The sequence below is a fragment of the Streptomyces sp. NPDC059248 genome (genome assembly GCF_042753905.1).
GTDB lineage: Bacteria > Actinomycetota > Actinomycetes > Streptomycetales > Streptomycetaceae > Streptomyces.
In genome coordinates, this window is the sequence record NZ_JBHYZV010000035.1 from 18,693 (window position 1) to 74,696 (window position 56,004).

Here is a 56,004-nt window from a genome sequence, read left to right on the forward strand (position 1 = left end):
GGCGGGCGGCCGGGCGGGTGTCTGGGGGGGCGCGGGGGACTTTATGGGGGGGGGGGCGTCGCCCCGGGTACCAGCGCCAGGGTGGGCGGGACTCCCGGCAGCAGTCCGGGGTCGAAGGTGGTGATCTCGGCGATCAGACCGTCCTCGATCCGCAGGACGTCCGCGTTGACCGCGGTGAAGACGTCCTCGCCGGGGCGGCGGACGTAGTTGACGGCCGCGGGCTGCCGGTTGACGGCGTACGCCACCGAGCGCCACTCGCCCCAGGCGCCGTCGCCCTCCAGGACCGGGCGCCACAGGTCGAGAACGGCCGCGCGCCCGTCGAAGATCAGGTGGTGCGGGGGCATCGCCTGGCGGACGTCCTCGCGGAGCAGCAGTGCGAGCGCGGACAGGTCGGCGTCGCGGGACGCGGCCATGTACCGCTGGAGCACGGCCCGTTCGGCGGCGCTGGGTTCGGTGGCGGCGCCCCAGTCCGCGCGCCGTTCCGGCAGGTGGTCGCGGAGGGTCGTACGGGCCCGCTGGAGGGCGCTCTTGACCGAGGCGATGCTCATGCCGAGGGTGTCGGCGGTCTCCCGCGCGGGCCAGCCGGCGATGTCGCGGAGGATCAGTACGGCCCGCTGCCGGGGCGGCAGATGCTGGATCGCCGCGAGGAAGGCCAGTTCCACGGTCTCCCGGGCGACGGCCGCCGTATGCGGTTCGCCGTGGCCGGGCGCGGCGAGGTCGAGCAGCTCGTCGGGGTAGGGCTGGAGCCAGGTCACCTCCGCGAGGGCGGCGGACGCCGCCGATCCGGCGCTGTCGACGGCGAGCGCGACCTCCCGGTGCCGGGCGGGCCCGTCGAGGAAGTCGAGGGCCGTGTTGGTGGCGATGCGGTAGAGCCAGGCGCGGAAGGTGGACCGGCCCTCGAAGCCCTCCCGCCGCCGCCATGCCTTGAGCAGGGTCTCCTGCACCAGGTCCTCGGCGTCGGTGAAGGAGCCGAGCATGCGGTAGACGTGCACCCGCAGCTCGTGCCGGTAGCGCTCGGCGAGCACCGAGAAGACTTCTTCGCCGCCGGTACGTATCGTCTCGGCGGACGGCTCCCCGGGCCCGGCGGCGACCGCCGCCGCCCGACCGCTCCGCGTACCGCCCCCACCACCGCTGGTGCTCATGCTCCCCTCCGCCTTCACACGTCGCCTGACCGATTAACATCGGGATGAACGATAGGAAGAAGGTATCAATGGTCACGGCGAGCCGGGGCAAGCAGCCCAGCCTGGCGCAACTGCGGGCCTTCGCGGCGGTGGCCGAGCATCTCCACTTCCGGGACGCGGCGGCGGCCATCGGCATGAGCCAGCCCGCGCTCTCCGGAGCCGTATCGGCGCTGGAGGAGACCCTGGGGGTGCAGCTCGTGGAGCGGACGACCCGCAAGGTGCTGCTCTCCCCCGCCGGTGAGCGTCTCGCGGCCCGCGCGAAGGCGGTGCTCGACGCGGTCGGGGAGCTGATGGAGGAGGCGGCGGCGGTACGGGCCCCGTTCACCGGCGTCCTGCGGCTCGGGGTGATTCCGACGGTCGCGCCCTATCTGCTGCCGAACGTGCTGCGGCTGGTCCACGGCACCTACCCGCGACTCGATCTCCAGGTCCACGAGGAGCAGACCTCGTCGCTGCTGGACGGTCTGGCGGGCGGACGGCTCGATCTGCTGCTGCTCGCGGTGCCGCTGGGGGTGCCGGGGGTGACCGAGATCCCGCTGTTCGACGAGGACTTCGTCCTGGTCACGCCCGAGGGGCATCCGCTGGGGGGCCGTTGTGACATCCCCCGGGAGGAGCTGCGCGAGCTGCCGCTGCTGCTGCTCGACGAGGGGCACTGCCTGCGGGACCAGGCGCTGGACGTGTGCCGGGAGGCGGGCCGGGACGAGCGGACCCCGGTGACGACCACGGCGGCGGGCCTGGCCACGCTGGTCCAGCTGGTCGCGGGCGGCCTCGGGGTGACCCTGCTGCCCCGGACGGCGGTCGATGTGGAGACCGGCAGGGGCGGGCTGCGGACCGGTTCGTTCGCCGCCCCCGCGCCGGCCCGCCGGATCGCCCTGGCCATGCGGTCGGGGGCGGCCAGGCACGGCGAGTTCGAGGAGTTCGCCCGGTCCCTGCGGGGCGCGATGGCCGCACTGCCCGTACGGCTCCACGACGCGGACCCCGCGCGCCCGCAGAACCCGGCCGACTGACCGATCACGGGCCCGCCCCCTTTCCGGAGGCGTACGAGAGCCCGGATCGGGATCGGGGCCCGTACGGCACGTGCCGTACGGGCCCCGATTCCTACTCCGTACGGAGGCCGTCCGGGCGCATCAGCCGGTACAGCGACGGCATGCTGCACGCCGTCACCACCAGGATCACCGCGCCACCGGCCCCGGCCACCGGCAGGAATCCCCACCAGTCCGCGACCCGGCCGCCGACCATCCGCAGCAGGACGACCCCGAGGCCGAGCCCGCCCACGACCGCGACGGCCGTGCCGAGGACGACCGGTACGGCGGTCTGCCAGAGCACCGACCAGGCGACCGTCGACCGCCGGGTGCCGAAGGCGACCAGCGCCGACAGCAGCCGCCGCCGCTCCCGCAGCTGTTCGAGCTGGGAGACCAGCATCGACGCGGCGATCAGACCCAGGGTGCCGATCGAGCCGATCAGCATGCCCCGTTCGACATTGGCGAAGCGCTTGCTCGTCGCGACCGCCCGCAGCTCCGACACCTGGGCGATCGGATCGACCCGGGCGGCGGTGTTGCGGACGTGCTCGATCGCGTCGGACGACCCTTCGTCCACGGCGACCAGGGCCAGCGCGTTCAGCGACGGCAGCTCGCCGGCGTCGATCGCGCCGGGGGTGGCGAACACTCCCGGGTGCCGCTGCCCCTGGGCGTCGGGGACGGCGGTGACGGTGGGCGCGCCGGCGGGCAGCACCCAGGTCGGGATCTTCGCACCGCTCCGGTCCCGGTCGCCGTCGGCGGCGGGTTCGGTCTCGGCGGTCGGCCGCTCCGCCATCAGCAGCGTCTTCCCCTTGACGGCGGTCCGGTCGATCGCCGTGTTCTGCGCCGGGTCCGGCCCGTGGACGACGAAGGTGTCGCCGTCGGCGCAGGTCCGGATGGTCGCGAGTTCGCGCAGGGACGGACAGTCGGCGACGGTCACCTGGACCGCCCCCGGATCGTCCGGGGTCGGCTCGTGTCCTGGTCCGGTCTCCCGGTAGAGGAATCCCTGGACCACGCCGGTGACCTTCCGTACGCCCTCGGTCCTGGTCAGCTCCTTCACCATCTCCCGGGCCGCTCCGTCGTCGGCCTTGGCCGTCACGGCGATCCTGGCCCGCGCCGGGTCCTCTCCCGTCTCCTTCCGGAAGTCGCCTTCGATCCCGGCGAAGAGCATCTGGAGGGCGACGCCTCCGGCGACCGCCGCCATGATCCCGCTGACCGCTCGGGCCGCGGCACCGCTGCTCAGCTGAAGCCTGCGGATCGCGAGCTGCCAGGGCACCGGGCCGCCGCTCACCCGGCCGATGAGGAGCTCGATCAGCCACGGCAGCAGGGTCGTCAGCCCGCCGAGTACGAGGACCGCGCCCGCCGCGACGGGAACGATCGCGGCATCGGACCCACTGCCTTCCTCCAGCCGCCCGCCCGCCAGGATCAGCCCGATACCGGCGACCGGGAGCAGCAGCCGCCACCAGAGCCTGCGGGGCCGGGCCTTGGCGTTCCTGACCACTCCGAGCGGCTCGATCGCCACGGCCCGCAGCGCGACCAGGGTGACGGCGACGGCGGCGACCGGTACGGCCACCAGGACCAGCGTGCCGAGGAACGGCGACGGCAGGACATCGGCCGGGAAAGCGCTGAGTTGGTACAGCTGGACCCGGTCGGCGAGCGGCCGGACCGCCGCGAACAGGCCGACTCCGACGACCAGTCCGAGCAGCGCCCCGAAGAGCGCCTCGCCCGCCGCGATCCGGCGGACCGACCGGGTGTCGGCGCCGATCAGCCGCAGGGCGGCGAGCCGCCGGTCCCGCCGGTCGCCGCCGAACCGTACGGCGGCGGCCACGAAGACCGCGACCGGGACGAGCAGCGCCACACAGATGAGGACGATCAGCACGATCAGGATCGGGTTCCAGGGCTCGGAGAAGCCCGCCCGTTCGTCGTAGCCGGTGATCCGGGTGCCGCCGTTCTGGACGGTGAGGGTGTCATTGCCCAGATAGACGTACAGCTCGTGCGGGTCGAGCAGCCCCGCGTCGCCGATGGTCCCGATGATCTTCTGGTCGAACCGCTCGCGGAGCAGCGCGCCCTCGCGGGTCTCGAAGAGGTCGGCGAGTGCGGGTGAGACGACCATCTCGCCGGGCTTCGGGAAGACCGGCACCCCGGGCGGACGGACGGGGTCGGCGCCCTCGGCTCGCATCAGCGCGCCGGAGACCGGATCGCCGCGGTAGTCGCTGTGCAGGGCCCGCCAGACCACGGAGGTCCCGGTGGCCGGGCGCTCCTGCGAGCCGAGGCCCTTGATCTCGATCGGGTTGCGGGAGTCGCTCCGCAGGTCCCGGCCCTCGACCATGTTCGGTACGGAGGAGGCGAGCAGCAGCATGGTGACGCCGACGCCCACCCCGAAGGCGGTGAGCAGGGTACGGATCCAGCCCTCGCGCCCGCCGGACGCGCCGAAGCGGATACCGAGGGCGAGATCGCGGGTCCAGGTGCGCGGGTTCATGCCACGTACTCCAAGCGGGAGCGTCCGTCGCGGACGACGACCTCGCGGTCGGAGTAGGCGGCGACCCGGGCCTCGTGGGTGACCAGGACGACGGCGGCGCCGGTGGCCCTGGCCGCCTCGGTGAACAGCTCCATCACCCGCTCCCCGTTGAGGGAGTCCAGCGCGCCGGTCGGTTCGTCGGCGAAGAGCACCCGGGGCCTGGTGACCAGGGACCGGGCGACCGCGATCCGCTGGCCCTGGCCGCCGGAGACCTCGCCGGGGCGCTGGGAGCCGATGTCGTCGACTTCGAGGCGCGCCATCCACTCCCGGGCCTCGGCCTCGGCGGCCTTCCGGCCGGTGCCGGCCAGCCGCAGCGGCAGGGCGACGTTCTCGACGCAGGTCAGTTCGGGGACGAGCTGGCCGAACTGGAAGACGAAGCCGAATTCGGTACGGCGCAGCAGGCTGCGCTCCCGGTCGGAGAGCCCGGCCAGTTCGCGGCCCTGGTAGCGGATGGAGCCGGAGTCCGGCCGCACGATGCCCGCGAGACAGTGGAGCAGGGTCGACTTGCCGGATCCCGAGGGGCCCATGACGGCGACGACCTCCCCGGCTCGGATGGCGAAGTGGGCGCCGTCGAGCGCCGGGGTGGGTCCGTAGGCCTTGCGCAGATCGTCGGCGACGAGCAGCGCGCCCGTGCCTTCGTCGATCACCGTGTTCATGCGCCGACCTCCCGGGCGAGCTTGTCGAGCCGTGCGGAGGTCAGTTCGAGCCAGCGCAGATCGGCTTCCAGATGGAACAGGGCGTGATCGCAGATCAGCTGGTCGGCGAGGTCGCCGCCGCGCTTGCGCTCGGTCAGGGCGCGCATCATCCGCAGATGCTCGGCGCGCTGGACGTCGAGGAGTTCGGCGGCGCCGCGCCCGGTGAGCAGGGCCAGGACGACCTTGGTGAAGAGGACGGACTGGAGATACGGCTCCGGCGGCTCGGGCCGGGCGAGCCACGCGTCGACATCGGTGATCCCGGCATCGGTGATGGCGTACCGCTTGCGGTCGGGTCCGCCGCCGGCTTCGACGCCCTCCACCTCGACGAGGCCGTTCTTCAGGAGTCGCGACATGGTCGAGTAGACCTGGCCGTAGTGGAGGGGCTTGTCGTGGCCGAACTTCTCGTCAAAGGCACGTTTGAGGTCGTAGCCGTGGCGAGGGCCGGATTCCAGGAGCCCGAGGAGGGTGTGACCGATGGACATGCCCCGACTATACACGCCGTGTATACACAGCATGTATAGATCATCGGGGGCTCTGGAGTTCGCCTACGATTCACTGACGCGGCACCCCCGGGGAGGGTCGACCGGAAGCCGAGCGGGGCGCGGTGGAGCGGAAGCCGGGCCGGGAGCCGGAGCGGAAGCCGGACCTCCGATTGATCGGGTCCACGGATCACATTGACCCGATTGATCAATTTCACCGCCGATCACGGGTGTGACAGGGTGGTTTTGTCCAACCCCTCAGCACCATGGAGTAACAACGTGCTCACTGTCGGCGACCAGTTCCCCACCTTCGAACTGACGGCTTGCGTCTCCCTGGAGAGCGGCAAGGAGTTCGAGGTCATCAACCACAAGTCCTACGAGGGCAAGTGGAAGGTCGTCTTCGCCTGGCCGAAGGACTTCACCTTCGTCTGCCCCACCGAGATCGCCGCCTTCGGCAAGCTGAACGACGAGTTCGCCGACCGCGACACCCAGGTCCTCGGCTTCTCCGGTGACTCGGAGTTCGTCCACCACGCCTGGCGCAAGGACCACGCCGACCTGCGTGACCTGCCCTTCCCGATGCTGGCCGACTCCAAGCACGAGCTGATGCGCGACCTCGGCATCGAGGGCGCCGACGGCTTCGCGCAGCGCGCCGTCTTCATCGTCGACCCGAACAACGAGATCCAGTTCACGATGGTGACCGCCGGTTCCGTGGGCCGTAACCCGAAGGAGGTCCTCCGGGTCCTCGACGCCCTCCAGACGGACGAGCTGTGCCCGTGCAACTGGACCAAGGGCGAGGGCACCCTCGACCCGGTCGCGCTGCTGGCCGGTGAGTGACGGATGTCCCTCGACGCGCTGAAGTCCGCCATACCGGACTACGCCAAGGACCTGAAGCTCAACCTGGGCTCGGTCATCGGCAACAACGACAACCTCTCCCAGCAGCAGCTGTGGGGGACGGTCCTGGCCACCGCGATCGCCTCGCGCAGCCCGATCGTCCTGCGCGAGCTGGAGCCGGAGGCGAAGGCGAACCTCTCGCCCGAGGCGTACGACGCCGCCAAGGCCGCCGCCGCGATCATGGCGATGAACAACGTCTTCTACCGCACCCGGCACCTGCTGTCCGACCCGGAGTACGGCACGCTCCGCGCCGGTCTGCGGATGAACGTCATCGGCAACCCGGGCGTGGAGAAGGTCGACTTCGAGCTGTGGTCGCTCGCCGTCTCCGCCGTCAACGGCTGCGGCCAGTGCCTCGACTCGCACGAGCAGGTGCTCCGCAAGGCGGGCGTGGACCGTGCCACGGTCCAGGAGGCGTTCAAGATCGCCTCCGTCGTCCAGGCCGTGGGCACGACGCTCGAGGCCGAGGCCGTCCTGGCGGGCTGAGCCCGCGCCGGACGACCGGCTGAACGAAGGGGCCCGTACGGCATACCGTCGTACGGGCCCCTTCGCCGTGCGCGTCGCTCAGTCCCGGCCGCCGCGCAGCTTCTCCAGGACGGTCCGTACATCGGCGATCAGCTCGTTGCGGTGTTCCACCGCCTCCGGCGGAGTCTCGACGGCTTCGACGGAGTTCATGAACGAATCGGCCTGGACCCGGATGACCGCCTGGCCGTCGAGGATGTGCAGCACGCTGTACGCCTCGCCGTCCGTGACCAGATACGCCCGCTCCCCCAGATCCTTCAGCCGCTCCGGCTCCCGGGACATCATCCCGGCCTCGGCCGTGACGAGCGCGTCGAACTCGGGCCCGGGGTCCGTCTTCTTGTGGAGCCGGTAGTCGATCATCACATTCACTGCCAGATGCGACGTGTCCGACTCCTCTTCGCCGTTGCCCGACGACAGACTGCAGGACGCCTGGTGCATCGCCGGATGCGGGAACTCCTGGTCGTCCTTCATGTCGAAGGCGCCGAAAGCCTTGGTGATCTGCTCCATCGTCGCGATCTCGCACAGGTCCTTCACCGCCCGATAGGGACCGGTGTCCGGATCCCCGTCGGTCGCGGCGGAGTACGCGTACAACCCGCCCGCCCACAGCACGGACGACAGCAGCGCGCCCCCGAGCGCCCAGACCCACGCCTTCGGCGGCGGTCTTCTCCGGCCACCCTTGTCGCCGTCGCCGTCGCCGTCGCCGTCGCCGTCGTCCGACGCCGACCACTCCGCGCGGTCCCGGTCCTCGTCCGGTATCCGCTCCCCTGGTCCGGCGCGCCAGGCCCGGGGGCCCTCCGGCTCGTCACCGCCCACCAGTTCGGGCTCGGTTATCACTTCGACTCCCCTCCGGCCGTGGCCGACTCCCCCGCGGGACCGTCCGTTCCCGGTACGCCGGCGGTCTCCCCGGCCCCGGCGGGCGCCGGGGCTCCTTCCGGCCGGTCGCCCGCCGGGACGGCCACGTCGGCCGGGTCCGCCGGACGCCGCCGCGGTACGACGGCGGGAACGGCACCGCCACCACCACCGGGCTCCGCACCCGGCTCCGTACCGGACTCCGCACCCGGCCCCGCGGCGGACCCGGGCAGTGTTCCTCCGGCCGGTACCGGGCCGCGCGCCGCCATTTCCTTGCCGTACGCCCGCAGATAGCCGACGACGGTATTGCCCACGGCGACCAGCGGCACCGCCACCACCGCACCGCCGATACCGGCCGTGATGCCGCCGACCGCGACCGCCAGGACGACGGCCAGCGGATGGACCCGTACCGCCCGGCCCAGGATGAACGGCTGGAGCACATGGCCCTCGATCTGCTGCACGGCGAGCACCACCACCAGCACCATCAGGGCGGTGAAGGGGCCCTGGGTCACCAGTGCCACGACCACCGCCAGCGCCCCGGACATCACCGCGCCGACCATCGGGATGAAGGCGAACAGGAAGATGAAGACGGCGAGCGGTACGGCCATCGGAACGTCGAGGAAGTAGATCCCGAGCCCGATGAAGATGGCGTCGATCAGGGCCACGAGCACCGTGCCCCGGACATAGGCGGTCAGGGTGCGCCAGGCCCGCGGCCCGGCCCCGGCGACCCCCTCCCGGGCCTGGGCGGGCACCAGCTTGAGGGTCCAGCGCCAGATCCGGTCGCCGTCGTAGAGCAGGAAGAGCGTGGAGAACATCGCCAGCAGGATGCCGGTGAGGAACTCCACGATCACCGTCACGCCCTGGAGTCCGGCGGAGGTGATCTCCTGGGTGTTGTTGCCGATGGCGTCGTCGAGATTGTTGGCGATGTCGTTGATCTGGGACTCGGTGACATGGAACGGGCTGTCCAGCAGCCAGCGCTTCAGCTCGTCGATGCCGTCCCTGACCCGCTCGGACAGGGTGTCCAGGTTCTCCATCACCTGCCACACCACGAACCAGCCGACCAGGCCCATCACCACGAAGCCGAGAATCGCGGTCAGGGCGGTGGCGAGACCGCGCGGCATGCCCCAGCGCTTCAGCCGGGCGACGGTCGGATGGAGGAGCGCCGTGATCAGCAGGGCGGCGACGAAGGACATCATCACCAGCTGGACGGCGCTGATCACCTTCATCAGCACCCAGAACACCCCGGCGAGTACCAGCAGTCGCCAGCCGGCCTCGGCGGCGACCCGGATGCCCCAGGGGATGGCCGATGTGGGATCGGGGCGGGGCGGGACGGCGGGCGCGTAGTCGGGCGGCGCGGGGACGGCCACCGTGACGACCGCCGTATCGGGCGCCCCGCCGCCCTTCGCCGTCGCGGGCGGTCGCTCCCCGGCCTCCGTACGGCCCCGGTCGCTCCCGTCGCCCCCGTTCCTATCGGGGTTCTCGGTGTTCTCGGTGCCCTCGTTCCCGGCCGCGTCCCGGCGCTCCTGAAGCAGCTCCGACGCCCGGCTCAGCCCGGCCGCGGCTCCGGCCAGCCACCCCGGCAGTCGTGACATGACATCCCCCAATGCTCTCCCCCAAAACTCCCCGGTGCTCCGGGACCGCTGACGCTACAACAGACGAGGAACCCCTCACCTGGAGACGGTGAGGGGTTCCTCGGAGTTGAGCGACCGCGGTGGGATCAGGCCCGGGACGACCGGGCCGCCGTCCCGTACGGCGGTGGTACTAGTACCACTTGTTGTTCTGCCAGAACGCCCAAGCGCCGCAGGGCCCGTCGTAACGGTTGTCCATGTACTTAAGACCCCACTTGATCTGGGTCGCCGGGTTGGTCCGCCAGTCGGCACCCGCCGACGACATCTTCGACCCGGGCAGGGCCTGCACCAGGCCGTACGCGCCCGACGAGGGGTTCTGCGCGAGATAGTTCCAGTTGGACTCGCGCTCGATAATGTTGCTGAAGCACTGGAACTGGCCGGCGGGGACCATCTGCCGGGCCATCTCCTTGACTTCGGAGATGGAGTACGAGGACTTCGGCGTGAAGGCGGAGGCGTCGCGGGACGCCTTGCGCTCGGCCCGCTCCTTCGCGGCCTCGCGCTCCTTCTTCGCCTTGGCCTCGGCGGCGGCCTTCTTGTCCTTGGCGGCCTCGGCCGCGGCGACGCGGGCGGACTCCTCGGCCGACTTCTTGGCGGTGGCCTCCGCGGCGGCGGACTGGGCACTCGCCTGCTCGGCCAGCGTCAGGGCCTGCACCTGGACCTGTTCGCCCGCCGGGACGTCCGCGAGGAGGGTGGTCGCGTCGGACGCGGCCGTCTCCAGGGTGTCCGAGGGCTGGGGGTTGCCCGAGGCAACGCCGACGACGGCTCCGACGGTGGTGACCGCGGTGGCCGATGCCACCGCGAATCCCCGGACCGAGATCCGGCTCACACGGTTTCCTTCCAGCGTCACCCGCACAGGTGACCCTGCGGGCGAATCGTGCCCCTGTCGCTGGCCTCCGCTGAATTCGGGTCACGGGAGGCGCTGGCCCGCGGCCGACTCCCGCCTGGGAGTGGCCGGTGAAGCTTCCGGGCGGCACACGACGGCAGGTGTGGAGTTGTGGCCGCGGTGTTGGGCACCACGGGTGGTACGCGAGTGTCGTGTGCGGGGCCTGACGGAAGCAAGACTCTGCCGGAACCCGGTACCGCAAGGCAATTCCCGGTTGCGTGTGAAAGCTCACACGGGTTAAGCCCTGAGTTTTTCGGCCGAAGAGCGATACGGAACGGCGCCGTCCCGCTAGGCTCTTGCGCCCCGCGCGGAACGGCGCCGTAAAAGCGTCCGAGTCACCGCAAATATTCTAGAGGTGGCCGTCCTCCAGCATTTCGGTCACGAGTGCGGCGATTCTGGAGCGCTCGGAGCGGGTGAGCGTGACATGGGCGAAGAGCGGATGGCCCTTCAGCTTCTCGACCACGGCGACCACTCCGTCGTACCGGCCGACCCGGAGATTGTCCCGCTGGGCGACGTCGTGGGTGAGCACCACCCGGGAGTCGGCGCCGATCCGGGACAACACCGTCAGCAGGACGTTCCGTTCCAGGGACTGGGCCTCGTCGACGATGACGAACGCGTCGTGCAGGGACCGGCCCCGGATATGGGTGAGCGGGAGGACCTCCAGCATCCCCCGTTCCAGCACCTCCTCGATGACCTCGCGGCCCGCGACCGACGACAGGGTGTCGAAGACGGCCTGCGCCCAGGGGTTCATCTTCTCGGCCTCGGTGCCCGGCAGATAGCCCAGCTCCTGGCCGCCGACCGCGTACAGCGGACGGAAGACCATCACCTTCTGGTGCTGCCGCCGTTCCAGTACGGCCTCCAGGCCGGCGCAGAGCGCCAGCGCCGACTTGCCGGTCCCGGCCCGGCCGCCGAGCGACACGATGCCGACCTCCTGGTCGAGCAGGAGATCGAGGGCGATCCGCTGCTCGGCGCTGCGGCCGTGGATGCCGAAGGCCTCCCGGTCGCCGCGGACCAGCCGGACGTTGCCGTCGGCGGTGACCCGGCCGAGCGCCTTGCCGCGGTCGGACTGGAGCACCAGTCCGGTGTGGACGGGGAGTTCCGCCGCCGCCGGGACGTAGACGCTCTCCTCGCCGCCGTACAACAGGTCGACCTGGTCGGCGGGGAGGGTCAGTTCGGCCATTCCGGTCCAGCCGGAGTCCGTGATGGCCAGCTCCGCACGGTACTCCTCGGCGAGCAGGCCGACCGAGGACGCCTTGATCCGCAGCGGCAGGTCCTTGGAGACGACGGTGACGTCGTACCCCTCGGCCTGGAGGTTCCGCGCCACCGCCAGGATCCTGGAGTCGTTGTCGCCGAGCCGGAATCCGGCGGGCAGGACCCCTGGATCGGAGTGGTTCAGCTCGACCCTGAGGGTGCCGCCGAGTTCGCCGAGCGGAAGCGGGGCGTCCAGCCGGCCGTACCGGATGCGGAACTCGTCCAGCAGGCGCAGTGCCTGACGGGCGAAGTACCCCAGCTCGGGATGGTGCCGCTTGGCCTCCAGTTCGGTGATGACCACGATCGGGAGCACCACCTCGTGCTCGTCGAAGCGGGTCGGCGCGTTGGGGTCGGCCAGCAGGACGCTGGTGTCGAGAACGTACGTGCGCCGGTCGGGCATGCGGCGCTTAGTGCTGCTGTTCACCACGGAAGGACGTACCCCCTCGGAAGAGGTCGACGGACCGGTGCCGTCGCGGGCGAGGGCCCGCCCGCCACGGACGGCGGGGGACCGGCCCCGCCGTCAGGCGGGGAGAGCCGGGCTGCGGGCCGCAGTGCACGGGCCGAGCTCCGGCCCTCCGCCCGGTCCGCACCGAGGGTGCGTTCCTTCGTGTGCAAAGGGCCTCCCGGGCGGGCGGCCGGGGCCGCCCACTGAGATCCGGCGTCCGTGGGCCGGACGCCGTGACCTGCTGGGAATATGCCCTCGATCAGGGGCCGCCATGCCGGGACGGGCGGCGACGGGTGGGCGAACAGCGGATGAAGCGGGGAAGCGGAACCGGGCCGGGCCCGCGGCCGCCGGGTCGGTCAGCCGCCGTAGCGGCGGTGGCGGGCCGCGTAGTCGCGCAGCGCGCGCAGGAAGTCGACCTTCCGGAACGCCGGCCAGAAGACTTCGCAGAAGTAGTACTCGGAGTGGGCGCTCTGCCAGAGCATGAAGCCGGAGAGCCGCTGTTCGCCGCTGGTACGGATGACCAGGTCGGGGTCGGGCTGGCCGCGGGTGTAGAGGTGCTCGGAGATCAGGTCGATGTCGACGATCTCGGCCAGCTCCTCGTAGCTGGTGCCCTTCTCGGCGTGCTCGTGGAGCAGGGACCGGACCGCGTCGGCGATCTCCTGCCGGCCGCCGTAGCCGACGGCGACGTTGACGAGTATCCCGGTATGGCCGTGGGTGGCCTGCTCGGCTTCCTTGAGCACGGTCTGGGTGCGGGCGGGCAGCAGGTCGAGGGTGCCGACGTGGTGGACCCGCCAGCGGCCGTCGGCGGCCATCTCGCGGACCGACTGCTCGATGATGCCGAGCAGGGGGACCAGCTCGTTGTCGGGCCGGTCGAGGTTGTCGGTGGAGAGCATCCAGAGGGTGACGACCTCGACATCGGTCTCGGCGCACCAGCCGAGCAGTTCCTGGATCTTGCTGGCTCCGGCCTGATGGCCCTGCTCGGCGGTGCCGCCGGAGGCGCGGGCCCAGCGGCGGTTGCCGTCGAGGATGACTCCGATGTGCTTGGGCACCTGCTCGTGGTCGAGTCGGCCTTCCACCCGGCGTGCGTAGAGCCTGTACACCAGGTCCCGCAAGTTCACAGAAGTCCACCTCTCGGTCCGATGGGGGTCACCCGCTCCGGTCCTGGGCGCGCCGGACCCGGGGATAGGGGGGACCAGGGGACTGTCCCGGGTCCTTACGGGCGATCGCGCACCGGCCCCGGCACCCGTGTGGTGTACACCGTCCGGGCCGTGCGGCGAATCCCTTGAAGCGGCCACAGTACTGCGCAGGGGCCACCACGGCCCAACCCGGTCTGTCACAAGTCCGTGATAAGGAGGGATACGTGACTGATTCCTCCGCGTATCTCGCCGCCGACGACCGCTACGACTCCATGGAGTACCGCCGTACGGGCCGCTCCGGACTGAAACTGCCCGCCGTATCGCTGGGCCTCTGGCACAACTTCGGGGACGACCGCACCCTCGCCTCGCAGCGGGCGATCCTGCGGCGCGCCTTCGATCTGGGTGTCACCCACTTCGATCTGGCGAACAACTACGGACCGCCGCCCGGCTCGGCGGAGCTGAACTTCGGCAAGATCTTCGCCCAGGATTTCACCGCCTATCGTGACGAAATCATTATTTCCACCAAAGCCGGATATTTGATGCACCCGGGTCCGTACGGGGAGTGGGGTTCCCGTAAGTACGTCCTGTCGTCGCTCGACGCGTCCCTGAAGCGGATGGGCCTCGACTACGTCGACATCTTCTACTCGCACCGCTTCGACCCGGAGACTCCGCTGGAGGAGACGATGGGCGCGCTGGCGACGGCGGTACGCCAGGGCAAGGCGCTGTACGCGGGGGTGTCCTCGTACAACGCGGAGCAGACGGCCGAGGCCGCGCGGCTGCTGCGGGAGATGGGTGTCCCGGCCCTGATCCACCAGCCGTCGTACTCGATGATCAACCGCTGGATCGAGGACGACGGGCTGCTGGACACGCTGGAGACGGCGGGCATGGGCTGTATCGCCTTCGTCCCGCTCGCCCAGGGGCTGCTCACCGGCAAGTATCTGAAGGGCATCCCGGAGGGCTCGCGGGCCACCCAGGGGAAGTCGCTCAATCCGGCACTGCTCTCGGACGAGGTGCTCCACCGGCTGAACGGCCTGAACGACATCGCGGCCCGCCGGGGCCAGTCCCTGGCGCAGCTGGCGCTGAACTGGGTGCTGCGGGATCCGCGGACGACGTCGGCGCTGATCGGCGCGTCCAGCGTGGCCCAGCTGGAGGAGAACGTGGCCGCGCTGACCGGGGCGCCGCTGACGGCGGCGGAGCTGGCGGAGATCGACACCTTCGCGGTGGACACCGAGGGGACGAACATCTGGGCCGGGCGCGGCCTGGGCTGACGGGTCCCACCGGGCGGTACGACCCCGGGCGCGGTGCCGGGCCCGGGGTCGTACCGCGGCGGGGCCGACCCGCCCGGAAAAAGAACCGGGCCGGTCCGTGGGGGGGGATACGGACCGGCCCGAGGGGGGGTTTCCACCATAACGCGTCATCCCCGCCGCCGGGCGCCACCGACGGGGCACCGGGGGTGGGTTTCGCCGTCAGGTTGAGTCGAACGGCGGAGCGTACGCGGGCGTGAACCCGGTATCGCCGGGGGTTTCGGGGTTTTCGGGCGGGGGTCCCGCCGGTTCGCGGCGGCGCGGGGCCCGCCGGGCGGCCGTGGAGCGCGTCCCCCGAAGGGGGCAGCTGCGAAGGGCGGCGGGTTGACGGCGATCGCACCCCGGACCCGGTCGGGGCGTCTCGCGCGGACGGACCGGCGCGTTTCCCGGGGGCCGGCCGGGGACGGTTACGCCACCCGGGTCTTGTTGGCGACGATCTCGTCCATATAGGTCCTGCCCCACTCCCCCAGCGGCTCCAGGGCCGTATTGAGGGACTCGCCCAGCGGGGTGAGGGAGTACTCCACCCGGGGCGGCACCTCCCGGTAGACCTCGCGGTGGACGACACCGTCGGACTCCAGCTCCCGCAGCTGCTGGATCAGCACCTTCTCGCTCACCCCGGTGAGCGCCCGCCGCATCGCCCCGAACCGCACCGGGCCGTCGTCGTGCAGCACCCACAGGATCAGGGGCTTCCACTTGCCGCCGACCACGTCGACGGCCGCGTCGAGCCCACAGTCGTAAGACGGTTTCCGTACGGCCACGGGTAACTCCTCGTCCGGCCCAGCATCCGACACCTCACGGACCACCGCGGGGTCCGGAACGGTCAACGAGCCCGGGTGCCCGGGTAATTCCCGGCCGCCCGGCCGGTTTCGGCCGTTCCATGGCGCGGATACGCCCCCGCGGGGTCAGCCGTGGGCGCCGGGGACCCGGGGCGGTCCCAGCCGGAGCAGGGTGATGCCGTCGCGCTCGGCGACCCGGCGATAGCCGTAGACCAGCCGCGCCCGGTCCAGCTCGGCCAGCTGCTGCTCGGGCGGGTAGGGCCAGTGGCCCGCCCGGTAGGGCCAGGCGTGCGGCGCCCGCCGGTCGTGGACGATCCACTCGGCGGTGGGCCGGGGCAGCGCCGCGCGATCGTACTCGTACAGCCTGGAATGCACCGGGAAGGTGGGGAACAGGACGACCTCGGTGCGCGCGGTGAGCTGCGGGACGAGCCGGTTGGTGGCGGCGACCGTCGCGCCGTCCGGGATCCGGGCGAGCAGCGCGCGGGCCGCCGCCATGTGCTCGGTGGCGCGCCAGGTGGACCGCTGGGCGAGCTGGGCGAGGGGGAAGCTCGGCAGTATCACGGCGGTCACGGCGAGGGCGGTCACCAGGGACGCCCGGACGTGCCGGGCGCCGAGCGGATGACCGGAGGTCCGCCAGCGGCGCAGCGCGTCGATCAGCCCGGCCGCCACGACCGGCATCAGGACGGCGCTGTAGTGGAAGGACGTGCCCCAGTGGAAGCCGTTCTGGGAGAGCATCCGCCAGGCCAGGGTGGGGATCGCGAGCAGGGCGAGCGGGGAGCGCAGGGCGAGCAGCGCGGAGGGCGCGAAGACGAGGACGAGGGTGGCCGCCTTGACGTCCGGGCGGAGCGCGTCGACGGGGGCGAGGGCGAGGGTCGTCAGCAGGGACGTCCCGGCGTCCTCGGGGAGGTTCCCGCCGTGCGCGTAGCCGCCCGCCGGGTTGAACGCGGGCAGCAGCAGTTTGATCTCCACGGCGGAGGCGGCGATTCCGGCGACGGCGGTGAGGACGCCGAGCCGCCGGGGTCCCTTCCAGGCGAGGTACGCGCCCACGGCGGCGAGGGTGAGTCCGAGGTCCTCCTTGACCAGAACGAGGGGCGCGGCCCAGAGGACGGCGGCCCGCCAGCGGCGCCGTCCGAGTGCCACGGCGGCGTACGAGACGAGGGGGACGGCGATGGCCACCTCGTGGAAGTCGAAGGCGACGGCGGACGCGACGCCCCAGCTGAGTCCGTAGACGAGGGCGACGGCGTGGGCGGCGCGGCGGCCGAGGGTCTCCAGCGCCCAGCCGGCGAGCGGGACGACGGCGACGGCCAGCAGCGCGGCCTGGGCGGTGAGCAGCGCGAGCGGGGACGGCCAGATCCGGTAGAGGGGCGCGAGGACGGCGATCGCGGGGTGGAAGTGGTCGCCGAGGAGGTTGAACCCGTCGCCGCGCAAGGGCACGACGGGAGGCTGGAATCGGGCGTAGGCGCGGACGGCCTGCTCGAAGATGCCGAGGTCGTAGCCGGTGGTGCGGAGCAGCAGATGACGGCGTACGGACAGGGTCGCGTAGAGCGCGAAGAGCCCGGCGGCCCAGGCCCAGGGGAGCAGGGCGGCCCGGCGGCGGGCGGCGGGGGCCGATCCGGGTTCCGGCGGGGGCGCGGCGGGGACGGGAGGGGCAGGGGGGCGCCGAGCCCCGCGCCGTACCACCGAGTTGTCAGAAAATGTCCGCATAGATGCGGATGCTAGACGGGGGTGGTGGTCCGGTCCGTTCAGATCCGGGTGTGTGTCGGGCGCCCGTGGGTCACGGAGGGCCGGTCAGCCGGGCCGGTCAGCCGGGGACGGTGAGGGCTCCGGCGACAACGCCCGTGAGCGCGCCCACGATCATGAACGGGCCGAACGGGATCGCGTCCCTGCGCCCGGCGCGGCCGCGGGCCATCAGGACGAGCCCGTACACCGATCCGAACAGGAATCCGGCGAAGGCGCCCGCGAGGAGGACGGACCAGCCGTACCAGCCGAGGACGACACCGAGACCGAGCGCGAGCTTCACATCGCCGAAGCCGAGCCCGCCGGGGTGGATGAGGAAGAGGACGAAGTACCCGGCGCCGAGCGCCGTCCCGCCGAGGAGGGCCGTACCCCAGGAGCCCGCGGCGGCTGGCAGCGGCGCGACGGCGCCCAGGAGTCCGGCCGCGGCGGCGGCGAGCGGCAGGGTGAGCTGGTCGGGAAGCCGGTGGACCCGGATGTCGACCTGGGCCAGGACCATGGCGAACGGCACCAGCAGCAGCCAGACGGCGAGTTCGGGCCGGGGTCCGGTGGCGGCGGCGAGCAGCGCGCAGACAACCGCGGCGACGACGGCGGTATCGCGCGCCCCGGCCGCGGATCCGTGCGCCGGCGCCACCGGTCCGGCCGGCCGGCACCCGGGCCCGCCGAGCCAGCCGCCCGCGGGTCCGGTGAAGGGGTGCCCGTCGGGGCAGGCGTCGCGCCACGCCTCGCCGGGCTCGACGGCGAGCCGGTACACGGCCCGGGGCACCAACAGCCCGGTACCCGCGCCCCACAGGGCGGCGAAGGCGATCAGGGTGACGTACACGGCTCAGAGCGTAGGCGGCGGACACGAAGGGGGCGGGGGGCTTTCCTGGATGTCCACAAGGCCGGTACGGAAGAGTCCGGTTCGGGTCTAGGTTGTCCCGTATGGAGCGGGAGCGGGAGCGATGGCGGAGCGGTACGGGGATGTTGCGGCTCGCGGAGGGTCAGGGCGGGGCGGGGATACCGCTGGAGATCGCCGCGTCGTACGGCCCCCGGCACCGGGGGCTCCTCGGGCGGGACGGTGTCACCGGCGCCCTGCTGCTGACCCCGTGCAATATGGTCCACACCCTGGGGATGCGGTTCGCGATCGACGTGGCCTATCTGGACGCGGAGTTGCGGGTGGTCGACCTGCACACGCTGCGCCCCCACCGGCTCGCCCTCCCCCGGCTCCGCGCCCGCCATGCTTTGGAGGCGGAGGCCGGGGCGATGGGGCGGTGGGGTGTCCGCCCGGGGGTGCGACTGCTGGTCGAACCCGGGCCGTGACCGGGGTCGTACGGTATCGGGCGCGCGGTCAGGAGGCCGCCGGGTTCCAGGGTGGCGCGGGGGTTCGGGCGAGCTTGCGGCGGAGGGCGACCGTCCAGCCGGCCAGGCCGAGCAGCAGCGCCGTACCGAGGCCGAAGCCGGTCACGGCGATCACCCGCATCGTCGCCCGGCGGTCGGATTCCCGGCTGGTCAGGCCCTCCCGGGCGGCCTCGCGGTCGGCTGCGGTGAGACCGAAGCCCGCGGCGACGGGATCGCCCGCGTACGGCGGCGCCTGACGCGGCTTCCCGGCGACGGCGACCTTCAGGGTCAGTGGTGCCGCGGCTCCCGCCGAGCCGTCGGCCGCGTCCCGGGTGACCCGGACGAAGTACCAGCCGGAGAAGCGCATCGCGCCGATCTCGTTGGGGTCGGCGGTGCGGTTGCCGTGCGCGGCCGGCGCGGTGCCCAGGGTGGCCGTACCGTCGCCGCTCCCGGCGTCGGCGTTCCGTACGAAGCCGCGCGCGGTGTTGAAGACCGCCATCCGGATGCCGTCGCCGGGGGCGGCGCCGGAGAGCGCGGCGTCGAGGAAGAGCCGCTGCCCCCAGTCGAGCGGCACCTTGTAGAACCGGCTCTCGCCGGGCCGCAGTTCGTCCCGCCAGACGCCGTGGCCGGTGGCGGGCGCGTCGTTGAAGCCGGTACCGCCGTCGGTGCCCTTCGGTGTTCCCGACGGCGGTTCGGGGGCCTCGGTGGGGTACGAGTCCTCGGCGTCCGCGGAAGCCCCGGCGCCCGTGCGCAACCCCGGTTCCAGCATGAACCTGAGCTCCACCGGCCAGTCGCGGGCGCCGTCCGCCGTTCCGCCGCCGACGGACTCGACGGTGTACACGTACTCGCCCGCCTTCTGGCACTCCCGCCCCGGCCCGATCCGCCGGGTCGCGTAGTCGGCGACGGGCCGGGCCACGGGGGTGTCGAAGGTGATGTCGGTACCGTCGCTGCACCGGGTGCCGCCCAGGGACCGCAGCTCGATCCGGATACCGTCCGATTCGGCGACCGGGGTCCCGGGCGGCGGCGCGAGTACCGCCGAGAGATAGGCGTTGGACGTCCCGTCGAGCCGGACCCGGTACGCCTTGCGCTGCCCGGCGGAGACGGTGTCGGTGTACGTCCCCGGCCGCAGCACGGGCCCGTCGTCCCCGTCCGTGGCACCGGTGACGGGGCGGGCGTCCGGGGCGGTCTCGTACGCCCCGATGCCGTCGGCCGCCGCGCCCACCGGGCCGTTCCGCGCACCCGTCGTGGTGGCCGTCGCCGACTTCGCGGCCCGGGCCTCGCCCACGGCCGAAGCGGAGGCCGCGGCGGCCCGGTCCGGGGTCGCGAGGGGCGCGGCGGTGGCACAGGCGAGCAGAGCGGCGGCGCGTACGGCCAGCCGCCGGAACACCGGCCGGAGCCCGCCGGTCCACCGGCCCCGGGGCAGCCCTGGGCCCGTGCCCGCGGGTGTCGTCACGGGCGTCGTCACGGGCGTCGTCACCGCGTTCGCCACCCGGCCAGGCCCCATCCCGTCCGCTCCTCGGTCCACTCGATCCACTCAGTCCGGCTCAGTCCGGCTCAGTCCGGCTCAGTCCGGCTCATCCCGGCTCGGTCCGCCCGGTCGACGCTTCCCGGTCGCCGGGCCGATCCGCCGGGGCCCGCGACCGGGCCGCAGCGTACAGCGCGCCGCCCGGCGCCCGTACGACAGGTACGACAGTCGGCCCGGCGGCCCGGTCCCGCCGGGTCGGCCGGCCGGGTCGGCCGGCCGGGTCAGCCGGAGGCGCTCCGGGAGCCCGTCGGGAAGGTGATCTCGACCCGGCGGTTCTTCTGCCGCCCTTCGGGGGTGGAGTTGTCGGCGATCGGATATTCCTCGCTGTAGCCGCGGACCTCGTAGGTGATACCGGGGTCGTTCAACTGCCGCGTCAGCACCCCGTGCACGGCGTCGGCACGCGCCTTGGAGAGCTTCTGGCCGTGCTCGTACGTCCCGAGGTCGTCGGTGAACCCGAACACCCGGACCCGGCTGGGCCGGTTCTTCCGGATCTCGTTGACGATCGCCGCGATCCGGCCGGACGCCTGCGGGGAGAGCGCGGAGCTGTTCTTGCCGAACAGCACCTCGGCCTGGAGGGCCAGGGTGAGGGACGTGGTGGTCTCCTCGCGCCGCTCCTCGCCGCCCTCGGTCTCCACGATGGAGACGATGTCGAGGACCCTCGGCGCGGCGAGGGTGGCGCCGTCGCGGATCTTCAGACCGGGGTCGGACGAGTCGATCGGCGACGGCTCCGAGGCGCTCACGGCCTCGTCGGGCCCGGCGGCGCCCGGGGTCTCGTCGGCGGACGCTCCGGGAGCCCCGGCCAGTTGCGCGCCCGTCACCAGGATCACCACGGCGACCGCGACGGCGGCGGGGCGGCGCGCTCCGGGGCGCGTACGGCGGCTCATGACAGCCCGATCGTCGCGGTCGGCATGAGCGGCAGCAGTACGTCGACGGACTTGGTCGCGGCGGGCGGCGCCGGGTACTGCGCGAAGAAGTCGAGGCTCTGACCGGGCTCCATGGTGGTGAGGCCGGTGGTGGTGAGGGGGTTGTTCTCGGTGTCGCGGAGGACGTAGTAGCGCTTCTTGGTGGACTTGTCGACCAGGGTCATGCCCGCGAGGGACGGTCCGGTCTGGCTGACCTTGGTCTCGTTGCCGCTCCAGTCGAGGGGCGGGAACTGGCTCTTGCCGCCCCCGTTCTTGAGGATGCCCGAGATCGTGAGGAAACCGCCGCTGTCCCGTTCGGCCCGCCGGATGGTGAGCTGGAAGCCGCCCGCACCGGAGATCGTGGCCAGCGGGCCCTTGTCCTCGCCCTTGTCCCCGCCGGAGCCGTCCTCGGGCTGTTCCGCGCCCCCGGCGCCGTTCTGCCCGCCCGGCTGCTCCGAGCTGCTGCCCGCGGGCGCCGGGTCCGAGCCCTTGCCGTCCGAGCCGCCGTCGTCGCCGAGTCCGCACGCGGTGAGGGAGAACATCAGGGCGACCGCCGCCAGGGCGGCCGGGGCCGTACCGGTTCTGCTCAGGAGCCTTGCTCCGTGCCGGGTCCTCATCAGTGCTGTTCCTTCGTGTCGGTTCACGGTCAGTCCTCGGCGAGGCGTACGGCGAGGAGGTCGGACATCTCGGGGAAGGAGTCCGGCCGCCCGGGGTCGATCGTGAAGTCGCCGTCCTCGCAGCGCAGCTCGCCCAGCGGCGGCTGCTCCGGCGGCTCCTCGCCCTCTTCGGGTGGCTCGGGCTCCTCGCCCTCCGGCGGCGTGGACGGATCGGGCGGTTCCGGGGTCGGCGCCGGGTCGAACGCGCACCTGGACTCGACGACGGCCGTCGCCCGCGCCTGCCCGTGGTCGCTCTCGGTACCGGGGATCACGGTGTCGCCGACCGGGTTCTGGGAGCGCGTGCTTACGGTGAATCCCCAACGGCCGTCCTGGAGCGGGCCACAGCTCTGGACCGTCGCCTTGTTGGACCGGGCCAGTGGGCCGGCCGCCGCGCAGGGCGCGCCCGAGGCGTCCGAGAAGTCGCCTTCGAGCAGCCGCCGGAGGAAGTCCGCGTCCAGCGGGGGCTCCCACAGATCGTCCCCGATCCGGTCGCGGGACTCCTGAGCGGCGGCGAGTGCCGCGGCGTCGGCCGCCGACTGGGTGCCGTTGCGGGTGGCCCCCGCCTGCCCCACCGCGAAGAACGCGAGGGCGGCCAAGAGCACCAGGGCCACCATGGTGATGTACAGCGGTGCCGCCTGGCCCGTATCGCCCGGCGTCCGCGGTCCGCCGTCCGTTCGCCGTAGGAGCGCCGCTACTTGCCGCCGCCGCTGTTGAGGATGTCGCTGACCTTGCTCCTGAGGCCGGTGGCGATGTCCTTGTGCACACCGGTGCCGACGATGGCCGCGATGATCAGCCCGACCAGCACGATCACCCCCACGTACTCCACCGCCCCCTGCCCGCGGTCCCGCCGTTCCTTCAGCGCCTGTGCCCTGGCCGCCGTCCAGGCTCCGAGGTGCACCCGGGTCTTGACCAGGACCTTCAGCGTCGCGTTCGCCATCGTCTTCCCCTTCGGCGCCGGCGGCACCACGAGACCCGCCCGGCTCGTACCGGTTCATGACACCACCCGCCGTGACGGCTTCCTCGCGGTACGTACGGACAGCGTCGCCTGCACTGTATGACGTGGCAGAACCGTTGCGAAGAGGGCCAAGCCCCCAACGTCGCGCCACAGCGGCGAGTTGAGGAGCTAAGAGCCGATTTCGGCCGACGCCGGAAGGGGTATCGCCGGGACCGGACGACGGGGCTCCGGGGAACGGCCGTCCGGATCCGCCGAAGGTGTTCGGTACGGCGGGCGGCGAGGGCCGCCGCTGTGGTGGTGGCACGGGATTCCCCTCCCGCCTGTCCGGCCCGGTCGTGACGGTGGACGGCCCGCCGGGCGCGCCGGGGTCCGCCGTCGAATGTCCCACATTCGATTGCGAAAGCGAAGACTGTCGGGTGAACTCGCCGCGGGCGCGCCGGAGTCGCGCCCCGTACCACCGGTGATACCGCTCCCCGCGCACGGCGCTCAGCCGCCGAGGACGTCGGCCAGGTCGACACCGGAGCCGTAGTAGAAGCTCATCACGATCAGGATCATCGTGGCGGGCAGCATGACCAGGGTGACCACGAGGGTGGCCTTCGGGATGGCGCGGGCGGCGTCGCGCCGGGCGTTCTGGGCGTCCGTACGCCGCATGTCGGTGGCGATCTGGATCAGTGTCTCCACGATCGGCGCGCCCAGCTCCTCCCCCTGCTGGAGCGCCGTGACGAACATCGACACCTGCTCGCTGTCGTTACGTCTGCGCAGTTGGTCGAAGGCGTCGCGGCGGCTGACGCCCATATCCATCTGGCGCAGGGTGATCCGGATCTCGTCGGCCCACGGGCCCCGGTACTTCTCCGCCACCCGCTCCAGCGCCTGCCGGAAGCCGAGTCCGGCGGAGACGACCACGGCGAGGACATCGAGGAAGTCGGGGAGGGTGCGTTCGATATCGGCGCGGCGGCGGCGGATCGCGGCCCGGATGATCACATCGGTCCAGGTCAGTCCGAAGACGAGGGCCAGGATCGCGACGAGGAACTGGCCGCGCAGCAGCATGGAGAAGGCGGCGGCGACGCCCAGGGCGCCGTAGACGGCCCGGCGGGCGGCGTAGCGGTCGACGGTCAGTCCGCCGGGGTTGCCCGCCGCGTCGAGCCGCCGGCGCAGCGCGTCGACCCGTTTGGATCCCATGGCGGTCAGGACGGCGGGGGCGTACCGCATACCGAGCCGGTCGATCCCGGAGCCGACGGCGGTGGTGCGGGTGGCGCCGACCTCCAGGGCGAGGACGAGGTCGCCGGGGAGTTTGGCGTCGGCGCGGTACATCCGGATCCCGTGGAAGATCCCGTACACCGAGAGTCCGAGAAGCGCGGCGAGCAGCAGTCCGGTCATCGTGGTTCTCCTCCTTTCCTTCTCTTCCTGTCTCTGCCTTCTCTTCTTCCGGTGCTCACACCTGGATCCGGGACATCCGGCGGATCATCAGTCCGCCGGCGATGTACAGGCCGACCGCGATCAGGGTGGCGGTCTGGCCGACGAACGAGCCGGTCATCTCGTCGAGCGCGCCCGGTGTCATGGCGTTGATCATCAGCAGGAAGCCGAAGCCGAGCAGGGGGACGGCGAAGGCGGTCACCTTGATCTGGGAGAGCATCGTGGTGACCTCGCGCCGGGTCTCCTTCCGTTCCTCCAGCGTCTGGGTGAGGTTGCGCAGGGAGCTGACGACCTGGCCGCCCGCGCGGTTGGCGAGGACGAGGGTCGTGACGAGGACGACGAGTTCCCGGGAGGGGAGCCGTTCGCCGAGTTCGGTGAGCGCGTCGTCGAGGCTCTGGCCGACGGCGAGCCGGTCGGCGACGATCCCGAGTTCGGCGCCCGCCGGGTCGTCCAGCTCGTCGGCGGCCATGGCGATCGCCGTACGGAGCGCCAGCCCGGCCTGGGTGGCGTTGGCGAGGACGCGGGCGAGTTCGGGGAGCTGGTTGATGAACGCCTCGGTCCGTTTGGCCTGCTGCCAGGTGAGGAACGATTCGGTGCCCCACAGGGCCGCGAAGGCGGCCAGCACCCCGAAGAAGGGGGTGAAGACGGCGGCGACGACCAGATAGACGGTGACGAGTACGGCGGCGGTGGCGGCGACGTACTCGCCCGGGGTGATGTCGAGGCCGGTGGTCCGGATCCGGCGGTCGAGCCGGCGGCCGTAGCGGGTCCGGCGCACCCGGCGGTCGACGGCGGTGAAGCGGCGTCTGCGCCCGCCGGTCTCGGCGGACGCGCCGGTCTGGGACATCCGGGCGACGAGCTCCCGGGTCCTGGCCCGGCCGACGGACCAGTGGTGGACGCCGAGGACCCCGCACACGCCCGCGAGGAGGACGGCCGCGAGGGTGAGGAGCACAGGGGTGGTCATAGCGGTCGGAAACCTTCTGGGACGGGGGCGGGGGCGGTGGTGAGTGCGGTACGGGCCGTGGGCGTGGTCATAGCGCTCGGGTCCCCCGCACCGCGAGCTGTTCGTCGCTCTCGGCGACCCCGAACACCAGCGGCAGGACCTCGTTCCGCAGATGCAGCCGCTGGGCGATCCGGCGGGGCACCGGGTGGTAGACGAACCGGCCGTGGACGCGGCCGTCGGCCGACATGGGCCGGGCCTCGAAGCCGCAGACGGAGACGATGCGGTAGTCCTCGCGGCCGTACGAGTCCACCACGGCGATCTCCGTGACGCGGCGGGAGCCGTCGGCGTGCCGGGTGAGCTGGACGATCACATCGACGGCGCTGTTGATCTGATCCTTGATCGCCGCGAAGGGGATCTCGACCTCCGACATGGAGGCGAGGGTCTGGAGCCGCATCAGCGCGTCCTCGGCGCTGTTGGCGTGGACGGTGGCGAGGGATCCGTCGTGGCCGGTGGACATGGCCTGGAGCATGTCGAGGGTCTCACCGCCGCGGACCTCGCCGACGATGATGCGGTCGGGGCGCATCCGGAGGGAGTTGCGGACCAGGTCGCGGATGGTGACCCGGCCCTTGCCCTCCACGTTCGGGGGGCGGCTCTCCAGGGTGATGACATGGCTCTGCTGGAGTTGGAGTTCGGCGGAGTCCTCGATGGTGACGACGCGTTCGTCCTCCGGGATGAGACCGGAGAGGGTGTTGAGGAGGGTGGTCTTGCCGGTGCCGGTGGCGCCGGAGACGATCACATTGAACTTGGCCCGGACGAAACCGGCGAGCAGCAGGGTCATCTGCTCGTCCAGCGACCCCATACCGATCATCTCGGCGAGGGTGAAGGCGCGGGGGAAGCGGCGGATGGTGAGGATGGGTCCGCTGAGGGAGAGCGGCGGGATGATGACATTGACCCGCTCGCCGGAGGGGAGGCGGGCGTCCACCATGGGATTGGCCTCGTCCACCCGGCGGTTGACGGTGGAGACAATGCGTTCGATGGTCTGCATCAGCTGCTCGGTGGAGGAGAACCTCATCGGGAGCTGTTCCAACCGGCCGGCCCGTTCGACATAGACCTGTTCGGGGCCGTTCACCATGATCTCGCTGATCGACGCGTCCTCCAGCAGCGGTTCGAGGATGCCGAGCCCGAGCGCCTCGTCCACGACGCGCCGGATGAGCTGGGCGCGTTCGGCGGTGGAGAGGACCGGGCCCTCCCGGCTGATGATGTGGCCGAGTACCCGTTCGAGCCGGACCCGGCGGTCGCCGGCGGCGAGCGCCGACATCTCGGCGAGGTCGATCTCCTCCAGCAGCTTGGCGCGGTAGACGGCGACGAGACGGCTGACCTCGCCCCGGCCGTCGACCGGTTCGGGGCTGCCGATGCGGGCCCGCAGGCTCATGTCTGTCATCTCCCGGGTGGTGCGGTGGCTCGGTACGCGGTACTCGGTACGCGGTTCTCGGTGTTCAACGGGGGCGGGGCTGTCGTACGGCTCAGTCGCAGGGCATGGTCACGGTCCTCACCGCCGGATCGATGCCGAAGCCCGGCAGCAGCGACGGCACATCGACGACGGCGGTCACGGACACCTCGTCGTCCTCGTCGGCGCAGCGGCCGGAGTCGAAGGAGGCGCCGTCCGCGAGCCAGCCGCTGATCGCCGCCCGGCCGGCCGCCGGGCCCCGGCCCGACCCGTCCACGGTGGCCTCGGTCCTGGCGGCGGTACGGGCCGCGGTGCCCGCCTGCTGGGCGGTGTAGGCGACGATGCCGACCTGGATGGCGGCGAGGGCGACGAAGAGGAGCAGCGCGAGCACCCCCGCGAACTCGACGGCGGCCTGCCCCCGGTCCCGTGACCGTCCGCGCGCGAGGGCGAACCGGCTCCGCCGGGCCGTCACCGTTCCTCCCTCTCGTCGAGCGCGGCGCCCTCGCCGTCGACGGTGACCCCGATATCGGCGCCGCCGGGGAAGAACAGCGGGACCCGCATCCGTACCTCCGCCCGGAACAGCTCACCGTCCGCCCGGCAGGAGACGCGGGCCCCCTTCCAGGAACTCGGCAAGGTCCTGCGGGCCGCCGTGTCGCAGGCGCCTTGGCCTCCGACGGCCCCCGCCCTGGCGCCCTCGTCGGCGGCGTTCCCGGCCAGGGAGAAGGTGTAGCCGGTGAGGGCCGCCTGCCAGAGCAGCCCGATGGTCAACAGGATCACCGGGAGCGTGCCGGCGAACTCCACCGCCGCCTGCCCCCGGTCGTCGTACCGCCGCTCGGGCAGAAGCCGGAGCCGTGGCCGTACGCGCCCCCCGCCCGCGCCGGGGCGGTGGCGTACGGCGGCACGCCGATCCGGCGTCCGCGCTCCGCCGTTCACCGCCCGCCACCCCCCGTGCCCCTCATCGCGACCGCCCCCGCCGCAGCCCGATCGAGCCACGGTCGCCCCGGAAGCGGCCCGTCTTCTGCGCCCCGGCCTCCTCGGGGATCCGGACCAGGCCCAACTCCCCGGCGAGCGCCCACAGCGCCTGCTTCACCGCCGACTTGGCCTCCAGGTCCTGCATCCGGCCGGCGTCGATCACCGGCTGGAGCTCCTTGAAGCCCGCGGGGACGGTCGCCCTCGCGACCCGTGTGCCGGTGATCCGTTCGATCAGCGGCGGCTGGATCTCGGTGGTCCTGGTGTGCCGGTTGACGACGGTGACGGTCTCCTCGGCCTTGCGGATCTGGAGCCGGTCCCACATCCGGACCATGCGCTTGGCGGCCCGGACGGCGACCACGTCGGGCGTGGTCACCAGGATCGTCGTATCGGCCATCTCGATGGCGGCGGCGTTGCCCCCGGTCAGCTGGGTCCCGCAGTCCACGATCACCACCTCGTGCCGACCGCGCAGGGCGCTGACGATCTGGCGTACGGCCCGGTCGCCGACGTCCTCGCCGCGTTCCCCGTCGGCGGGGGCGAGCAGCAGCCCGAGGCCGGTCTGATGCGCGAAGAGGGCGTCCTGAAGCACCCGGGGCGAGATGTCGGAGATCCCCGCCAGGTCGGCGACGGAGCGGCGGAACTGGACGTCGAGATAGGACGCCACGTCCCCGGCCTGGAGGTCGAGGTCGACCAGGGCGACCGTCCGGCCGGACGCCCGCGCGGCCAGGGCGAGCTGGACGGCCGTGACGGTCGTCCCCACCCCGCCCTTGGCGCCGCTGACGGTCACCACCGTCCCGCCGGACCCGGCGGCGACCAGTTCACCGGCGTGCCCGAGGTGGCGGCGTACACCGGTGGACCAGCCGGCGGCCGACTGCACGCGCTGGGCGAGTTCCTCGTACGACAGCGGCAGCCCGATCAGGCCGCGGGCGCCGGAGTCCATCGCGGCCGAGTACAGTCCGGGCCCGGCGTCCACGGTGACCAGGACGACCCCGACCGAGGGGAAGCGGAGCGCGACTTCCCGGATCAGCTCCAGGGCCGGGACCGGGCCGATCCGCTCGTGGACCAGGACCACTTCGGGGAGTTCGTCGAGCGAGTCGGCGGCGAGCCGGGCCAGCAGGTCGAGCAGCGACGTCGAGTCGCCGACCGGAGGCGAAGGCTCGGCGTCGGGCAGTTGGCTCAGCAGGGTGGTGACCGACCTGGCCGCGTCCGGGTCCCCCACGGCCGGGAGGATGCGTGTGGTCATCCGGCACTCACCTGCTCTTGTCTTCGTCGAGGGTGTAGGTGCTGTCGCCGGGCTTCAGCGCACCGGGGCTCCCCTTGGCGAGGAGGGCGAGCCGGACGTTCTCGGCGAAGGACTCCGCGTAGGCGACGCGCTGGGCGTCCGCGGTGGTCAGCGCGAAGGTGATGGGGACGGCCTCCCGGTCGGCGTCCCGGCGCTCGTCGCGCTTGGCGGAGATCGGGGTGAGGCTGCCGACGTCGATGACCCGGGCCTTGGAGACGATGATCCGCGACTCGTCGGGGTCGCTCTCCCGGCGGCCCTCGAAGGTGGCGAAGATATTCACCAGATCACCGGGGGCGATCTTCCCGGCCACCCCGGTCGCGGCATCGATCATGATCGCGATCTCCTGCTCGCCGGCGGCCAGCGTCGGGCGCTTGACGATCATGTCCTCCTGGAGGAGGGACCCCTTGCGGAGCTTGGTGACCGCTATCCGGCCGCGGATGGTGCCCAGATCGGTGACGGCGCTGTCGGAGAGCCACCGCTCGGGGATCGCGGTCTTCTCGAACTGGTCGGCGCGCAGGGCGGTGTAGGGCGCGATATCGGATTTCAGCCGGTACGCGGTGACCTCGGGCCCGACCTTGGAATTCACGTCGCCGATCACGGTGATCACGCCGAAGAAGGCGGCGAGGGCGCAGAGGACCGAGATCGTGAGCAGGACGACGCCTCGGCGTTGGCGTGAATTCATGAGCTGGGGAACCTCGTTCGCGGAAAGGAGGAAGTGACGGAGGAGACGGCGGATAAGGCAGAGGACTGAGACGGCCGGGACGGGCGGGACGGGCAGGGCGGGCGGGACGGCCGGGGCGGACAGGACGACCGCGACGACGGGGACGGCCGGACGCGGGCCGCGGCGCCGCCGGACCCGTTCGTACGGCGCCGGCGGCGGTCGGCACCGGGCCGGGGCCGGCCGTCGCCCCGGCCGCGGCGCGGGCGGGCGTGGTCAGCCTGCGGGAGTTCCATGGCCCAGGACACCGGAGTTCCGCGGCCCACCGAGTTCCGGGAGGTGGCCGTGGCCCGCCGGAGCGGCGGGCGCCGAGCAGAAACCGCAGAGGTCGCCGATGAGTTCGATCCCGCACCACGCGCACTTCTCCCGGCGGACGGAGGAGACCAACTGGTAGAGGATCGAGATATCGGGCAGGAAGGCGGCGAACTCCACCAGCTTGCCGGTGCCCCACCAGCCGGGCGAAGCGGCGGGCAGGGGGACCTCGTCCACGCCCTGGACCTGCCAGGCGGGGGCGAGGCTGCCGGTGATCCAGTCCGGCTGGGCCTGCCCCTGGGCGATCACCATGCGGGTGGCGAAGTCGGGCCCGGCGAGGGTCGTGCCCGACCGGTCGCCGGAGCCGAGCCGGATCAGCTCCGGCTGGGGATTGGCCAGAACGGCGAAGTGCGCGCCCGGCACCCAGGACTTGGCGTGCGACTTGAGCCCCACCGGCACCCGGTCGAGCCGGGCCACGGAGTGCAGCAGCGCCCCGCTGTAGACGTAGTGGGAGAGCAGCCTGGCGGCCGAGGCGACGACGCCGGGCCCGAGGTCGCAGATCGAGAGCTGGCGGAGCTGGCGCACGATCACCGCGACGCCGAGCGGCGGCAGGTCCAGTTTGAGCAGGGCCAGCCGGGGGCTCTCCAGAACGGAGCGCACGGTGTGCAGCCGCCGTTCATGGGCGACGGGGATCGACGCGGGGTAGGGAACGACGACATGTCCGTACTGCTCCAGCAGTAATCCGGCCGTCCGCAGGGCGTCGTCCAGCGGGGCCTCGTCGGGGGACGGCAGCGCGGCCGCCGTGGGCGTATGCGGGTCCATCGGCGGTAGCACCAGATCTGCGCTGGTGACAGCTATTGCGGTCGGCACGCTGGTTCCCCGTTCGACAACGGTGCACGGGGGTCCGTGACCGCGGTTCCGTACTGCCTGCTGCTCCTGCATCAGCACTTTAGCCACGCGGGGGCGGCCGGAGAACACCCCGCCGGAACTCACCGCCCCGCCCCGTACACGCTCCGCTCAGGCCATAGCGCTGCATACCCGGATGAAGCGCTACGAAATCCTCGGACCGTCATCGGCGGAGTACCCGGCAGCCCCACCCGATACCCCCGCCCCGCCCCGCACAAGGGCCGAGTGGCCCGAATCTTCGTCGACCGCCGCGAAATCGGCTGAAAATCGCCCCTGGCCATCCCGGGCGTCGGCCGGTCGCGGACCGCCGGGCGGGGGCGGCCCGCGACGGGGAATCGCTGACGGAGGTCTTGACAACCTCATTGGTCTGGACCAGTTTTACGCCAAGCGGCGGCTCGCGGCCCGGACACCGGCGACCGCGGCCCCGCCCGTTCCTCCCCCTGTCGTGACGTATTCCCTGCTCCCCCCACCCCCCACGCACCCGTCCTAGTACCTCCACCCCCACACCTTCCGGAGGCAGTACGTGGTATTCAGCAGACGTCCGCGGAGATGGCTCGGCGGAGCCCTGGCGCTCGCCGTCGGCGCCGGTCTCACCGTCCTCGGCACCGCGGGCCCGGCCATGGCGGCCGATATCAACAACGCCAAGAACGCCGGCTTCGAGACCGGCCTCACCAACTGGACGTGTACCGGCGGGAACGGCGCGACCACGTCGACCCCGGTCCGTACCGGCGCCTCCGCCCTCAAGGGCACCCCGGCGGGCACCGACATCGCCCGGTGCAGCCAGACCGTGGCGGTCAAGCCCAACTCCACCTACAGCCTGAGCGCCTACGCCCAGGGCAGCTTCGTCTATCTCGGCGCCTCCGGCACCGGGACCACCGACGTCTCCACCTGGTCGCCCGGCGGCGGCACCGCCTGGAACCAGCTCTCCACCAGCTTCCGCACCGGCGCCTCCACCACCTCGGTGACGGTCTACACCCACGGCTGGTACGGCCAGTCCGCCTACTACGTGGACGACGTCAGCGTCTTCGGTCCCGACGGCGGCGGTGGCGGCGAGGAGCCGCCCGTGATCCCGGCGGTCCCGGCCGGGCTCGCCGCGGGCGCGCCGACGACCACCACGGTCCCGCTGAACTGGAACGCCTCCCCCGGCGCCACCGAGTACCACGTCTACCGGAACGGGACGAAGGTCCAGACGGTCACGTCGAACTCGACGACCATCACCGGCCTTACCCCCAACACGCAGTACTCCTTCACGGTCTCGGCGTCCAACACCGCGGGCGAGTCCGCCGTGTCGGCCCCGCCGGTCACGGTCCGCACCCTGCTGGAGGACATCAACCCGCCCGTGCCCCGGCACGCGGTCACCGGCTACTGGCAGAACTTCAACAACGGCGCGACCGTCCAGAAGCTGCGCGACGTCAGCCCGAACTACGACATCATCGCCGTCGCCTTCGCCGACGCCACCGCCACACCCGGCCAGCTGACGTTCAACCTCAGCTCCGCGCTCGGCTACGCCAACGTCGCCGAGTTCAAGTCGGACGTCGCCGCCAAGCGGGCCGCGGGCAAGTCGGTCATCATCTCCGTCGGCGGTGAGATCGGCAATGTCACCATCAACAGCGACGCCTCCGCGACCGCCTTCGCCGACAGCGCCTACGCGCTGATGCAGGAGTACGGCTTCAACGGCGTCGACATCGACCTCGAGCACGGCATCAACTCGACCTACCTCACCAAGGCCCTCCGCCAGCTCTCCGCCAAGGCGGGCCCGCGGATGGTCCTGACGATGGCCCCGCAGACCCTCGACATGCAGTCGACCGGCACCGAGTACTTCAAGCTGGCGCTGGCGGTCAAGGACATCCTCACGGTCGTCAACACCCAGTACTACAACAGCGGCGCGATGCTCGGCTGCGACGGCCGGGTCTACTCGCAGGGCACCGTGGACTTCCTGACCGCCCTCAGCTGCATCCAGCTCCAGGGCGGCCTCGACCCGTCGCAGGTGGGTATCGGGGTCCCGGCGTCGCCGCGCGGCGCGGGCGGCGGCTACGTCTCCCCGTCCACGGTGACCGCGGCGCTGGACTGCCTGTCCCGCGGCACCAACTGCGGTACCTTCCGGCCGGCCCGGACGTACCCGACCCTGCGCGGCGCGATGACCTGGTCCATCAACTGGGACGCCCTCTCGGGCAACGCCTGGTCCAACGTCGTCGGACCCCACGTCCGCGGCCTTCCGTAGCACCACCCGCCCGGCGGCGTACCCCCCTCACCCGAGGACGTAGGCCGCCGGGCGTACCGGCACCGACCGGCCAGTCGTACGTACCGTCCACCCCCACGCCCAGGTCGTACGACACCAGCGGCAGCGCCACCGACCTGTCCCGGTGGCGCTGTCGCGCGTTCCGCGTCCACCTCCCGTCTCCCGTCTCCCGCCTCCCGTACCCCCGCCAAGCCCACGCCCGGCCCCCGCGCACGACCCGGGGCCGGGATTCGCCTTTCGTGCCCGTACGCCCCGCCGCGCACCGATCCACCCCGGACGCCATCTTGACCCGTCCATGTCATGGCCCCACGATGTGTGCCCACACGGCACCATCCGCGTCGCATACCTGTTCCACCCCCACCCCATCAGGAGACAGCATGCGCCAACGCATCCGCGGCAGCGGCCGGGGCAGACGGACCGCGGCGATCACAGCCCTGCTGGCGATCGCGCTCACCGCGCCCCTTACCGCCAACGCGGTCCAGCCCGACCCCGCGTCCGACCGTACGTCCGAACGGACGGCGGCGGCCGTGGCGGCCGAGGAGAGGACCACCCAGTACCAGATCGACGGTGTGGCGGGACCGGCGCAGCGCACGAAGCTCGCCGCGACCGGCGTCGCGATCGACGAGGTCGACGCCCACGCGGTCGTCGTCAGCGCCTCCCCGTCCCAGGCGAGGAAGCTGCGGGCGCTCGGCTACCGGCTCACGGCCCTGCCGGGACCCCCGGCCCGTACCGCGGCCGGGGCCGACGTCAAACCCCTCGACTTCCCGCCCGCCGACTCCCGTTTCCATAATTACGCGGAGATGAACACGGCGATCGACCAGCGCATCGCGGCCCACCCGAACATCATGAACAAGCGGGTGATCGGCAAGACCCACCAGGGCCGGGACATCGTCGCGATCAAGGTCAGCGACAACGTCTCCACCGACGAGAACGAACCCGAGGTCCTGTTCACCGCGCAGCAGCACGCGCGGGAGCATCTGACCGTCGAGATGGCCCTCTACCTGCTGCGCGAGCTGGGCGAGGACTACGGCACGGACTCCCGGATCACCAACGCGGTCAACGGCCGGGAGATCTGGATCATCCCCAGCATCAACCCGGACGGCAGCGAGTACGACATCGCCACCGGCTCCTACCGGAGCTGGCGCAAGAACCGGCAGCCCAACACCGGTTCCACGGCCGTCGGTACCGACCTCAACCGCAACTGGAACTTCCGGTGGGGCTGCTGCGGCGGCTCCTCCACCAGCCCCGGCTCCGACACCTTCCGCGGCCGGGCCGCCGAGTCCGCGCCCGAGGTGAAGGTCGTCGCCGACTTCGTCCGCAGCCGGGTCGTCGGCGGTCGGCAGCAGATCAGGACCGGGATCGACTTCCACACGTACAGCGAGTTGGTGCTCTGGCCGTACGGCTACACCTACTCCGACACCGCGCCCGGGATGACCCAGGACGACCGGAACGCCTTCGCCGCCGTGGGGCAGAAGATGGCGGCCAGCAACGGCTACACACCGCAGCAGGCCAGTGATCTCTACATCACCGACGGGTCGATCGACGACTGGCTCTGGGGCGACCAGCGGATCTTCGGCTACACCTTCGAGCTGTATCCGCGCGGCGCGTCGGGCGGTGGCTTCTATCCGCCGGACGAGGTGATCGAGCGGGAGACCAGCCGCAACCGGGACGCCGTCCTGCAACTGCTGGAGAACTCCGACTGCATGTACCGCTCGATCGGCAAGGAGGCGCAGTACTGCTGACCCTCTGAGCCCTCCGCGGGCGGGGCGGCGGCCCCGCCAGGACATGTCGGACGACCGGCGCGCGCCCATCGGGCCGCGCCGTTCGTTCGTGCCCACGCCGTTTTTCGCGCCCGTACGGTTCTTTCGAGCCCGCGTATGCTCCGTTCCGAGCGCCCCCGCGCACCCCGGTCCCGCCCCTCGGCCGGTGCGCGGCCGGTTCGCGGCCGGTTCGCGTCGGCCGAACCCCGGCGATTCGCCCCGGGGCCCGGCGATACCGGGCCACACACCTCGCCGCGATACCGAAAGATGGCTGAATTTTTGCGTGAACCGCCCGCGTGTCGCCTTTTCCGGACCGCCGGTGATGGACTTTGCCCACCGTTGCCGGTGGTGAACGCGTCAACTGTTCTATAAGGTCCCCGGAGTTGACCACTTCGCACACGTCTGCTGTGCACGAGGAGCAGTAAATGGCAGTGTTCGGCGTCGCCGCAGTCGCCGCCCTTTTACTCGCCGCAGTCGCGGCGGCGCTCGGGTACCGGTCACAGGCCCGTCGCGCACGGGCCCGTGCGACCGATCTGGCGACGGCCGCCGACCGGTTCGCCGACCAGTCCGTGCCCGCCCTGATGGCCGTGATCCGCCAGGGCGCCAGGGCCGGTTCCGCGCTCGCGGCCGTACCGGCGCCGGAGAATCCCGCCTATCAGCGGGTGCTCCGGCAGATCGCCGACGAGGCGGAGCGCGCCGAACGGCTCCGGGCCGCCGCCGTGAAGGAGGCCGGGCTCGGTGAGAAGCGCCGGGCCGCGGCGATGGCGGCCTGTGCCAACGCGGCGGGCCGGATGCAGGCCATGACCACCGGCATGCTCGCGGACCTGCGCGAGATGGAGCACCTCCACGACGACGAGGACGTCCTCGCGGATCTGCTCCACCTCGACCACCGCACCGCCCAGGCCGGCCGGCTCGCCGACAGCATCGCCGTCCTCAGCGGGGCCCGCTCCGGGCGCCGCTGGGCCAAGCCGATCCCCATGGAGTCGATCCTGCGCGGCGCCATGGGCCGGATCGCGGGCTATCAGCGCGTACGTCTCCGCTCGGTCGCCGACATCGCTGTCGCGGGCCACGCGGCGGAGGGCGTGATGCACCTCCTGGCCGAACTCCTCGACAACGCCTGCAACTTCTCGCCGCCCACCACCGACGTCCACGGCTATGTCGCCGAGGTCCCGGCCGGCGCGGTGATCACCATCGAGGACAGCGGTCTGGTGATGGGCGATACGGCGCTGCGCCGTGCCGAACGGGCGGTCACCGGCGACTCCGGCGACCTGTCCACCCTGACCGGTACCCGGCTCGGCCTCGCCGTGGTGGGACGGCTGGCGAAGAAGCACGGGCTCACGGTCTCGTTCCGCCCGTCGGCCATCGGCGGCACCGGGGTGGTCGTGATGATCCCCCAGGAGCTGATCACCCGCAGCCGTCCGGACGAGCCCCAGGTTCCGGTCGCCCTGCGCCGCACCACGCGGCCCGCGGCGACGGCACCGGCACCCCTGACCCCTGCCGGAACCCCAGTACGGGGATCAGGCACCCGATCCGCCGACTCCACCCGATCCACCGGATCCGCCGATTCCGTCGGGGGCCCCGCCCCCGCCCCGGAGTCCGGCGCCCGGCCGCCCCAGGTCGCCGAGCTGCCCAAGCGGCGGCGCGGCAGAACCCTGGCGGCCACCCATCCCGAAGGACTGCCCAGCTCCGCCGCGCCGGCCGGTTCCGGCCCCGGCGGTACGAGCGCCCGGCCGCAATCCTCCGGCGCCGGAGCCCGCTTCGGCGCCTTCCGCCGGGCCGTCACCGGACGGCAGCCGGAGACCGGCCCCGGCACGACCACGACCACTCCCCCCGCGACTCCCCTTTCGGAGGACGACCGATGACCGTATCCGCCACCGGCGCGGCTGGCCTCGGCTGGCTGCTGGAAGGACTGCTGGAACGTACGCCCGGCACCCGGCACGCGCTCGTGCTGTCCCGGGACGGCCTGAAGCTCTGCCATACCGCGGAGCTGTCCGCGGACCGCGCCGACCAGCTCTCCGCGATCTCCGCCGGCATCCAGAGCCTCTCCCACGGCGCGTCCGTGGAGTTCGGCGACGGCTCCGGCGGCGTACGCCAGTCGATGACCGAGTTCTACGGCGGGATCCTCTTCATCGCCGAGGCGGGCGAGGGCAGCCATGTCGCCGTCGTCGCCGCCGAGGACGCGGACGCCGGACTGGTCGGCCACAACATGCTCGAACTCGTCGAGCAACTGGGCGAGCACCTGAGCTCGCCGCCCCGGTCCGCCGAGCCCGCCCCCGTGGATTGATCCGGATGGTCCGCGCCGCCCGGGACGAGAACCCGGACCGTCTCTACACGCTGACCGGCGGCCGGAGCCGCCCCAGCCGCAACGACTTCGACCTGGTGACCCTGGTGGTCGCCGAGTGCGAACCGGCCCGGGGGATGCAGTCGGAGCACGCCGCGATCCTGCGGCTCTGCCCGCTGCCGGTGGCCGTCGTCGAGATCGCGGCCGAGCTGCGGTTACCGGTCAGCATCACCAAGATCCTGCTCTCCGATCTGCTGGACGCGGGCCGGATCACCGTCCGCCATCCGCGCACCCTGGCCTCCCCGGCGCGGCTTCCCGACCACGCGACCCTGGAGAAGGTGCTCGTTGGACTCCGCGAACTCTGACCTCGCCGAGCCGCGCCCGGCGTCCCGTACCCCGCTCAGCCGTACGGCCGACAACGGGTTGAAGATCGTCATCGTGGGCGGCTTCGGGGTGGGCAAGACCACCATGGTCCGCTCGGTCAGCGACATCCGTCCGCTGAACACCGAGGAGACGATGACGCTCGCCGGGCGGGACATCGACGACCTGCGGGCCGTGCCGAACAAGACGTCGACCACCGTCGCGTTCGACTTCGGCCGGATCAGCCTCGACGAACGTACGGTGCTGTACCTCTTCGGCGCGCCCGGCCAGGAGCGGTTCTGGTTCCTGTGGGACCGGCTCTTCAGCGGCACGCTGGGCGCGGTCGTCCTCGTCGACGACCGTCGTCTCGCCGATTCCTGGTACGCCATCGACCGCCTCGAACACCACGGGACCCCGTTCATCGTGGCCCGGAACGACTTCGGCGGACCGCCGCACCAGGCGGAGCGGATCCGGGACGCGCTCGACCTCGATCCGCATGTCCCGCTGATCGACTGCGACGCCCGCTCCCGCGCCTCCAGCAAGAAGGTGCTCATCACCCTGGTCGAGCATCTGCAAGCACTCGTCGGCACTCCGGAGACGGCCTGATGACCACCCCAGAATCCGCCCGGACCGGCGGCTGCCCGGTCCATACGGGGGACGGCTCCGCCGTATCGCTGAGCGGCCCCCGCTTCCACACCGAGCCGCATCAGCTCTACCGGGAGATGCGCCGGGAGCACGGCCCGGTGGTCCCGGTCGAGCTGCCCGGGAACATCCCGGCCTGGCTGATCGTCGGCTACCACGAGATGCACCAGGTCACCAGCGACCCGGAGCTGTTCCCACGCGATGTGGGCCTGTGGAACCAGTGGCCGAACATCCCCGCTGACTGGCCGCTGCTGCCGATGATCCAGCCGCCCCAGCCCTCCATCTACTTCACCGCGGGGGCCGACCACCGGCGCCACGCCGACATGGTGGTCCCGGCGCTGGAGAGCGTCGACCCGTTCGAGCTGCGGCATGTCTGCGAGGAGCTGTCGGACCGGCTGATCGACGCGTTCTGCGGGCGCGGCGAGGCCGATCTGGTGACCGAGTTCGCCAAGCCGCTGCCGGTGCTCGCGCTCGCCCGGGTGCTGGGCTACTCGGACGAGGACGGCACGACACTCGCCCGCGCGCTCGGTGAACTCGTCGACGGCGGCGAGGGCGCGCAGCGGGCCCACGCCGAGTATCTGGCCCTCAACCAGAAGCTGGTGAAGGCCAAACGGAACGAGCCCGCCGACGACGTCACGTCCTGGATGCTGGCGCAGGAGGGCTTCACCGAGGAGGAGGTGGCGCTCAATGTGAAGGACGTGCTGGGCGCCGGCTTCGTCACCACGGCCGACTGGATCGGCAACTCGATCCGGCTGATGCTCACCGACGACCGGTTCGCGGCCGCGCTCGGCGGCGGCCGGCACAGCATCGGCCAGGCCATGAACGAAGTCCTGTGGGAGGACACCCCGACCCAGATCCTCGCGGGCCGCTGGGCGGCCCGGGACACCCTGCTCGCCGGGCGGCAGATCCGCGCCGGCGATCTGCTGATGCTGGGCCTGGCGGCGGCCAACGCGGACCCGCTGATCCAGCAGCAGTTCTCGCCCTCGCGGGGCGGCAACAGCGCCCACTTCTCCTTCAGCCACGGCGAGTACCGCTGCCCGCTCCCGGCGCAGGAGATCGCCGAGATCGTCGCCCGTACCGCGATCGAGGTCCTGCTGGACCGGCTGCCCGACGTCGATCTCGCGGTGCCCGCGCAGACCCTGGTACGCCGTCCGTCCACGTTTCTGCGGGGCATGACGGCCATTCCCGTTCGGTTCACGCCCATTCGCCCGACTGGAGATCCGCAATGAGCCGTACCAGCGCCGCCCCCGCACCAGCCCCGTCCCTCGTCATCGACCCCCTCGTCCGCGATCTGGACGGCGAGACCGCCCGGCTCCGCGAGACGGGCCCCTTCGTCCGGATCGATCTGCTCGGCGCCCCCGCCTGGACCGTCACCGAACACGCCGTCGCCCGCCGGCTGCTGACCGATGCCCGGCTGGTGAAGGACATCAACGGGTGGAGACTCTGGCAGTCCGGTGAGATCGACCGCCGATGGCCGCTCGTCGGCATGATCGACACCGGCCGTTCGATGTTCTCCGTCGACGGCGCCGAACACCGGCGGCTGCGCGCCAAGACCGCCCAGGCGATCACCGCCCGCCGGGTGGAGTCGATGCGCCCCGTGGTGGAGAGCATCACCGCCGAACTGCTGGACGCCCTGACCGAGAACGCCGGTCCCGACGGCCGGGTCGATCTGAAGACCCACTTCGCCCAGCCGCTGCCGATGAGCGTCGTCTGCAATCTGATGGGCGTCCCGGACGAGTCCATTCCGCGCCAGATGCGGCTGTGGAAGGCGTTCTTCTCGATCCTCACCCCGCAGGACAAGCGGCTGGCCGCCGTCGACGAACTGACGGCCATCTTCACCGAACTCGTCGCGGAGAAGGCGAAGGCCCCGGGCGACGATCTGACCAGCGCCCTGATCCTCGCCGACGACGGCGGCGCGCCCCTCACCCAGCTGGAGGTGATGGGCAACCTCAAGGACATGATCGGCGCCGGTCACGAAACCACGGTCGGCCTGGTCCTCAACGCGGTACGCGCCCTGCTCACCCACCCCGACCAGCTCGAACTCGTCCGCTCCGGACAGGTGCCGTGGGAGACGGTGGTGGAGGAGGTCCTCCGCTGGGACCCGCCGACCACCCATCTGCTGATGCGGTTCGCCACCGAGGACATCGACGTCGACGGCTTCGTCATCGAGCGCGGCGAGGGTGTGGTGATCTCGTACCGCGCGATCGGCCGCGACCGGGACCGCCACGGCGACGACGCGGACTCCTTCGACATCCGCCGCGCGACCCCGATCCGCCATATGACCTTCGGCCACGGCCCGCATATGTGCCCCGGCGCCGCCCTCTCCCGGCTGGAGGCGATGGTCGCGCTCCCGGCGCTCTTCGCCCGCTACCCGGAGCTGCGTCTCGCGGTCCCGGCGGACGAGCTGCGGAACATGCCGGTGATGACGCAGAACGACCTGGAGGCGTTCCCGATCCTGCTCCACGGCTGACGCGCCCGGCACGCCTGACACGTGCCAACAGGGGCTGTACGGAAATGTTCCGTACAGCCCCTCGGTCTCCCTCGGTCTCCCCCGGTCTCCTTCGTTCTACAACACCTCTTCCGGTACGGCGCCGTACGCCTCCCGCAACTGCCCCAGGACGGGATGCCCGGTGTCCATCTCCGTCCCGTCGATCGCGGCGACCGCCCGGACCCCGACGGCGGCGTTGGTGAGGAAGGCGGCCCGCATCCCCCGTGCGTCGTCCGGCGTGACGGGCCCGACCCGGTGCGCGACGCCCCGCCGGAGCAGGGCCATGGTGACCCCGTCCAGTACGGGCGCCGCCGCCCAGACGACCGTCCCGCCGCCGTTTCCGTCCCCTTCGACGAATCCGGCGTTCCAGGTGGGCCCCTCGGACACCAGACCGTCCCGCCCGGTGAACAGCGCGTCGTCGTACCCGGCGAGTTGCGCCTCCCGCCGGGCGTGCAGGGCTCCGAAAAGCCCGCAGTGCTTGACCTCGGGCAGTTCCCGCTCGTACGCCACGGTCCCGACCCGCACGGCCGCCGGCTCGGCGGCCCCGGCGCCGCGCACGGTGACGAGGAGTCGGGGCCGTACGGCGTCCACGGGCCGGACCAGGCTGATCCCGGGGTCGTAATGCGTGAGGCGTACGACACAGGGCGCGTCCCGCCCCTCGACCGCGCGCCGTACGCGTTCCCGTACGCCGTCCGTATCCACCCCCACCCCGAAGACGACGGCGCTGTCCCTCACCAGCCGCTCCAGATGCAGCGACAGCCCTTTGACACGGCCGCCGGGTTCGACGCGCATGGTGGTGAAGTGCCCGTACGAGGTCATGGCGAGCGGCGCCAGTTCGTCGGGGGTCACGGGCCGGTCGTCCAGGGTCGCCATGGGTCCAGCCTGCCACCGGCCGCCCCATTCCCACGGCCCCGCCCCCGGGTGGCATCCTTGACCGGTGCTCTCATCCGATCACGTGGGTTCGGTGTTCTTCGACGTCGACGGCACCCTGGTCCCCGGGACGAGTTCCTCGGCCTTCCTCGCCGGTTTCCTGGGCCACCGGGACGAGCTGACCCGGGCCGAGGACGCCTACGCCTCCGGTGAGCTGGACAACCGGCAGGTCTCGGAGCTGGACGCCAAGGGCTGGGCGGGCGCGTCCGAGACACAGGTACGCGACTGGCTCACCGGACTTCCCCTGGTCTCCGGCATCAAGGAGACCGTGGACTGGTGCCGGCGGCACGGGTTGGTGCCGGTGCTGGCCACTCTCGCCTGGTCACCGGTCGGCGGCTATCTGATGGACCGCTTCGGCTTCCACGCGTTCAGCGGACCCCGCCCGGAGACCATCGACGGCCGGTTCACGGGCCGCGTCGCCCATCACTTCGACGAGTACGACAAACGGGACTTCGCCCTCGCCCGGGCCCGGGAGCTGGGCCTGTCCCCCGCCTCCTGCGCCGCCGTCGGGGACAGCCGCTCCGACCTGCCCCTGTTCGCCTCCGTATCGCTGAGCGTGGCGTTCAATGCCTCGGCGGGAGCGCGGGCGGCGGCAAGCGTCGCCGTGGACGGCGATGATCTACGAGAGGTGATTCCGGCCCTGAGCCGGCTGGCCGGAGCCGCGCGTTGACGTCGGCGGCGGCGCGCGGCCCCGTCGGGCCCGACGACATCGGCGGGCACCCCGGCGGTACGGAAGATCCGACTATTTAGCCCGATCGGGGATCACGGTCCCGGTTCGCCGGTGGGGGAGACCACCGCCTCAGATGATCTTGGTGACGTTCCGGTCCGGGCGTTTTTGCCGATCCTGGAGGATCCATGCGACACCCTGTCTCCCGCCTGCGCACACGGGCTCTGGCCGTGGGGCTGGCACTGGCGGCGTCCGTGCTCGTGCCCACCGGCTCCGCCGGGGCGGCCGATCAGTACGAGTGGGCCGCGCTGGGCGACTCGTACACCTCCGGCCTCTTCGTCGGGGACCCGCTGCCCGCGTTGGGCGACGCGTCGCGGGACGGCTGCGACCGCACCACCGACGCCTACCCCGACGTCGTCGAACGGGAGCTGGCCGAGTACCCGCCGGGCCTGCCCGTCAACCTGACCGACGTCAGCTGCGGCGCCGCCACCATCGCCGATATCGCCACGACCCGGCAGACGCCGATCAGCCCGGTCCAGCCCCCCGAGGGCGGCTGGCCCGCGGTGGACACCCAGATCGAGCGCGCCGGTCTGGGCGACGGGACCGACATCGTCACCATCGGCGTCGGCGGGAACAGCCTGCCCTTCGGCGACGTGCTCCTGAAGTGCCTGGAACAGGGGGTGGCCGGCAAGTCCTGTCGCGAGTACTACACCAACCCGCCCGAGGGCGTGGAGAGCATCGGGGACCGGCTCGCCCGGGTCCAGGACGAGTACATCGAGATGCTGGCCGGGGTGCACCAGGCCGCCCCGAACGCCAAGGTGATCACGGTCGGCTACCCCGCGGTCCTGCCGGAGAACGGCACCGACTGCAACCGCCTCTCCCTCAACGAACTCGGCTCGATCACCCACGCCGACGTCGACTGGCTCCGCGACGAGGTCCTCAAGCCGCTGAACAGCACGATCCAGCGGGTCGCCGAGTTCTTCGGCGACCGCTACACCGACATCTACTCCTCCAGCGTCGGCCACGACGCCTGCCAGCCCGCGGGCACCAAGTGGGTCGAGGGCATCTGCGGCGACGCCGCCGACTACTGGCCCACCAAGCTCGCCGGCACCTTGCTGAACTGCGGCCTCATCGGCAAGCACGTCACCCTGGTCCACCCCAACGCCGAAAGCCACGCCAACGCCGCCGCCCACGTCGAACGGGCCGTCCGCATCTCCCTCCTCGAACGCTGACGACCGGGCCGGGCCCGAACCGGAGCCCCGGGCCGTGTACCAGCGCGGCCCGGGGCACCGCACCGGTGATCACCCGACAGAGCCGGTACGGAAGATGTCGGGTGACCGGGGCCGGTGTCGCACACGATGGGGTCATGGACGACACGACCTTGGTATCCCGCTTCCTTCGCGACGGCTTCGTGAAGCTGGAGGGCGCTGTCGCGCCGCGCGTGGCCGCGGACTGCGCGCGGCTGCTGTGGCGGGAGACGGGCTGCGACCCGGACGACCCTTCGACGTGGACGAAGCCCGTGCACTGGGTGGGCGGCATGGCACAGGGTCCGTTCGCCGCCGCACCCAACTCCCCGTCGCTGCATCGCGCGTACGACCTGCTCGTCGGCGTGGGACGCTGGGAGCCGCGCTACTCGCTGGGCACGTTCCCGCTGCGCTTCCCGCACGAGGAGGAGCCGGACGACACGGGCTGGCACATCGAGGGGAGCTATCTGCCGGAGGGCGAGAGCTGGTACTTCACCAATGTGCGCTCCCGGGACCGGGCGCTGCTGATGCTGTTCCTGTTCAGCGAGATCGGCGAGGAGGACGCCCCGACCCGGATCCGGGTCGGCTCGCACCTGGATGTGCCGAAGGTGCTGGAGAAGTACGGGGAGGACGGGGCGAGCGGACTGACCCTCGCCCCCGATCTGGTGGCGGCGTCCGACCACCGGCCACTCGCCCTCGCCACCGGGTCCCCGGGCGATGTCTTCCTGTGCCATCCGTTCCTGGTGCACGCGGCGCAACCGCACCATGGGGCGCGGCCGCGCTTTATGGCGCAGCCGCCGCTGATGCCGGCGGCACCGTACGAACGGGAACGGGCCGACGGCACGTACTCACCCGTGGAGATCGCGATCCGCCGGGGTCTGGGACAGGACAGCGCATGCTGGAGCGGCTGAACCAGGCCATGGAGCACATCGAGGGCCATCTCGACCAAGACCTCGACATGGGGGAGCTGGCACGCCTCGCGGCCACCTCGGAGCACCATCTGCGCCGGATGTTCTCCGCGCTCGCCGGCATGCCGCTGTCGGAGTACATCCGCCGCCGCCGGCTCACCCTCGCGGGCGCCGAGGTCCTCGCGGGACGCGGGACGCTGCTGGAGATCGCCGTGCGTTACGGCTACGGCTCCGGGGAGGCGTTCGCGCGGGCGTTCCGCGCCATGCACGGCATCGGACCGGGCGAGGCGCGGCGTACCGGCGCCGCCCTCACCTCCCAGTCCCGGATGTCCTTCCGCCTCACCGTCGAAGGGCGCAGCGATATGCGGTACCGCGTGGTGGACAAGGCGGACTTCACCGTCGTCGGGCTCAAGACCCGGGTACCGCTGGTGCATGCCGGGCCGAACCAGGCGATCATCGACTTCGTCCGCGGGATCGATCCGCGGACCCTGGAGCGCCTGGAGAAGCTCGCGGACCAGGAGCCGCACGGCATCGTCGCGGTCTGCGACGGCATGGACCCCAGCCGCGCCGAGGGCACCGAACTCGACTACCACCATGGTGTGATCACCTCCGCGCCCGCCCCGGAAGGCATGACCACCTTGGCGGTCCCGGCCGGCACCTGGGCGGTCTTCACCACCTCCGGGCCGGTGCCGCAGGCCATCCAGGAGCTGTGGCGGGACGCGTTCACCGAGTGGTTCCCGTCGAACCCGTACCGCACCCGCCCCGGGCCCGAGATCCTGCGCACCCGCCTGTCACCGGAGAGGACCGAGGCCGACGCCGAACTGTGGCTGGCGGTGGAGCCGGAGCGCCGGGTCATGCCTTGAACTCACCCTCGGCGAGCGGCTCCATCGGGCCGGACGACGTCGACCGGCAGCCCGGCAGCCCGGCAGCCCGGCGGAGCGTGCGGCGACCACCGTGTCCGCCGTTCCGTCGGCCGCCTCGCGGGTGGCGCCGTTCGCGGCTCCCCAAGGAAACACTCGGGGCCGTACACGATCATTTGACTGTTCACCCTCCGCACATGAATGATCACTTGGTGTTCCCATTGATCGGCTCCTTTCTCCGGGGCCTTGACGACAGGACACATAGATGACTTCGACCATGCGCGGGACGACGAATTCTCCGATGGTGCGGCGGCTGGCTGCCGCGGCCGTCGCGCTGGGCAGCTGCATGGCGCTCGCCGGGCCGGCGGGGAGCGCGGGCGCGGCGCCCGCCGAGCCCGTACCGACCGTCTTCTTCGGGGACTCTTACACCGCCGACTTCGGTATCGCCCCCTTCCACGAGGGCGACAGGACCTTCTGCTTCCAGGCGAAGGAGAACTATCCCGCCGTCGCCACCCGGCGCCTCGCGGACAAGGGCATCACGCTCGACGTCCAGGCGGACGTCTCCTGCGGCGGCGCAACCGTCCAGAACTTCTGGCAGGAACAGGAGCTGCTGGGCGGCATGAAGGTCCCGCCGCAGCAGGACGCGCTCAAGCAGGACACCCGGCTGACCATCGGGAGCCTGGGTGGCAACACGCTGGGCTTCAGCCGCATCCTGAAGCAGTGTTCCGGCGACCTGCGGAGCCATCCTCTGCTGCCGGGAGAGCCGGTGGACGCTGACGAGCCCGCCGCCAAGTGCGGCGAGTTCTTCGAGTCCGGGGACGGCAAGCAGTGGCTGGACGGCCAGTTCGAGCAGGTCACCGGGGATCTGGAGGAGCTGCTCGACCGCATCGCGTACTTCGCCCCCGACGCGAAGCGCGTCCTGGTCGGCTACCCGCGGCTCGTGCCCGAGGACACCACCAAGTGCCTGACCGCGGCGCCCGGTCAGACGCAACTGCCGTTCGCCGACATCGCCCAGGACGCCCTGCCGGTCCTGGACCGGATCCAGAAGCGGCTGAACGACGTCACGAAGAAGGCCGTCACCGAAGCCGACGGCGGCGCCGACTTCGTCGACCTCTACGCCCACACCGGCGCCAACACGGCCTGCGACGGCGCCGACCGGGGCATCGGCGGCCTGCTGGAGGACTCCCAGATCGCCTTCGGCGACGCACACATCCCCTGGTACGCGCACCCCAATGACAAGGGCCGCGACATCCAGGCCGAGCAGGTGGCCGTCAAGACGGAGCAGATCCTCAACCGGTAGCAGCCCGCAGCAAAGGTGGAGCGCGGCCCGGCACCGGACGACGAACCCGCCGGTTCCCCCGGCCGGGCCGCGCCCGGGCCGCTATGGGGTGGCCCGGCCCATGGCCTTCGTTCCACCGCTGGGAGCGCGGGTGGGCACGAGCAGCCGCCCCGCCCGTTCCGACAGTTCTCGGGCGTGATGGTCGTCCGGGAACCGGGCCAGTCGGGTCCGCAGGTTGTGTACGGATTCGCGGATACGGGCCGACTTGACCCCCTCCGCGATGTCGAGGAACTCGGTCCAGACGGTCAGGGCGCCCTCCAGATCGCCCTGCCGTAGGTGCAGGGCACCCAGGTGGCCGAGGACGTTGGCCCGGCTGCGACGGCGGTCGAGACCGTGAACGGCGAGGGCCTGTTGGAGCTGGACCCGGGCGGCGGTCAGATCGCCCATGCGGGCGAGGATCATGCCGGACGCATGAGCCCATCGACCGATGGTGAAGTGCGAAGCCCAAGAGGTACCGGTGGGGGCGTCGGCGCTGCGCTCGATGTGCTTCTGTGACGCGGCGAGGTTACGGGTGGCCAACCGGTGATCGCCGTCGAGTGCGGCGGCCTCGGCGAGGGTGGACTGGTAGTAGGCCCGCACCCTGGGGTCGCCCACGTCCCGGGCCGTGGCGACGGCTTTCTCCGCGAGGGCGAGCGCCCCGGCGTGGTGTCGGGCGCCGAGGCCCATGGCCTGAACGGCGAGGCCGCGTAAGGCGGTCGCGGCGAGTTCGGCCTCGCCCGCTTCATCGGCGAGCCGGTAGGCGTGGACATAGTAGCCACGCGCGGCAGCCCCATGGTCCTGGTCCTGGCTCATCCACCCGATGAGGTGCGCGAGCCGTGACGTCGCCGCGTACAGCTCCCGCCCCGTGGCCTCCGTGTATCGGCCCTCCAGCCAAGGGCCGACATGGTCCGTGAGATATCCGATGGCCAAGTGACGTACATGGCCGCCGCCGTATTCGGCGGAGCTGTCCCCCAGCACCCGGACCATCTGGTCAATGGCCTCGACCTCGGCGCGACCAACCCTGATGGCACCCGAAGAGACCGACCCGACGTGTCGGGTCACGGCTTCGACATCCGGGATATCGAGGAAGGACAGCGCGCCGCCGCTGGTGGCGGTGAGGAAGTCCCGGCGGTCCACGCCCGGTGGTCAGTCGGCCCTGACGGGCCGGATCATCGCGGCGAAGCGGGGCGAGTCGGGGAAGGGCTGCTGTTCACCCAGCTTCTCGTATCCCCAGCTCTCGTAGACGGCCTTGACCTTGCCGTCGCCGGACCGGGGATCGACCAGCAGGGTGACGCGTTCCTCGGTACGCCCGGCCAGCCAGGTGTCATGGAGACGGCGGGCTACGCCGGTGCCGCGCCAGCGCTTGCGGACCACGATCTCATTGAGACCGACGGTACGCCGCCCGTCTTCCCGGATGACGTCCTCGGGCACCGGCTCGGTCATGCTCCGCCACCAGCGGGTGTCGGCGGCGAGCGGCATCCCGAAGCAGAGCCCGACGGGCTCACCCCCGTCGTAGCCGAGCACGGCCGCCCACCCGGGCCGGGACGCGTAGGCGCTCAGGCGCTCGTCGAAGCGGGCCACGGTGTGGAACTCCCCGGTCATGCCGAAGTCCTGGTGCCGGACTTCGGCATGGATGTCGAGGATCGTCTGCCGCACGGCCGCCAGGCCCTCGGCGTCGATGTGGCGGAAGTCGATGGTCACGGTGATCCTTTCCGATCGTGGAATCGGTCGGTCCACTCGGAGGCGAACCGGGCTCCGGGGGCAACACGGGCCAGGCCGTGGTCGAACTGGCGGAGGGCCTTGCGGGTGCGCCCGGTGAGGGCGGCCTGTTCCGGCAGAACGGTCAGGGCCGTGCCGCACGCGGTCTCGGCATCGCCCTGGCGAAGCTGGGTGAGGGCGAGGTGCGCGGTGTAGTAGCACCGGTTTCGGCGGTACTCGGGGCGCAGCAACGTGAGGGTCTGGTGCAGATGGGCCTCAGCCTCCTCGTACTCCCGGAGCTTGACCAAGGCCAGGGCGGAGAGGCCGTGGAGTTCGGCGGCGTCGTAGAACGCCATCACGCTCTCGCGCTGCGCCAAAGGGTCGGCGCGCTGGAAAGCAGTGTGGGCACTGCCCAAGGCGCGCCGCCCGGCCCGGGCGTTTCCCGTGTCGGCGTGAACGGAGGCGAGTCGGGCGGAGGCGAGGGACGCCAGAAGGGGATCCCGGCGGCTGGCGGACGAGGAACGGGCCCTCTGGGCAGCCGCCATCGCTTCGTTGTCGTCGTTCCTCTGACCCGCGAGGATCGAAAGATGCCTCCAGACACGGAATTCGGCCTCCGCATGGCCGGAGAGCTTGGCCAAGGTGAGGGCACGTTCGACATAACGCTGAGCGCGCTCCGGGCGGCAGCGGTCGACGGCGGCCCATACCGCGAATCCGGTGAAGGACGACGCGAGGTAGTAGAGCCGGGAGCGGACCCGCTCCGGCAGCATGCCGCCCGATGACTGGAGCGTCAGCGCCTGCTTGCTGAAGGCCAGAGCCTCGGCCTCCAGTCGGACTGTCGCACCCGAGGCGTCGTCGTCGAGGATGAGCCGGTCGAACGCCCGCTCCAACTCGTCGACCTGAGCCATACCGATACGGGGCAGGGGACCTGCGGCTGCGGTGGTCGGCAGCGCTGCCGCTCCTAGGGCGGCAGCACTTGCGACGGTGAAGTGACGACGTTTCAAGGTGTCCTCCGGATCCACGTCCGCTAAAGCTTCGGCCGATAAAACGTTGCTCGCTACACTGTTTCTCGGCAGGAAACCCAGCTCGTATGCATCGAATCCGAACTCCATTTGCAGGGCGCGCCGCTGACGCTCCTGAGGCCACCTCGTCTTCCCCGTGATCCAGTTACGGATGTGGCGGGCGGTAATGCTGCCGGGGCTGCCCGTCAAGTCCTCGATATGCAGGTTGAGCCGATCGGCCAGCTCCTCCTGCGACAGCCCTGCGGCCTGCAGATGAGCGGCAAAGCGGGTGTTCTCCGGCTGCGCCATCAGCCCAAGGTAGCCCCGCACACACCGAGCGTGCTCGTGCGAGGGTAAAAATTTCCGGTATCGCATATGCCAACAGGCGGCGGAATTACCTGGCTCGCCACTGCGGCGACCCGCTTTCCTCGGAGCTGCACCAATTACCGGCTCTATCCGCGTTCGCGGCGGGCCGTCTTCACAAAGGGCACCCCGACAGGCCGTCGCCACGACCTGCCGGGGCTGTGACCAACCAGCTTGCTAAGGAGCTGATCAGCCGTATGTGTGATGCTATCGCCCGTCTGTTGACCCGTATCCTCACCCACCTCGCCGGGATACGGCGCCCCGTGCCGCCCGGTCGACACACCGTCGCGTACCTCTCCTCCGGGCGCCCCACCCCACCCCCCGTCGACCCGTGGTCGCGCCCGTGGACCGGGCCCACCCAGGCGGAGGCGCGGGCCATCCTGCGGGCGCGGGAGGAGGCGGAGCAGACGCTCCGGCTGCTCGCGCCGCCCGTCGCGGCGGCACGGCCCCGGCGGCGGGTGTACGTCGCGCCCGGTGGGGTCGTACTCGCGCGGCGCGTGCCGGTGCTGACCACCCGGCCGTCGCCGGGGTGGGGGTGGTTGCGGTGATGCTGGAGAGCCTTCTCGCCCCGCCACCGCCGCCGCGTACCGAGGTGTGCTGCGTCTGCGGACGGCTGACGACGACACCCGTGGAAGTCGGGTACGTGGAGCGGGCCAGTGGGCCCGGCCGGGTGCAGTACGTGTGCCCGCAGGACGTGGTGAGCCGGGTGCCAGGACCCGTACCGGGGGAGCTCCGATGACCGAACTCCCCCGCTTCCACGGGCGGGTCGTCCCGTGGGTCACCCCCTGGTCCGGCGCGCCGAATCTGGCCGAGCCGGTCGTGCTCGACCCCGTGCGGCGGCGGATCGCCTACGCGGACGAGTCGGTGTACGACCGCGCCGACGACGGCGTGCTGCTCGCCCGGGGCAGGGGCCGACGTGCCACCGACGCGGGTGGGCATCCGCTGTACGAGCAGATGGATCCGCGCCGCCAACGGCGCGCGACCGATCGCCTGTTGTGCCAGGTCTGCGGCCGACGACCGTCACCCCACCCCGAGGGGCTGCTGTGGCTGCTGGCGGGGACACGGCTCCCGGAGGGCGAACTGACCGTCACCCCGCCCGTGTGCCCGCCGTGCGCGGCGCTCGCGGTCGAGCAGTGCCCGGCGCTCGGCCGGAGCCATGTCGCGGTTCGGGTGCGGTATCCCCGCGCCTGGGGCTACCGGGGCGTCCTGCACTCCCCCGACCTGTCCCGACGGCACGGCCTGCGCGCGGCGGACGGCTCCGTACAACTGCCGTACGAGGATCCCCGTACGGCCTGGCTGCTCGCCGATCACACGGTCACCCGGCTGATGGGCTGCGAGCCCGCGACCGGAGACGTACGGTGACCGCCCCGGTGGTCCTCGCGGTGATCACCCACGGCGCGCGGGTGCTGCTCGTACGCCGCCGTCTCCCCGAGGGCCCGCTGCTGTGGCAGTTCCCCGGCGGCAAGGCGGAGCCGGGCGAGTCCCCGGGGGCGACGGCGGTCCGGGAGGCCCGGGAGGAGACGGGCCTGACGGTCGTACCGGGCCCGGTCCTGGGCGAGCGTCGCCACCCCCGGACCGGCCGCCGTCTGGCGTACGTGGCCTGCGCGACGGTACGCGGCACGGACACCACGGCCCGGGTCGCGGCCCCGCGCGAGATCGACGCCGCCGTCTGGGCGACGTACGAGGAACTCGACCGCTACGTGCCGTACGGCGTGTACGCGCCGGTGGGGCGATATCTGCGGCTGGAGGCCGCGCGACGGGAAGGATGACGCGGTAACCGGAACCACCACCGCCGGGGCGACGCACGCCGGTCGCCCCGGCCCGGGAAAGGAGCGGACCGTGACCGAGCGCGACGGATGGGACGGGCTCCCGCCGGGCCTGCGGGCGGGGATCGAGGAGCGCGTCGGCGCCGTACACGACGCGACGGTCCTGCGCGACGGGCTCGACTGCCGGTTCGCGGCGACTGTGACGACCGATCCGCACGGCCGGCTCTTCCTCAAGGGCGTACCCGACGACGCCACGGACGCGGCCGCCGCGCTCCAGTACGAGGCCCTGCTGAACCCGACCGTCGTGGGCGTCGGGCCGCTTCTGCGGTACGACCTCCGGGCGGCGGGCTGGCACGTCCTCGTCTTCGAACGGGTCGACGGCCGACACGCCGACCTGGGGCCCGGGACGCGTGATCTGGACGCCGTCCGCGCCGTACTGACCCGTATGCGCGCCCTCCGCGTACCGCCCGGGATCACGGTGCCCCCGCTCGCCGCCCGGTTCACCGGGTTCCTCGGTCCCGGCGACGCGGAACGGCTCGCCGGGGAGACCCTGCTGCACACGGACACCAATCCGCGCAGCATCCTCGTCACGGACATCACCCGGCGGGCGTACGTCGTCGACTGGGCCTCTCCCGCCACCGGACCCGCCTGGGTGGACGCCGCGTACACCGCCGTCCGTCTGATGGAGTGCGACCAGCCACCCGGCACCGCCCTCGCCTGGCTGGCGACCGTCCCGACCTGGCGGGAGGCGGACCCCGGTGCCGTCCGAACATTCGTGGACACGGTCTGCCGACACCGGACCGCAGCCCTCGGCGAACGGAACGCCGAGCCGGGCAACCGCCGCTTCCAGCTGCTCGCCTGACCCGGCCCCGCCCGACAGTCCCTACGGAGTCGGCCGTCCGTGACGCTCCCAGTAGGCGTCGAACGGCACAGCGGCGGCCAAGGCCCGGTCCCGGTATCCCCGGTACTCCGTGAGAGCTTCCGGAGGCATCAGCTCACCGCCGACGAACGCCCCGGTCCCGGTGTAGTGCATCCGATAGACGTCCCGGTCGTCGAAGATCCAGAAGTCGTGGTCGGGCAGCCCCGTGACCGCCTGCTCCGCCAGGTCGACGATCCCGATGGCCTCCCCGGCGGTGATGTTGCCCGGGTACGCGGACAGCTCGTACCGGAGGTAGTCCGTGAGCGGCGACCTCAGCACATGGACACGGGAAACCTGCTTGCCCCGGTCGGTCATCGACCGCACCCAGGGGTTGTCCGCCCACTCGGGGCCCATGTCCCCACCCGACAGGAACCGCGCGATCTCCTCGCGCTCCTCCTCGATGTCGTACTCGTCCAGCGTCTCCAGCCTGAACGCGGTCCGCTCGAAGTCCTCGAAAAGACGCCCGAATTCCTCACCCGCGAGCACGGCCGCCTCACCTTCGCACTGTTCCATGGGCTTCCCCTCATATCGCCGACAAACTTGTGCCGATGCTTTCGGCCCCGTGGAACATGGTCAAGAACCGGAAGTTCAATCGGAAGAGTCTCCGGTAGTCGCAGGAGTTGACGAAATTGTCCGACCGAACCCGTCGTATTGATCGTGGACAGCAGTCAGCCTCTCGACCGCCACCAGAAGGCCGCCCCGGGGCAACGGTGATGTCTCGCGCTCTGCCACCTCGTGCTTCTTCGTCTTGGATCCTCCCGCCGGCATATCGCCGGGAGGAGGATGCCCGGCAACACACCGAGCGGCCGGGCAGCCGTGCCCGGCCGCCGCTCGTAGCGTGAGGTGCCGATGGGCAAGGGGTCGCGCGGAGATCAGATCTACCGGCGAACCTGGATCAGGGCATGAGTGCCGCTCGTGCGCCAAGCCCTGCCGGACTGTTCCAGGGTGTCCAGTGTCTTCTGCTCCAGCCCCACGATGACGTCGGACTTGAGGGTGCGGAGCGTCGCGACAGCTCCGGGGAAGTACGCCGTAAGGTCCGCGAACCGTGTCCTCGCGTCCCACATCCGGTCGCCCACGAGACGACGGTAGTTGAGGTCACCTTTCAGAATGGTCAGTGTGACGGCCGCGAACTGCTGGCGCAGATCGTCCGGCATCTCCGTATACGGCAGCGGCGCACAGAAGAACGGATGGGTACGAATCTCCACGTGGCCTGTCGCCACGGCCTTCCAGAGACGGCCACCGATCCTGCCGGCCTCTCCAGGTGCCTGGGTGATGCGGCGGAGACAGTCGACGACATCCGCCGTCATCGCGTCGGACACGTAGTACGGAGAAGGCTTGACGTGGAGCACGACCCGCTCGGCGTGGCGGTGTTCGAGGAGGTGGTCGATGAGGATCAGGTCCGGGATCAGCTCTCGCCCCGCGTTGTCCGCCACCAGCGCGACCGTGGAACCGGCACCGGCGGGCAGCAGCTGCCACAACACGGCGCCGTCATCGACGACCAGGCCATCGGTAGCGTCATCGGGGGCCGGATTCCCCTCCGTGACACGGAAACCGAGGTCGGCACGATTGCCCCAGAGCGAGGCGTGGAGCAGGGCAGTGGCCCACTCGTCGGCCGACGCATCGACGACTGTGTCCAGCGCCCCGAGTTCCTCGTCCACCACCGCGGTACGCAGTTCCGCCTGCTTGAACGGGACGAAGGGATCCACTCCCCGCCACGGGCCGGTACCGAAATACTCGACGGCCCCGAGAAGCCTCCGGTAGAAGTAGCTCTCGGCCCACAGGAACGGAGTGTCGAACCACGGTCGCCCGAAGTGCTCCCTCCCCCATACCGCCCATTGCGTGTGATCGTGCGCCGAGGGGTCGAGCGGTTCGACGACGCCGTTGGTGATCTCGTCCAGCAGGGCGTCAAGGGCTTCGTGCTGCCGACGCCCGTACGGGAAGGCGTCTCGTACCTGCTGGATCAGGGCCGGGTGTCGTTTGGTCAGGACTCCCCAGGCGAACGAGCCGGTCTCGTTACTCAGAATGACCGGTGCTCCGGGTTCTGCGGCGGGGCCGGAGTCATGGTTGGCCCCGTCGCCCGAGGTGCGGGAAGTGTTGTCCGGCATGGTGTTCAAGCCCTTCGTTTGTCGCTCATGAGTCCTTGATCTCCAGGGCTACGACCCCCGCCGCGCTGCCGACCAGTACCTCACCCGTAACGGCTTCGAAGGCCGCGCAGTGCAAGGAGGCGTCCACTCGGCGGCCAGGCAGTGGGGATCGGTGTAAGCGGGGCTACATGATCCCTCGCCACCGCCATGGACGTGGCCCAGCTCGTCCCCGCAGGCAGTCGACGCGGTACTGGGCCTGGGCCGTCCACTCAGGATGTCCGGCGGCGTGAAGGGCCGCATAGGTGACCATGCGAAGCGTCCTGATGTCGGCAAAGAGGGCGTACCCCTCCCACTCGGTGACATCCGCTCCATACACACGGCAGAATTCGGCGTACTCGTCGGCTGTGACCGTACCGGTCGTCGTCAGCTTCACCGCGGTCGAGACAAGGTCCCACTCCGGCGGCCCGACGGAGAACCGCTCCAAGTCCATAACCGTACGGCCGGTGGCCGTACGCACTACGTTGCCCACCCATGCGTCGCCATGGACGGGACAGTCCGGGCGACCGGCAGGACGGAAGCCCCATTGGGCATGCAGGCCTCGGCGGAGCTGGTGCAGCCACTGACGGTCGTCTGCCGACAAGGTGCTCGCGCTGTCGATACGTTCTTCCAGCCGGACGAACGGTTCCAGTCGGCCCAGTTCGAAGCCCTCGGGTACGGGCAGGGCGTGTATCCGTGTGAGCACCTCGGCAACATCCATGACGGTGCCGGGTCCATGCGGCGGCAGCTCCGTCCAGAAGGTGACCGGGTAGCCCAACGCCACTACGGGCTGCTCGGCGTCAAGCGGCCGGACCACCGGGATGCCGCTCTCCGCGAGCCATCGAGCGACCCGTACCTCCTTGACCGCCGCAGGCATCTGGCCCGGCCGGGATATCCGTGCGATCACGTTCCCCGGCAGCCGCCACACCTGGTTCTCGGCGATCCGCAGGGCCTCCGCGCCCACGGTTACCAAGCCGACGGCGGAACAAGCCTCCTCCAGTACCGCCCGTTCGGGCGTCGCCGTGATCGTCATACGGGCAGGGCAGCGGTGATGCGCTCCTTGAGAGCAGCCGCTTCACCGATCTTCGGGTGCTTGCTCGCGAAGCGGGCCAGCTCGCGCAGATCGTCGGCTGCGCGCCGGGACGTGAGCCGACCGGACTCATCGAGTGCCCTGTGCCCGGTGGCGGCGGCCTCTCTGGGATCGCCCTTGGCCATGATCAGGGAGGCGAGCTTCGTGCATGAGATGGCGCGGGAGCGGGCGAAGGCATCGTCGTGGCCGCGGACAGCGGACTGGAACCGCTTGCCGGCCTCGGCCGGGTCCTGGCCGACGAGCGCGAGATCGAAGAGTGCGTGGGCGGTGTCCCCCGCGTGCTGGGCGGCGTCGTAGTACGCCATCCACGGTGGGTCATCCCCCGGACGCGAGTGCGCGAAGGCGTCGTCGGCCGCGCCGACGGCGGAGAGCGCGGCCTGCACGTTCCGCATCTTGGCGAACGCCCGGGCACGGGCGGTGTGCAGCATCGCCTGTTCGGTCGTGGTGATCCGGTCGGACCGGACGAGTCCCTTCTCGGCCTGCGTCAGGCCGTCGTCGGGGTCGCCGATCCACACGGCCTGGCGGGCGAGAAAGGAGTACGTCTTGGCGCGGAGGTGCCAGTTGCCGGCTTCCTCAGCACAGTCGGCGGCGACCTTGAAGGCCACTCTGGCGTCGTCATGGGCGTAGGCGTCGAAGTGGGTCGCACCGACGACCATGCCCAACCGCGCCACAGCGGCCAACAGCTCGGTCCGCAAGCTGAGAGGACAGGAGACGGAGAGCAAACCGACCGCGCACTCCAGGGCGCGGCTTCCCATCTCGCCGATCA

The 56,004-nt window shown here is 71.6% G+C and carries 55 protein-coding genes and 1 pseudogene (1 of these 56 cut by a window edge); 23 read left to right on the top strand and 33 right to left on the bottom strand.

Features of this window, described 5'->3' with window-relative positions:
• Positions 1–41 precede the first annotated feature (41 nt).
• Positions 42–1,142, bottom strand: coding sequence for an RNA polymerase subunit sigma-70 (locus tag ACFXG1_RS17160; protein WP_384743292.1), 1,101 nt, complete (start codon positions 1,140–1,142; stop codon positions 42–44).
• Positions 1,143–1,210: 68 nt separating this feature from the next.
• Between ACFXG1_RS17160 and ACFXG1_RS17165 the strand changes: the two genes are divergently transcribed.
• Positions 1,211–2,185: a LysR substrate-binding domain-containing protein gene (locus tag ACFXG1_RS17165; RefSeq protein ID WP_384711359.1), complete on the top strand. Its 975-nt coding sequence runs from the start codon at positions 1,211–1,213 to the stop codon at positions 2,183–2,185.
• Positions 2,186–2,276: 91 nt separating this feature from the next.
• On the opposite strand, the gene ACFXG1_RS17170 is transcribed toward ACFXG1_RS17165, so the two are convergent.
• From ACFXG1_RS17170 to ACFXG1_RS17180, 3 genes are read right to left on the bottom strand one after another with little or no spacing between them, the layout of a single operon-like run.
• A complete protein-coding gene (locus ACFXG1_RS17170) occupies positions 2,277–4,673 on the bottom strand; it encodes an FtsX-like permease family protein (protein ID WP_384711341.1) in 2,397 nt (798 codons plus the stop codon).
• Positions 4,670–5,368, bottom strand: a complete 699-nt coding sequence (locus tag ACFXG1_RS17175; RefSeq protein WP_384711344.1) for an ABC transporter ATP-binding protein — start codon at positions 5,366–5,368, stop codon at positions 4,670–4,672. The genes ACFXG1_RS17170 and ACFXG1_RS17175 overlap by 4 nt, the downstream gene beginning before the upstream one ends.
• Positions 5,365–5,889, bottom strand: a complete 525-nt coding sequence (locus ACFXG1_RS17180; RefSeq protein ID WP_384711347.1) for a PadR family transcriptional regulator — start codon at positions 5,887–5,889, stop codon at positions 5,365–5,367. The genes ACFXG1_RS17175 and ACFXG1_RS17180 overlap by 4 nt, the downstream gene beginning before the upstream one ends.
• Positions 5,890–6,165: 276 nt before the next feature.
• Here ACFXG1_RS17180 and ACFXG1_RS17185 point away from each other — a divergent pair, with 276 nt between their 5' ends.
• Together ACFXG1_RS17185 and ACFXG1_RS17190 are read left to right on the top strand one after the other, a co-directional pair.
• Entirely contained in the window at positions 6,166–6,720 is a 555-nt protein-coding gene (locus tag ACFXG1_RS17185; RefSeq protein WP_384711350.1) for a peroxiredoxin, read from the top strand.
• Positions 6,721–6,723: 3 nt separating this feature from the next.
• On the top strand, positions 6,724–7,260 hold the full coding sequence (locus ACFXG1_RS17190; RefSeq protein WP_384711353.1) for an alkyl hydroperoxide reductase: 537 nt from the start codon (positions 6,724–6,726) through the stop codon (positions 7,258–7,260).
• A 78-nt stretch (positions 7,261–7,338) separates the two neighbouring features.
• Here the strand turns inward: ACFXG1_RS17190 and ACFXG1_RS17195 are convergent, their stop codons facing one another.
• The 5 genes from ACFXG1_RS17195 to ACFXG1_RS17215 all read right to left on the bottom strand — a co-directional run bounded on the left by ACFXG1_RS17195 (position 7,339) and on the right by ACFXG1_RS17215 (position 13,470).
• The gene (locus tag ACFXG1_RS17195; protein ID WP_384711356.1) at positions 7,339–8,130 is read right to left on the bottom strand and encodes a hypothetical protein; all 792 of its coding nucleotides are present in this window, start codon (positions 8,128–8,130) and stop codon (positions 7,339–7,341) included.
• Positions 8,127–9,737: an AI-2E family transporter gene (locus ACFXG1_RS17200; RefSeq protein WP_384743298.1), complete on the bottom strand. Its 1,611-nt coding sequence runs from the start codon at positions 9,735–9,737 to the stop codon at positions 8,127–8,129. The genes ACFXG1_RS17195 and ACFXG1_RS17200 overlap by 4 nt, the downstream gene beginning before the upstream one ends.
• 169 nt (positions 9,738–9,906) lie before the next feature.
• Entirely contained in the window at positions 9,907–10,599 is a 693-nt protein-coding gene (locus ACFXG1_RS17205; RefSeq protein WP_384717685.1) for a transglycosylase SLT domain-containing protein, read from the bottom strand.
• Between the two features lie 406 nt (positions 10,600–11,005).
• Positions 11,006–12,331 carry a PhoH family protein gene (locus tag ACFXG1_RS17210; RefSeq protein ID WP_384717682.1) on the bottom strand — a complete coding sequence of 442 codons (1,326 nt, stop codon included), beginning with the start codon at positions 12,329–12,331 and terminating at the stop codon, positions 11,006–11,008.
• A gap of 377 nt (positions 12,332–12,708) precedes the next feature.
• Positions 12,709–13,470, bottom strand: a complete 762-nt coding sequence (locus ACFXG1_RS17215) for an isoprenyl transferase (RefSeq protein ID WP_384717679.1) — start codon at positions 13,468–13,470, stop codon at positions 12,709–12,711.
• A 242-nt stretch (positions 13,471–13,712) separates the two neighbouring features.
• Here ACFXG1_RS17215 and mgrA point away from each other — a divergent pair, with 242 nt between their 5' ends.
• On the top strand, positions 13,713–14,756 hold the full coding sequence (gene mgrA, locus ACFXG1_RS17220; protein WP_384717676.1) for an L-glyceraldehyde 3-phosphate reductase: 1,044 nt from the start codon (positions 13,713–13,715) through the stop codon (positions 14,754–14,756).
• 443 nt (positions 14,757–15,199) lie between these two features.
• Here the strand turns inward: mgrA and ACFXG1_RS17225 are convergent, their stop codons facing one another.
• The 3 genes from ACFXG1_RS17225 to ACFXG1_RS17235 form a co-directional block, all read right to left on the bottom strand.
• Complete coding sequence (locus tag ACFXG1_RS17225) at positions 15,200–15,550, bottom strand: winged helix-turn-helix transcriptional regulator (protein ID WP_384710826.1); 351 nt, start codon at positions 15,548–15,550, stop codon at positions 15,200–15,202.
• A 144-nt stretch (positions 15,551–15,694) separates the two neighbouring features.
• Positions 15,695–17,272 (bottom strand): DUF2079 domain-containing protein, encoded by a 1,578-nt coding sequence (locus ACFXG1_RS17230; protein WP_384710829.1) that lies wholly within the window; start codon positions 17,270–17,272, stop codon positions 15,695–15,697.
• Positions 17,273–17,369: 97 nt separating this feature from the next.
• Positions 17,370–18,125 carry a prepilin peptidase gene (locus tag ACFXG1_RS17235; RefSeq protein ID WP_384710832.1) on the bottom strand — a complete coding sequence of 252 codons (756 nt, stop codon included), beginning with the start codon at positions 18,123–18,125 and terminating at the stop codon, positions 17,370–17,372.
• A gap of 101 nt (positions 18,126–18,226) precedes the next feature.
• On the opposite strand from ACFXG1_RS17235, the gene ACFXG1_RS17240 reads away from it, so the two are divergent.
• Positions 18,227–18,604 (top strand): DUF192 domain-containing protein, encoded by a 378-nt coding sequence (locus ACFXG1_RS17240; protein WP_384710835.1) that lies wholly within the window; start codon positions 18,227–18,229, stop codon positions 18,602–18,604.
• Between the two features lie 28 nt (positions 18,605–18,632).
• On the opposite strand, the gene ACFXG1_RS17245 is transcribed toward ACFXG1_RS17240, so the two are convergent.
• From ACFXG1_RS17245 to ACFXG1_RS17305, 13 genes and pseudogenes are all read right to left on the bottom strand, one after another.
• Positions 18,633–20,126 (bottom strand): hypothetical protein, encoded by a 1,494-nt coding sequence (locus ACFXG1_RS17245; RefSeq protein ID WP_384710838.1) that lies wholly within the window; start codon positions 20,124–20,126, stop codon positions 18,633–18,635.
• Positions 20,127–20,368: 242 nt separating this feature from the next.
• Entirely contained in the window at positions 20,369–21,031 is a 663-nt protein-coding gene (locus tag ACFXG1_RS17250) for an OmpA family protein (RefSeq protein ID WP_384710842.1), read from the bottom strand.
• On the bottom strand, positions 21,028–21,666 hold the full coding sequence (locus ACFXG1_RS17255; RefSeq protein WP_384710846.1) for a hypothetical protein: 639 nt from the start codon (positions 21,664–21,666) through the stop codon (positions 21,028–21,030). The genes ACFXG1_RS17250 and ACFXG1_RS17255 overlap by 4 nt, the downstream gene beginning before the upstream one ends.
• 29 nt (positions 21,667–21,695) lie before the next feature.
• Positions 21,696–22,334, bottom strand: a pseudogene (locus tag ACFXG1_RS17260) (pilus assembly protein TadG-related protein); the annotation flags it as partial.
• A gap of 62 nt (positions 22,335–22,396) precedes the next feature.
• A complete protein-coding gene (locus ACFXG1_RS17265) occupies positions 22,397–22,642 on the bottom strand; it encodes a hypothetical protein (protein ID WP_384710849.1) in 246 nt (81 codons plus the stop codon).
• Between the two features lie 504 nt (positions 22,643–23,146).
• Entirely contained in the window at positions 23,147–24,037 is an 891-nt protein-coding gene (locus ACFXG1_RS17270) for a DUF5936 domain-containing protein (protein ID WP_384710853.1), read from the bottom strand.
• A gap of 55 nt (positions 24,038–24,092) precedes the next feature.
• Positions 24,093–25,034, bottom strand: a complete 942-nt coding sequence (locus ACFXG1_RS17275) for a type II secretion system F family protein (RefSeq protein ID WP_384710856.1) — start codon at positions 25,032–25,034, stop codon at positions 24,093–24,095.
• 67 nt (positions 25,035–25,101) lie between these two features.
• A complete protein-coding gene (locus tag ACFXG1_RS17280) occupies positions 25,102–26,445 on the bottom strand; it encodes a CpaF family protein (protein WP_384710869.1) in 1,344 nt (447 codons plus the stop codon).
• A 91-nt stretch (positions 26,446–26,536) separates the two neighbouring features.
• Positions 26,537–26,932 (bottom strand): TadE/TadG family type IV pilus assembly protein, encoded by a 396-nt coding sequence (locus ACFXG1_RS17285; RefSeq protein ID WP_384710859.1) that lies wholly within the window; start codon positions 26,930–26,932, stop codon positions 26,537–26,539.
• On the bottom strand, positions 26,929–27,393 hold the full coding sequence (locus tag ACFXG1_RS17290) for a TadE/TadG family type IV pilus assembly protein (RefSeq protein ID WP_384710863.1): 465 nt from the start codon (positions 27,391–27,393) through the stop codon (positions 26,929–26,931). The genes ACFXG1_RS17285 and ACFXG1_RS17290 overlap by 4 nt, the downstream gene beginning before the upstream one ends.
• Before the next feature lie 22 nt (positions 27,394–27,415).
• A complete protein-coding gene (locus tag ACFXG1_RS17295) occupies positions 27,416–28,672 on the bottom strand; it encodes a CpaE family protein (RefSeq protein ID WP_384710866.1) in 1,257 nt (418 codons plus the stop codon).
• 7 nt (positions 28,673–28,679) lie between these two features.
• On the bottom strand, positions 28,680–29,393 hold the full coding sequence (cpaB, locus tag ACFXG1_RS17300) for a Flp pilus assembly protein CpaB (protein ID WP_384710872.1): 714 nt from the start codon (positions 29,391–29,393) through the stop codon (positions 28,680–28,682).
• A 252-nt stretch (positions 29,394–29,645) separates the two neighbouring features.
• Positions 29,646–30,503 carry a hypothetical protein gene (locus ACFXG1_RS17305; protein WP_384720267.1) on the bottom strand — a complete coding sequence of 286 codons (858 nt, stop codon included), beginning with the start codon at positions 30,501–30,503 and terminating at the stop codon, positions 29,646–29,648.
• 607 nt (positions 30,504–31,110) lie between these two features.
• Here ACFXG1_RS17305 and ACFXG1_RS17310 point away from each other — a divergent pair.
• The 8 genes from ACFXG1_RS17310 (at position 31,111) to ACFXG1_RS17345 (ending at position 40,339) form a co-directional block, all read left to right on the top strand.
• Entirely contained in the window at positions 31,111–32,808 is a 1,698-nt protein-coding gene (locus ACFXG1_RS17310; RefSeq protein WP_384720264.1) for a chitinase, read from the top strand.
• 395 nt (positions 32,809–33,203) lie between these two features.
• Positions 33,204–34,568, top strand: a complete 1,365-nt coding sequence (locus ACFXG1_RS17315) for a M14 family metallopeptidase (RefSeq protein ID WP_384743310.1) — start codon at positions 33,204–33,206, stop codon at positions 34,566–34,568.
• Between the two features lie 443 nt (positions 34,569–35,011).
• The gene (locus tag ACFXG1_RS17320; protein ID WP_384712476.1) at positions 35,012–36,448 is read left to right on the top strand and encodes an ATP-binding protein; all 1,437 of its coding nucleotides are present in this window, start codon (positions 35,012–35,014) and stop codon (positions 36,446–36,448) included.
• Entirely contained in the window at positions 36,445–36,870 is a 426-nt protein-coding gene (locus ACFXG1_RS17325) for a roadblock/LC7 domain-containing protein (protein WP_384712473.1), read from the top strand. Before ACFXG1_RS17320 ends, ACFXG1_RS17325 begins: the two co-directional genes overlap by 4 nt.
• A 5-nt stretch (positions 36,871–36,875) precedes the next feature.
• On the top strand, positions 36,876–37,232 hold the full coding sequence (locus ACFXG1_RS17330) for a DUF742 domain-containing protein (protein ID WP_358827798.1): 357 nt from the start codon (positions 36,876–36,878) through the stop codon (positions 37,230–37,232).
• Positions 37,213–37,833 (top strand): ATP/GTP-binding protein, encoded by a 621-nt coding sequence (locus ACFXG1_RS17335; protein ID WP_384712470.1) that lies wholly within the window; start codon positions 37,213–37,215, stop codon positions 37,831–37,833. The genes ACFXG1_RS17330 and ACFXG1_RS17335 overlap by 20 nt, the downstream gene beginning before the upstream one ends.
• A complete protein-coding gene (locus ACFXG1_RS17340) occupies positions 37,833–39,098 on the top strand; it encodes a cytochrome P450 (RefSeq protein ID WP_384743315.1) in 1,266 nt (421 codons plus the stop codon). Before ACFXG1_RS17335 ends, ACFXG1_RS17340 begins: the two co-directional genes overlap by 1 nt.
• Complete coding sequence (locus ACFXG1_RS17345) at positions 39,095–40,339, top strand: cytochrome P450 (RefSeq protein ID WP_384712464.1); 1,245 nt, start codon at positions 39,095–39,097, stop codon at positions 40,337–40,339. The genes ACFXG1_RS17340 and ACFXG1_RS17345 overlap by 4 nt, the downstream gene beginning before the upstream one ends.
• A 96-nt stretch (positions 40,340–40,435) precedes the next feature.
• On the opposite strand, the gene ACFXG1_RS17350 is transcribed toward ACFXG1_RS17345, so the two are convergent.
• A complete protein-coding gene (locus tag ACFXG1_RS17350) occupies positions 40,436–41,230 on the bottom strand; it encodes an aminotransferase class IV (RefSeq protein ID WP_384712460.1) in 795 nt (264 codons plus the stop codon).
• A gap of 64 nt (positions 41,231–41,294) precedes the next feature.
• Here ACFXG1_RS17350 and ACFXG1_RS17355 point away from each other — a divergent pair, with 64 nt between their 5' ends.
• From ACFXG1_RS17355 to ACFXG1_RS17375, 5 genes are all read left to right on the top strand, one after another.
• Entirely contained in the window at positions 41,295–41,957 is a 663-nt protein-coding gene (locus tag ACFXG1_RS17355) for an HAD family hydrolase (protein ID WP_384712457.1), read from the top strand.
• Between the two features lie 185 nt (positions 41,958–42,142).
• Positions 42,143–43,186, top strand: a complete 1,044-nt coding sequence (locus ACFXG1_RS17360) for an SGNH/GDSL hydrolase family protein (protein WP_384712454.1) — start codon at positions 42,143–42,145, stop codon at positions 43,184–43,186.
• Positions 43,187–43,320: 134 nt separating this feature from the next.
• Positions 43,321–44,109 carry a phytanoyl-CoA dioxygenase family protein gene (locus tag ACFXG1_RS17365; RefSeq protein ID WP_384712451.1) on the top strand — a complete coding sequence of 263 codons (789 nt, stop codon included), beginning with the start codon at positions 43,321–43,323 and terminating at the stop codon, positions 44,107–44,109.
• Positions 44,094–44,969, top strand: coding sequence for a GyrI-like domain-containing protein (locus tag ACFXG1_RS17370; protein ID WP_384712448.1), 876 nt, complete (start codon positions 44,094–44,096; stop codon positions 44,967–44,969). Before ACFXG1_RS17365 ends, ACFXG1_RS17370 begins: the two co-directional genes overlap by 16 nt.
• Positions 44,970–45,231: 262 nt before the next feature.
• Positions 45,232–46,266, top strand: a complete 1,035-nt coding sequence (locus ACFXG1_RS17375) for an SGNH/GDSL hydrolase family protein (RefSeq protein WP_384743322.1) — start codon at positions 45,232–45,234, stop codon at positions 46,264–46,266.
• An 81-nt stretch (positions 46,267–46,347) separates the two neighbouring features.
• On the opposite strand, the gene ACFXG1_RS17380 is transcribed toward ACFXG1_RS17375, so the two are convergent.
• Genes ACFXG1_RS17380 through ACFXG1_RS17390 form a run of 3 tightly spaced genes read right to left on the bottom strand, consistent with a single transcriptional unit; the run spans position 46,348 to position 49,289 of the window.
• The gene (locus tag ACFXG1_RS17380) at positions 46,348–47,421 is read right to left on the bottom strand and encodes a tetratricopeptide repeat protein (protein WP_384711210.1); all 1,074 of its coding nucleotides are present in this window, start codon (positions 47,419–47,421) and stop codon (positions 46,348–46,350) included.
• Between the two features lie 9 nt (positions 47,422–47,430).
• Positions 47,431–47,985, bottom strand: coding sequence for an N-acetyltransferase (locus ACFXG1_RS17385; protein ID WP_384711213.1), 555 nt, complete (start codon positions 47,983–47,985; stop codon positions 47,431–47,433).
• Positions 47,982–49,289, bottom strand: a complete 1,308-nt coding sequence (locus ACFXG1_RS17390; RefSeq protein WP_384711216.1) for a Tat pathway signal protein — start codon at positions 49,287–49,289, stop codon at positions 47,982–47,984. The genes ACFXG1_RS17385 and ACFXG1_RS17390 overlap by 4 nt, the downstream gene beginning before the upstream one ends.
• A gap of 275 nt (positions 49,290–49,564) precedes the next feature.
• Between ACFXG1_RS17390 and ACFXG1_RS17395 the strand changes: the two genes are divergently transcribed.
• The 5 genes from ACFXG1_RS17395 (at position 49,565) to ACFXG1_RS17415 (ending at position 51,971) form a co-directional block, all read left to right on the top strand.
• On the top strand, positions 49,565–49,891 hold the full coding sequence (locus ACFXG1_RS17395; RefSeq protein WP_384711219.1) for a hypothetical protein: 327 nt from the start codon (positions 49,565–49,567) through the stop codon (positions 49,889–49,891).
• Positions 49,891–50,082, top strand: coding sequence for a hypothetical protein (locus ACFXG1_RS17400; RefSeq protein WP_384711222.1), 192 nt, complete (start codon positions 49,891–49,893; stop codon positions 50,080–50,082). Before ACFXG1_RS17395 ends, ACFXG1_RS17400 begins: the two co-directional genes overlap by 1 nt.
• Positions 50,079–50,705, top strand: coding sequence for a hypothetical protein (locus ACFXG1_RS17405; protein WP_384711225.1), 627 nt, complete (start codon positions 50,079–50,081; stop codon positions 50,703–50,705). The genes ACFXG1_RS17400 and ACFXG1_RS17405 overlap by 4 nt, the downstream gene beginning before the upstream one ends.
• The gene (locus ACFXG1_RS17410; RefSeq protein ID WP_384711228.1) at positions 50,702–51,112 is read left to right on the top strand and encodes an NUDIX hydrolase; all 411 of its coding nucleotides are present in this window, start codon (positions 50,702–50,704) and stop codon (positions 51,110–51,112) included. The genes ACFXG1_RS17405 and ACFXG1_RS17410 overlap by 4 nt, the downstream gene beginning before the upstream one ends.
• 70 nt (positions 51,113–51,182) lie before the next feature.
• Positions 51,183–51,971 (top strand): aminoglycoside phosphotransferase, encoded by a 789-nt coding sequence (locus tag ACFXG1_RS17415; protein ID WP_384711231.1) that lies wholly within the window; start codon positions 51,183–51,185, stop codon positions 51,969–51,971.
• Between the two features lie 21 nt (positions 51,972–51,992).
• Here the strand turns inward: ACFXG1_RS17415 and ACFXG1_RS17420 are convergent, their stop codons facing one another.
• The 4 genes from ACFXG1_RS17420 to ACFXG1_RS17435 all read right to left on the bottom strand — a co-directional run.
• On the bottom strand, positions 51,993–52,541 hold the full coding sequence (locus ACFXG1_RS17420; protein ID WP_384711234.1) for a DUF6879 family protein: 549 nt from the start codon (positions 52,539–52,541) through the stop codon (positions 51,993–51,995).
• A 365-nt stretch (positions 52,542–52,906) separates the two neighbouring features.
• Complete coding sequence (locus tag ACFXG1_RS17425) at positions 52,907–54,133, bottom strand: damage-control phosphatase ARMT1 family protein (RefSeq protein WP_384711237.1); 1,227 nt, start codon at positions 54,131–54,133, stop codon at positions 52,907–52,909.
• A gap of 163 nt (positions 54,134–54,296) precedes the next feature.
• Complete coding sequence (locus tag ACFXG1_RS17430) at positions 54,297–55,181, bottom strand: aminoglycoside phosphotransferase family protein (RefSeq protein ID WP_384711240.1); 885 nt, start codon at positions 55,179–55,181, stop codon at positions 54,297–54,299.
• Positions 55,178–56,004 carry the 3' portion of a hypothetical protein gene (locus tag ACFXG1_RS17435; protein ID WP_384711249.1) on the bottom strand. Its footprint extends 154 nt past the window's final position, so only the last 827 of its 981 coding nucleotides appear in the window; its start codon lies beyond the right edge, outside the window; its stop codon occupies positions 55,178–55,180. The genes ACFXG1_RS17430 and ACFXG1_RS17435 overlap by 4 nt, the downstream gene beginning before the upstream one ends.

Coding starts and splice junctions, on each gene's coding strand:
- ACFXG1_RS17160 (WP_384743292.1), bottom strand. CDS start 1,142: ATGAGCACCAGCGGTGGTGGGGGCGGTACGCGGAGCGGTCGGGCGGCG.
- ACFXG1_RS17165 (WP_384711359.1), top strand. CDS start 1,211: ATGGTCACGGCGAGCCGGGGCAAGCAGCCCAGCCTGGCGCAACTGCGG.
- ACFXG1_RS17170 (WP_384711341.1), bottom strand. CDS start 4,673: ATGAACCCGCGCACCTGGACCCGCGATCTCGCCCTCGGTATCCGCTTC.
- ACFXG1_RS17175 (WP_384711344.1), bottom strand. CDS start 5,368: ATGAACACGGTGATCGACGAAGGCACGGGCGCGCTGCTCGTCGCCGAC.
- ACFXG1_RS17180 (WP_384711347.1), bottom strand. CDS start 5,889: ATGTCCATCGGTCACACCCTCCTCGGGCTCCTGGAATCCGGCCCTCGC.
- ACFXG1_RS17190 (WP_384711353.1), top strand. CDS start 6,724: ATGTCCCTCGACGCGCTGAAGTCCGCCATACCGGACTACGCCAAGGAC.
- ACFXG1_RS17200 (WP_384743298.1), bottom strand. CDS start 9,737: ATGTCACGACTGCCGGGGTGGCTGGCCGGAGCCGCGGCCGGGCTGAGC.
- ACFXG1_RS17230 (WP_384710829.1), bottom strand. CDS start 17,272: ATGCGGACATTTTCTGACAACTCGGTGGTACGGCGCGGGGCTCGGCGC.
- ACFXG1_RS17240 (WP_384710835.1), top strand. CDS start 18,227: ATGGAGCGGGAGCGGGAGCGATGGCGGAGCGGTACGGGGATGTTGCGG.
- ACFXG1_RS17245 (WP_384710838.1), bottom strand. CDS start 20,126: ATGGGGCCTGGCCGGGTGGCGAACGCGGTGACGACGCCCGTGACGACG.
- ACFXG1_RS17250 (WP_384710842.1), bottom strand. CDS start 21,031: ATGAGCCGCCGTACGCGCCCCGGAGCGCGCCGCCCCGCCGCCGTCGCG.
- ACFXG1_RS17255 (WP_384710846.1), bottom strand. CDS start 21,666: ATGAGGACCCGGCACGGAGCAAGGCTCCTGAGCAGAACCGGTACGGCC.
- ACFXG1_RS17265 (WP_384710849.1), bottom strand. CDS start 22,642: ATGGCGAACGCGACGCTGAAGGTCCTGGTCAAGACCCGGGTGCACCTC.
- ACFXG1_RS17270 (WP_384710853.1), bottom strand. CDS start 24,037: ATGACCGGACTGCTGCTCGCCGCGCTTCTCGGACTCTCGGTGTACGGG.
- ACFXG1_RS17275 (WP_384710856.1), bottom strand. CDS start 25,034: ATGACCACCCCTGTGCTCCTCACCCTCGCGGCCGTCCTCCTCGCGGGC.
- ACFXG1_RS17280 (WP_384710869.1), bottom strand. CDS start 26,445: ATGAGCCTGCGGGCCCGCATCGGCAGCCCCGAACCGGTCGACGGCCGG.
- ACFXG1_RS17295 (WP_384710866.1), bottom strand. CDS start 28,672: ATGACCACACGCATCCTCCCGGCCGTGGGGGACCCGGACGCGGCCAGG.
- cpaB (WP_384710872.1), bottom strand. CDS start 29,393: ATGAATTCACGCCAACGCCGAGGCGTCGTCCTGCTCACGATCTCGGTC.
- ACFXG1_RS17305 (WP_384720267.1), bottom strand. CDS start 30,503: ATGGACCCGCATACGCCCACGGCGGCCGCGCTGCCGTCCCCCGACGAG.
- ACFXG1_RS17315 (WP_384743310.1), top strand. CDS start 33,204: ATGCGCCAACGCATCCGCGGCAGCGGCCGGGGCAGACGGACCGCGGCG.
- ACFXG1_RS17320 (WP_384712476.1), top strand. CDS start 35,012: ATGGCAGTGTTCGGCGTCGCCGCAGTCGCCGCCCTTTTACTCGCCGCA.
- ACFXG1_RS17325 (WP_384712473.1), top strand. CDS start 36,445: ATGACCGTATCCGCCACCGGCGCGGCTGGCCTCGGCTGGCTGCTGGAA.
- ACFXG1_RS17330 (WP_358827798.1), top strand. CDS start 36,876: ATGGTCCGCGCCGCCCGGGACGAGAACCCGGACCGTCTCTACACGCTG.
- ACFXG1_RS17340 (WP_384743315.1), top strand. CDS start 37,833: ATGACCACCCCAGAATCCGCCCGGACCGGCGGCTGCCCGGTCCATACG.
- ACFXG1_RS17345 (WP_384712464.1), top strand. CDS start 39,095: ATGAGCCGTACCAGCGCCGCCCCCGCACCAGCCCCGTCCCTCGTCATC.
- ACFXG1_RS17350 (WP_384712460.1), bottom strand. CDS start 41,230: ATGGCGACCCTGGACGACCGGCCCGTGACCCCCGACGAACTGGCGCCG.
- ACFXG1_RS17360 (WP_384712454.1), top strand. CDS start 42,143: ATGCGACACCCTGTCTCCCGCCTGCGCACACGGGCTCTGGCCGTGGGG.
- ACFXG1_RS17365 (WP_384712451.1), top strand. CDS start 43,321: ATGGACGACACGACCTTGGTATCCCGCTTCCTTCGCGACGGCTTCGTG.
- ACFXG1_RS17370 (WP_384712448.1), top strand. CDS start 44,094: ATGCTGGAGCGGCTGAACCAGGCCATGGAGCACATCGAGGGCCATCTC.
- ACFXG1_RS17375 (WP_384743322.1), top strand. CDS start 45,232: ATGACTTCGACCATGCGCGGGACGACGAATTCTCCGATGGTGCGGCGG.
- ACFXG1_RS17390 (WP_384711216.1), bottom strand. CDS start 49,289: ATGGCGCAGCCGGAGAACACCCGCTTTGCCGCTCATCTGCAGGCCGCA.
- ACFXG1_RS17400 (WP_384711222.1), top strand. CDS start 49,891: ATGCTGGAGAGCCTTCTCGCCCCGCCACCGCCGCCGCGTACCGAGGTG.
- ACFXG1_RS17405 (WP_384711225.1), top strand. CDS start 50,079: ATGACCGAACTCCCCCGCTTCCACGGGCGGGTCGTCCCGTGGGTCACC.
- ACFXG1_RS17420 (WP_384711234.1), bottom strand. CDS start 52,541: ATGGAACAGTGCGAAGGTGAGGCGGCCGTGCTCGCGGGTGAGGAATTC.
- ACFXG1_RS17425 (WP_384711237.1), bottom strand. CDS start 54,133: ATGCCGGACAACACTTCCCGCACCTCGGGCGACGGGGCCAACCATGAC.
- ACFXG1_RS17430 (WP_384711240.1), bottom strand. CDS start 55,181: ATGACGATCACGGCGACGCCCGAACGGGCGGTACTGGAGGAGGCTTGT.